Raw genomic sequence first — 57,671 nt, forward strand, 5'->3', positions numbered from 1 at the left:
GCCATGAGCCTTGCCTCCGTCAAAGACTTCTTTTCCCAGCATGCCCCCGACATCGACGTCATCGAGCTGCAACAGAGCACCGCCACGGTTGCGCTTGCGGCCGAGGGCCACGGTGTCGAACCGGCGCAGATCGCCAAGACGCTGGCGCTCCGTGTCGGCGACGACGTGATCCTGATCGTTACGCGCGGCGACGCCCGCCTCGACAACAAGAAGTACAAGGCCCGCTTCGGCACCAAGGCCCGCATGCTCGGCTTCGACGAGGTGGAAGCGGAGACCGGGCATCCGGTCGGCGGCGTCTGCCCCTTCGGCCTTGCCAAGCCGCACAGCATCTATTGCGACGAGTCCCTGAAGGCCTACGACATCGTCGTGCCGGCAGCCGGCGCCACCAATGCGGCCGTGCATATCAGCCCCGCCCGCATCGTCGAACTGACGGGCGCCGAGTGGATCGACGTTTCCGAAGCGTGATCCCCGCGCCTTGGAATGGCCACAATGCTTAACTGAAACCGCAGGCGCGTCGCGGAGTGATTTGCCGGGTCCGGTTCTTTTTCATGGCAGGAATTCGTCGAGCATGAAGACAATCGCGTACCCGCTCATCTTCGCCGCCACATTCTCCCCGGCATCGGCGATGGACCAATCCCTGGTACGCCAGTTCGAAAAGCTCGACCCTCAGACCCGCTTGGAACAGCGATGCGACACCGAGGCGATGGAGCGCATCAACGCCGACAAGTCGACCTTCAAGCCGGACAAGGTCATCGCCTACACCTTCGCCGAACCCATCGTGAAGGAAGACAAGATGAAGGCGCCGGGCGCAGTCTTCCGCAGCCAGGGGGAGTGGTACAAGCTGAAGTTCAAGTGCCGTACCGACGCGGAGCACCTACAGCGCCGCGCGTCTTAGCTGACGCGCAAAGGTCGCTGTAGCACTTTGATTTGCTGCATGTTTTGTCCTTTAATCGGTTACGATTAAAGGAAACATGCAGTGGATGTCCTGTCGTTCGAATACAAGATCGGCGAGCTTGTACCGCACGAGAGCTGGGACCAGTTCTACCTCTACCCCTGACGGGCGCGCCGCCCGAACTTTTGGCCGTTGTTAGAGAACGGCCATCAGAAACAGCAGCGAGCCGAGCGACAGCGCGGCCATGATGCTCATCAGCATCTTCATCATATGAGCTGCCATTTCGTACATCCTTCTCTGCTCCCTTAGGAATGAACGAATGCGTCTGCTTTGGGGCGGGTCGCTCGATGAACACGGGGTTCGAGCGTCGTTGTACAGCCATCGAGACTGCCTCAGCATGGTTAACAAATCGCTAACGGAGGGTTCTGCTCCCCTTCTATAACCGTGGCCCGCTGCCCCCACCTCTCTTCAAGATAAGGCTCACGCAAGATCGAGGCGGAATAAGGAAACGTCGGATGGACGCTTCGCGCATTGCCCCTTGCGCCTGGAGGTGTCTGCCCCTGCCGATGCATCGCCAGCCACTGCTGTTTCGCGCCGGCGGTGCAAGCAAACGCGATGCGAGCGGTCTACCGCGGGCTCGATGTCGCATGACTGTCAATGGAGAGGCGAGTGAGCCAGGTTAAGCTGAGCATCTGCATTCCCACCTATAACCGCGCGCCCTTCCTCGAAAAGGCGCTCGACTACTTCGTCGCACTCTACCAGTTCTCCTACAAGTACGAGATCGTCATCTCCGACAATGCCTCGACCGACAGCACCCGGGAGATCGTCGATCGCTTTATCGCCAAGGGGCTGCCAATCCGCTATTTCCGCCAGTCGGAGAATTTCGGCGCGATTTCCAACGTCATCAGCGCCGTCAGCCGCGCGGTCGGTGAGTACACGCTCTATCTGGCTGACGACGACGTGCTCATCAACGATGGCTTGCGCGAGGCGATCCGCTATCTGGATCTCAATCCCGAAGTGACCGCCTGCTTTGCGCCCTGGTACACGCATGACGAGATCGACGGATGTGACGGTGCGCCGTTCTATTCGGTCGACAAGGACATGAAGTTCAAGAAACGGGAATTCGAGCCGGTTTTCGATTTTCTCATCGACCGACATGTCTTTCCCGAGATCGGCATTTACCGGACCGCAGCTCTGCGCTCCGCTTGGGCACCCCGGCACATCGCCTATTGGGCCTTCGCCTATCTCGCGCATTTTCTAGAACTGGGCGCCGTCGCCTTCCTGAAGAAGCCGTTCTATCGTCAGGTGATAAGGTCCAAGATCGTCCGCGATCGGGCGCAGGCTGGCCACGCTGAAACACTGACGGGCTGGGACACGTATCGCGGCGGCCTTGAATACTTCCTCTATAGCGGCGCCAAACGCGGCGCTGTGAAGCTGACCGCCGATCGCCGCGCCTACCTCGACGCGCAGATCAAGGACTTCACCATGGTCCGCATGAGCGTCGCCTTACGCATGTGGATGATGAAGAAGGACTACGTTCGCGCCTATGAACTCTACACGCGGCTGATGCTGGGCGGTTTCGAGCACCATCCCGAGGTGCAGCAGGTACGAGGGGCGCTGCCCCTCCTGGTCGCTCTTCAGACCGTCACGTGGCACACGAACGCGATCGCGGAAATCGATCGGCTCGTCCTTCACGGCGTGGACGACCATGGCGCGATCGAGGCACTGTTGCGCGAGCTTGGCCTGCGCTCCGAAATCGCCGTCGTTCCGCCAACGACACAAATGACAGCGGACGAGATTGCCCGTACCGCCGTGTTCATTACCGCCGATAGCGACCGCAAGCATTATCTGCGCAACGGTTACCCGCCGAACCTGGTGGTCAGCGAAGGCGATATTCTCAGTCATGTTCTGATCTGAAACGAAAGGGCGCCACGGCGCCCTTCCTTGTTTTCATGGATGTCATCGTCTGAGAGACAGACCGGCGGTCGATAGCCAAGCGGCATTTCGGCCCATCGGCTTCCTCTCACGTGCTCTTCCTACTTGCGCATGATGCCCTTGTAGTAGGAACCGTTTCTCGGCGGCGGGCGATTTACGGTCTTTCCGGGCGGATTGTACTTCTCGCTCTGGTGGCCTTCATTGACCGGCGTCGGTGACACGCCCTTGTAGTAGCTGCCTCCTGCGAGAGCGGGAACGGACGCACCGGCGGCGATCGTTGCTGTGACGAGCGTTGCTAAAGAGAGCCTGGCAAATTTACGCATTTCTGATCCTCGGTTGACCCTGCCACGACCCTGTTTTTATTGCGGTTTCGTGACATCGATTACGCGGCGAAGACGTTCGCCGCTCAGGTCCTCCCGGGCGTGAGAATAGGCGGAAGCTGCGACGGACGTGTAACGCAGGTAACAGCCGCCCGGTCTCGTCTGCGATGTAGTGGAGGATCAATGCAGATCAGCGATGGGCCGGAGTTGTTACGCAAGCCTACTCAACGCTCGGCTGGCATACGCTGGTCATCGCTCCCTTCGCGCAAACGCGACCACTCAACGGGAATGACTGCAGGATGCTCCGACGCCGCTTCGATGGTGACCATCAGCGTCTGAGCGAAAGTCGATTGCTACGAGATGCGCTTCCAAGCCGGTTTGGGAAACGGGGTGACAATGAACGCGTTCCAGCGCTCGCGGTCGTCTCTCGTCCTGAAGCAATCTCTGGCTTCCTTAAAAATCTCTTGGACGCATCGCGTCATTGACGCTTCAAGCGCCATGGAAACCAGATCTTCGAGAAGAAAAATGGTGCCCGGAGGCGGATTTGAACCACCGACACGCGGATTTTCAATCCGCTGCTCTACCAACTGAGCTATCCGGGCATCCTGCCGTTTCGGGCAGCGGTCCCTTGCGGAACCATCGGGGCGCTTGTGTTTGCCCCGGAAGCGAGCGGGGTTATAGCATCTTGTTCGGCGGTGTCCAGCGCCAAATGAAAGTTTTTTGACCGAAATCCTGTGGACAGCTGAAAAAACCAAAAAGACAAAGAGATTCAGAGAGATCGTGTTCGCCTCCCCCGGTACGCTGCACGAGGAAATGGTCTTCGGAGGCCGAAAACGGCGGCCGCATTCACCGGCGGCGCGCAGGAACTTCCGGGCGTCGCTCACTGCAGAGATGTGCAGAGGGGAAGGCCGGCCTGCGCCCCGGCCGCAGCGGTAAGCCCTAGCGATCGTCGCCGTCGTCGGCCTTCGACTCATCGTCGGCAACCGGAATGGCATAGGAGCCGGAAAGCCAGCGGTTGAGGTCGACGTTGCGGCAGCGGTCGGAGCAGAAGGGATAGTGCTCCCGATGCGACGGCCGGCCGCATTCCGGGCAGGGTCGAGGCGCCCGCAAGGGCGCGACGTTCGAACCGCTCTTCTTCGTTTCCTCGGTCACCGGTCTCAGCCTTCCAGCCAACGATTGTGCACATCGTAGCCTTCGCCGACAAGCAGGCCGACGGTTTCGTAGAGTGGCAGGCCGACGACGTTGCTGTAGGAGCCGACGAGTTTCACCACGAAGCTGCCGGCAATTCCCTGGATGCCGTAGCCGCCCGCCTTGCCGCGCCATTGGCCCGAGGCGAGATAGCTTTCGATATCAAAACCGGACAGGCGCTTGAAGCGCACCTTGGTGTCGACCACCTTCTGCCTGAGCGTCTTGTCCGGGGTGATCAGGCATACGCCGGTATAGACGCGGTGGCTGCGGCCGGAGAGCAGGTGCAATGCGCTGGAGGCTTCGCTGACGAGTTCCGGCTTCGGCAGGATACGCCGGCCGACGCAGACGACCGTATCGGCCGCCAGGATATAACTTCCGTCCCAGCCGGGTTCGCCCTTGATCGCCGCAAGTGCCGCCCGCGCCTTCTCAGCCGACAGACGCCTTGCGAGCGAACGCGGATGTTCGGCACGCTTCGGCGTCTCGTCGAGATCCATCGGCATCAGGCGCGCGGGCTCGATGCCCGCCTGCGCCAGAATTTCGACGCGACGCGGCGAGCCGGACGCCAGTATCAGTTTCTTGGCCACTGTCATCGGAACGAGCCGTCACTCCAGAGCAATTCCAGCAAAAATGCGTTAGGCGGTTTTGCGTCTGGAATTGCAATCCAAACCGAAGGTTAGAGCGTTTTCGCGATTCGAAGAAGAAGCGGAAATGCTCCAGGAATTGCGTAGAGCCGGAGCGGCTTACTTGAAGCGGTAGGTGATACGGCCCTTGGTGAGGTCGTACGGGGTCATTTCAACGAGAACCTTGTCGCCGGCCAGAACGCGGATACGGTTCTTGCGCATGCGGCCGGCCGTGTGAGCAATGATCTCATGCTCGTTTTCGAGCTTCACACGGAAGGTCGCATTGGGAAGCAATTCCGTGACCACGCCCGGAAATTCAAGGACTTCTTCTTTCGCCATGTAGGACTGTTCTTTCCATCTTTGTTTAGGGATACGTCAGGCATCCCGAAAAATTCGCCGGAAACTACACAATCGACGAGGATTTGTGAACCGTCTAACACCGGCTTTTGCGCTTTTGTGACGGCTACGGCGCCGCGCGTCCTATCAGAGGCGCAGAGGTCGCTATAGCACTTTGAACCGCCGCATGTCTTTAGCCTCAAATCGGTTGGAATCTAAGAAGACATGCAAAAGAGCCGTCGTCGGAAACCAGCCACGGATTTCGATGAAGCTCCTAAATTTTCCCTCGTCTGTGCGAGCCGACCAACCGATGCTGGATCAGCGTCGAAAGGTGATCGCGTACGGCGCGGTAGGCATCGACGATCTGCTCGCGGGTGCCGACAGCCACCGTCGGGTCCGGCGTCGGCCAGTAGACCACGTCGACGGCCATCGAGCGAGTCAATTCGAGCGCCTTGTGGTGCGCCTCGGGCGCCAAGGTGACGATGAGGTCGAAGTAATCGTCTTCGAGTTCGTCCAGCGTGTGAGGCTGGTGACGGCCAAGGCTCAGGCCGACCTCAGCCATGACCACGTCGACAAACGGATCGCGTTCGCCGTGCCTCACACCGGCGGAGGCGACATAGGTCCCCGCTGGCAGCGCCGCCTTGGCCAGCGCCTCGGCCATCGGGGAGCGGATAGCATTCATGCCGCACATGAAGAGGACCGAGCGGTGCGTTTTCAACTGCGGTGCCTCGGTTCCCGTCATACCGGTCCCGCCTCTACCCGCGCCAATAGAGCACGCAGACGAGCGTGAACAGGCGGCGGGCGGTGTCGAAGTCCAGCCGGATCTTGCCGGACAGGCGATCCATCAGGGTCTGCGAACCCTCGTTGTGGATGCCGCGGCGGCCCATGTCGATCGCCTCGATCTGACTTGGCGTCGCCGAACGGATCGCCTCATAATAGCTCTCGCAGATCATGAAGTAGTCCTTCACGATCCGGCGGAACGGTGTCAACGAGAGGATGTGGGTGGCGACGTCGCCACCTTTTTCGGTCGAGATCGCGAAGACCAGCTTCGCATCGACGAGCGAGAGATTGAGCCTGTAAGGTCCGCCGGGATGGCCGACGGGTTCGAACAGGTTCTCTTCGAGCAGGTCGAAGATCGCAACTGCGCGCTCGTGCTCCACGTCAGGCGTCGAGCGGCCGATGGTTTCGTCCAGAACGACATCGCAGAGGCGCAGGTTGCGGTCCGCCTTCATCCAGCATCCCCGAGATTGAGGCGAATGGCGACGGAGCGCGCATGGGCCTCAAGGCCCTCGGACTTGGCGAGCACGATCGCCGCCGGCCCCAGGATCCGCAACTGCTCGGGATCAAGCCGCAGGATCGACGTGCGCTTCATGTAGTCGAGCACGCCGAGGCCGGAGGAAAAGCGCGCCGAGCGCGCCGTCGGCAACACGTGGTTGGAGCCACCGACGTAATCGCCGATGACCTCCGGCGTGTGACGGCCGACAAAGAGCGCGCCGGCGTTGCGGATCTTGGCGACCATCGGCTCGGGATCGGCAAGCGCGAGCTCGAGATGTTCGGCGGCGATGCGGTTGGCCAGCGGCACGGCCTTTTCGAGATCGGGCACGAGAATGACGGCGCCGAAGTCGCGCCAGCTTGCCGATGCGGTATCGGCGCGCGGCAGCGTCTTCAGTTGCCGCTCGACCGCATCCTCGACCGCCTGGCCAAAAGCCGGATCGTCGGTGATCAGGATCGACTGGGCGCCGACATCGTGCTCGGCCTGGGCGAGAAGATCGGCGGCAATCCAGTCCGGGTCGTTGTTGCGGTCGGCAATCACCAGCACTTCGGATGGGCCGGCGATCATGTCGATGCCGACGGTGCCGAAGACCTGGCGCTTGGCGGCGGCCACATAGGCATTACCCGGGCCGACGATCTTGGCAACCGGCGCGATCGTCTCGGTGCCATAGGCAAGGGCGGCAACGGCCTGCGCGCCGCCAATACGGTAGATTTCCTCAACGCCGGCAAGCCTTGCTGCGGCAAGCACCGCCGGGTTGATCTGGCCGCCGGTCGCCGGCACCACCATGACGATGCGGGGGACGCCCGCCACCTTCGCCGGCAGCGCGTTCATCAGCACCGAGCTCGGATAGCTCGCCGTACCACCAGGCACATAAAGGCCGACGGCATCGACCGCCGTCCAGCGCGAACCGAGGCCGACGCCCATGGCGTCCTCGTAGATATCATCCTTCGGGCGCTGGCGGGCATGGTGGGCCTCGATGCGCGTGGCTGCGACCTTGAGCGCGCCCAGAACCTCCGGCTCGACCGCCTGGATCGCCGCATCGATCTCGGCGGCGCTGACGGCCATCGGCGTCACGGCGAAATCGACGCCATCGAAACGCTTGGAGTATTCGGCCAGCGCCGCGTTACCGCGCGCGCGCACGTCGTCGATGATCGCCTTGACCACCGCATTGACGTCCTCGGACACCTCACGCTTGGTCGTCAGGAATGACGCGAACTTTTGTTCGAAGTCACCATCGAGAAAATTGAGCCTGATTGCCAAAGGGGACGTCCTTGTATGCCAGTGTCGTTCGGGTCTACAGCGCCGTGCGTTCTTGTAAGACGCGCTAAGGTCGCTGCACACTTTAAAGCTGCTGCATAATTTTGCCCTTAAATCGATGCCGATTTAAGGGACTATGCAGTAGCGGGCTCAAGCACCTTCGGGATGCTTGGGCTTGAAAGCGGTTTCCCACGCCCCGCCGGTATCCGCAAGCTGCGTTTCGATGCATTCGACGTCAAGCGCGATCGACGCATCGCCGGCAAGAACCAGTTCGAGCGTGCCTTCCGGCCCCTCGCCGCTGACCGTGAACTTGAGCGTCAGCAGGTCGAGCACCGCTTCATCGTCGCGCCGGTCAAAGCCGACCGAACGGACCGCATTCACCCGCTTGAACAGGAGCAGCGCGCGCCGACGCTCGAAAGAGCGCCGCTTGCCGTCGGCCGACTCCCAGACGAAGCGGTTGACGACGAGCGAGAACTGCTTGCGGCGGGCGTCGTATTCGAGACCCGATACCTTGAACACGGCATCCTGGACGTGGGCGGAGACGACAGCGAGATCTTCCTCGTCGAGCGCCAGCAGCTTCAGACCGTTCATGCCGTCCATTCCTTTCGTTTCGCCGCACATCATCCGTGCCACAATTGAAATGGACATAGGATGTTGCGCCTGAAACCGCAACGGTATCAGGCGCAACCGATCAAATCAGTCGCTGACGCGCTCGACATGCGCGCCGCAACGGGTGAGCTTCTCCTCGAGCCGCTCAAAACCGCGATCGAGATGATAGACGCGCGAGACCATGGTTTCGCCTTCGGCAGCAAGACCGGCTATGACGAGCGAGACCGACGCGCGAAGATCCGTCGCCATGACCGGCGCGCCCTTCAGCCGGCTGACGCCCTCGATCTTGGCCGTCTGGCCGGAGAGCGAGATCTTGGCGCCGAGGCGGGCAAGCTCCTGCACGTGCATGAAGCGGTTTTCGAAGATCGTCTCGGTGATATGCGAGGTGCCGTTCGCCTTGGTCATCAGGCCCATGAACTGCGCCTGCAGGTCAGTCGGGAAGCCCGGGAAGGGATCGGTGACGATATCGACCGGCTTGATGCCGGCGCCGTTGCGCACGACGCGGATGCCGCTGTTCGTCTCGGTGATCTCGGCACCAGCCCGGCGGATCGCTTCCAACGCGGTGTCGAGCAGCGCCATATTGGTGTCTTCGAGGATGACGTCGCCGCCGGTCATGGCAACGGCCATGGCATAGGTGCCGGTCTCGATCCGATCCGGCAGCACGCGGTGGCGAGCGCCGGAGAGCGAACGGACGCCTTCGATGGTGATCGTCGGGGTGCCCTGCCCGGTGATCTTGGCGCCCATGGCGTTCAAGCAGTTGGCGAGGTCGACGACTTCAGGCTCGCGCGCGGCGTTGCCGAGCACCGTCGTGCCGTTTGCAAGCGTCGCCGCCATCATCAGTACGTGAGTGGCGCCGACCGATACCTTCGGGAAGGTGTAGCGCGCGCCGATCAGACCGCCTTCCGGCGCCGTCGCGTTGACGTAGCCGCCGTCGATCTCGATGTTGGCGCTGAGCGCCGTCAGGCCCTCGATGAAGAGATCGACCGGGCGCGTGCCGATGGCGCAGCCGCCCGGCAGCGAAACGCGCGCCTTGCCTTCACGGGCCAGCAGCGGACCGATCACCCAGAAGCTCGCGCGCATCTTCGAGACCAGCTCGTAAGGGGCGGTCGTATCGACGATGTTGCGGCAGGTGAAATGGATGGTGCGGGCGTAGCTTTCGCCCTGGCGCTCACGGCGGCCGTTGACGGAGATGTCGACGCCATGGTTGCCGAGGATGCGGATCAGTTGCTCGACGTCGGCGAGATGCGGCACGTTTTCGAGCGTCAGCGTGTCGTCGGTCAGAAGCGACGCGATCATCAGCGGCAGGGCCGCATTCTTGGCGCCGGAAATCGGGATGACGCCGTTAAGCTGGTTGCCGCCTACAATCCTGATGCGATCCATGAGGCCTCTCGAACGGGCTTGGCCCGCCTTTCCAAAAATTTTTCGTGTTGTCTGAAGGCGCCTCTTTAGTGGAGACGCCGCGAAATTAGAAGTGCCTTGAACGCCGCGCGCCCATTCGGACGCGAAGGTCGCCATAACGGTGAAGTCGCAGCCCTCGGCCGACCCGACCGAGGGCATTTATGCAATTGGACGCCAGACGGCTGGGCCGCCCGCAAACGGGAAGGAGCCGGCGAATGCCGCCCCTCCTCCGTACTAATCTTGGGATTCGTCCGTTTTTGCGGCAGGAAGGCCGTTTGCCTCGTCGGCGGCGCCCGAACGGCGCGCCCGCATCTGCTGCTTGCGGCGCTGGAGATTGTCGCGCAAGTTCCTGGCAAGACGCGCCTTTTTCAGGTCCGCTTCGGTCGTATCCTTTTTCTTCTTCTGGCGCGTCTCGCCTTCGGCCCGCAACGCATCGGGCTCGGGCCGGCTTTTTTCGCCATCTTTGTCGTCTATCTGCATGGTCATGCATTAGCGCAAAACCAGGGTCTTCGGAAGCGGCGGGAACTTTTCTCACAGGTCTTCACGAAAAACTTTGAAAACCGGCTTGCACTCCCCGCTCAGCTATGGCAATAGCCCCCTCGCTTGATGCGGCTGACACACCAACCGGCCGCCAGATGCTGCTATAGCTCAGGGGTAGAGCACTCCCTTGGTAAGGGAGAGGCCGAGAGTTCAAATCTCTCTAGCAGCACCAGTTTCTCTCAAGATATTCAATCGCTTGCCTCTTGCACGGCCACTGCAATGCCTGGCCGGGCTTTACCATTGAACCGGCTGCTCGGCGTCAAACCTACGGACGGACTGCGAAGACTGCTCGCGTCACGAGGTTACCGATGAAACTGTGCGCGCAAAGAAGAGGCCCGGTTCCAAGCCATGAACTGAGGCGGCACGCCGCCCGACCCGACACCGGGGGGGGGGGAACGTATCTCCCGATGTCGCGTTACCGTTTCAAAGGCAGTCACGTGGAGACTTTCAAATGAAGGGCATCATTCTCTGGCTGATGGGCGTGCCGCTCATCGTCATCATTCTTCTCTACATGTTCGTGTTTTAGAGAGATAAAACGCAACGGCAGGTTGGCGCCTTAACGCAACCTTAAGATTTCACTGCCAGATTTGACATTGCGATGATGGACAGTCGCAACATCTTTGATCCCCTTTTGAAACCGGCGCCTGCCGGTTTCTTTTTTGAGCGACGGAAAGCCGCTCGCACGGAATCGCTTTGCGGCTAGACCTTGACGGCCTGTTCGACGAAATCTTCCGAGCCGAAGAACTTGAGGTAGCGCTTAACCTCGGCCGGATCGCCGGTGGCCTTGCGCGGATTGTCGGAGAGCTTGACCGCCGGGCGGCCGTCGGCTTCGCTGACCTTGCAGACGATCGAGATCGGATTGAGGCCGCTGATTTCCGTCGGGGCACAACCGGCGAAGTCGTTGGTGAGATTGGTGCCCCAGCCGAAGCTCATGCGCACGCGTCCCTCGAAATGGCGGTAGGTCTCGATGATCGTGTCGACGTCGAGGCCGTCAGAGAAGATCAGGAGCTTCTCCCGTGGGTCCTTGCCCATCTTCTTCCACCAGGCGAGGATCTTCTCACCCCCCTCGATCGGCGGCGCGCTGTCCGGGCGGAAGCCGGTCCAATCCGCAACCCATTTGGGCGCATTGCGCAAGAACGCCGCCGTTCCGAAAGAGTCGGGCAGCACGATCAGGAGGTTGCCGCCATAAAGCTGATTCCAGTCCTGCAACACCTTGTAGGGTGCAGCCGCGAGTTCCTTGTCGTTGCGGGCAAGGGCGGCCGCCACCATCGGCAGTTCATGCGCGTTGGTGCCGAGCGCTTCCAGATCCGTATCCATGGCAAGCAGCACGTTGCTGGAACCCGAAAAGGAGCTTCCGATCCCTTCCTTCAGCGCCTCGACGCACCAGCGCTGCCAGAGGAAGCTGTGCCGGCGCCGCGTGCCGAAATCGGAAATGCGCAAGTTCGGATATTGCCGGAGGCGCTCGACCTTGGACCACATCTTCGCCTTGGCGCGGGCATAGAGCACGTCGAGGGTAAAGGGCCCGAGCCCCTTCATCGCCGAGCGCGAACGCAACTCGTTGATGATCGCAAGCGCCGGGATTTCCCACATCGTGGTCTCGGCCCAGCGGCCGCTGAACGTCAGCTCGAACTGGCCGTCGCTGCGCTTCAGCTCGTATTCCGGCAGGCGGAACTTCGCAAGCCAGGCCAGAAATTCCGGCGAGAAGATCTGCTTGCGACCGTAGAACGTGTTACCGGCGAGCCAGATCATCTCCTTCTTGGAGAAGCGCAGTTCGCGCGCATGATCAAGCTGGTCGCGCAGTTCCTGCTCGTCGATCTCGTCGGCAAGCCGCACCGTCTTCGTGCGATTGATGAGCGAGAAGGTCGCATCGACATCCGGATAAAGCTGCCAGATCATCTGCAGCATCAAGAGCTTGTAGAAATCCGTGTCCAGCAGGCTGCGCACGATCGGGTCGAGCTTCCAGGCATGATTATAGACACGCCTGGCGATATCGGTCTTCGTCATTGGTGAAATCGCTCCTTCCTCAAGGCGAGGCTCGACACTAGTTCAGCTCGACACCGGCATCCCGCATGCGCGTGACCATTGCCTGAAGCGAACCGTTGAGGTCGATGCCTCGACAGGCTTCGAGAATGACGGACGTCGAGAAACCCTGCGCAACCGCATCGAGCGCAGAAAAGGCCACGCAGAAATCCGTCGCCAGCCCGCACAGCGTCACCTTCTTGATGCCGCGATCCCTGAGATAGCCCGCAAGACCCGTCGGTGTCCGGCGGTCGTTTTCGAAAAAGGCGGAATAGCTGTCGATCTGAGGCCGAAAGCCCTTGCGGATCAGGAGCTCGGCCCGCGTCCATTCGAGCATCGGGTGAAAATCGGCACCGGCGCTTCCCTGGATGCAGTGGTCCGGCCAGAGCGTCTGGGCTCCGTAGGGCATGGCGATCATCTCGAAGGGTGTCTTGCCGGGATGGCTGGAGGCAAAACTCGAATGGCCGGCGGGATGCCAGTCCTGGGTCAGCACCACATGCTCGAAACGGCCAATCAGGCCGTTGATCATAGGCACGATCTCGTCGCCGCCTGCGACGGGAAGCGCTCCGCCCGGGCAGAAATCGTTCTGCACGTCCACGACGATCAACGCGTTATCCGCCATAATTCATCCCTGCCTGCCAATGCCCATCGATCACCAAAATCGATTTAAGTCCAAGATCAATCACAGAATTTGAGCGACGACAAGCCGCTTCCGCATGCTTTGGAAATCAGGGCGATAGATAAGCGAAGGGCGCCGACCTTGCGGCCGACGCCCTGGATAAAACCATTGACCAGGATCAATTGCCGTTGATGTTGTCGGCGATCGCGAAACCGGAATTGGCAATGCCGACCGGCTGCGCGATGAAGTTGAGGAACTTCGAGAAGTCGACCGACGGATGGCGCGATGCATAGATGACGTCGCGGTTCTTGACCGGGAAGGTCTGGCCGACGATCAGGCTATCCGGCTTGCTCATATCGAAGCGGTAGACGATCGGATAGCGGCCCATGCTGTCGGTCTTCATGCCCTTGCGCAGCATCTCGTTGAAGCGTTGCTGGCCGAGCAGGCTCATGACGACATCAGGCTCTTCGTAACGGAAGATGAAGTAACCCTTCATATCGAGCGTATAGTCCGCGCCGCCGCCAGCAAGACCCATCGCCTCGAGCAGGTTCAGGTCGTTGGCGCCGAACTCGACGCGCTGGTTGGCCTTGACCGCACCGAGGATCGTGAAGCGACGCGGATCACGCGTCACGAAGATCTGGTCGCCCGGCTTGACGTGGATGTTTTCCGACGGATGTTCGATGATGGACTTCAGGAGGACCGTACCGGTCTTCTTGCCGCGCACGAGCGTGACATAGGTCTCATAGGGTTGAGCAACCGGGCCACCCGCCTTGGCGATGACCTCGTTGATCGTTTCGTCGACGAGGCTGAGCGGCACAACCGACGATTTGCCGACGGCGCCGGAAACCGTGACATTGCGCGATGCGGTGCTCATGCTGGTGACGATGACGTCAGGCTCGACTGCCTTCTGCTTCAGCGCCTCCAGGATCTCCTGGCGCGCCTGCTCCAGCGTCAGGCCGGCGAAGTTGACCGGACCGACATAGGGGATAGCGGCCTTGCCATCCGGCTGGACGACAAGATCGATGCTTGTCTGCTTGGATTCGGAGGTTGAGAAGAGGCCGTCGCTGCCGGCTTCGAAGATAGAGACCCTGAGCTGGTCGCCAACGCCGATCACGACTCGGCCGACGCCGCCGCCAATGCCGAAGCGGCGGTTGAGCGTCGAAGAAACATAGTCGGAAACGAGGCGCGCGGAGCGTCCGTCCACATCGACAATATCAAAGACGGTCGCATTCTGGCGGCCGATCTCGGCGCCCGAATGGCCGGCATCCTTGACGATCGCTCCGGCCAGCGGCCCTTCGCCCGGAACAGCCTGGCATCCCACGAGGGCGGTACAAAGCAGAAGGGCACTGACTCGTTTCAACTACGACACTCCAAATTCGACACAGCCATGATTTTACTCACAGTTCCGCGCCGCATCATCTCCCGACCGGGAATTCGCCGGTCTCTGAAAAGCACAATCGCCGTCCCACAACAAGTCACCCGAAGACCAAGACGGCCAAAATATTTGGGGCCGCGTCTTTCTGGTCATACCTTCTCTACCTTGAGCGTGGTTTATCGCCCTATCCGCCTTGGACTGGCGTTGACAGCGTGTATATCTTCAGTCTTTAGGGTTGAAAGCTAGGGACTTTAAGTTAAAAGCTGACTAATGAGGCGGAACGAATATAGCTGGGGAAAGCCCCGCAGCATGACGATTGGCGATTGCATTTCGTCCCTCGACGCGCAATCGCAGATGCAACTTTAACGGCAGTTTAGAGCGTTCGATCATATATGGCTGTTGAGATTATTGGGCGTGCATGCCTCGCCCCTGGAGCAGAATCGCCTTCGGCGTTGTTCAAACTTCTTCGTCAGGGCAAGTGCACCGTCACCAGCATTCCGTCGGATCGCTGGGACGTTGCGCGATTCTGGCATCCGGTCATGGGCACGCAGGGCAAGACCTATTCCTTCGCCGCCGGCGTCCTGGACCAGCTCTATGATTTCGACCCTGCCGTGTTTGGCATGTCGCAGCGCGAAGCCATGTATATGGATCCGCAGCAGCGCGTATTGCTGCAACTCGCCTGGCGCGCGCTCGAAGATGCCAATATCTCCGCCACCTCGCTGCAAGGTGAGAATGTCGGCGTCTATATCGGCGCATCGAGCCTCGACCACGCCAACCTGACGGTCGAAGATCCGGCCGCCGCCGGCCCTTACTTCATGACCGGCAACACCTTGTCGATCGTATCGAACCGCATCTCGCACATCTTCGGGCTCAGCGGCCCGAGCATGACGGTCGATACCGCCTGCTCCTCCTCGCTGGTCGCGCTGGACCAGGCGATGCGGGCTCTGACGGCGGGCGAAATCGACACCGCGATCGTCGGTGGCGTCAATATTCTCGCCCATCCCCTGCCCTTCGTCGGCTTTGCGCAGGCGCGCATGCTTTCGCCGGAAGGGCTCTGCCGCGCCTACGACAACGATGGCGCCGGCTATGTGCGCGCCGAAGGCGGCGTTGTCTTCATCCTGCGCCGCTCGGACCGGGCCCGCCGGGAGAAAGACCGCAGCTATGCGCGGATCGTCGCGACCGGGGTGAATTCGGCCGGACGCACCAACGGCATTTCGCTCCCCTCCCGCGAGGCGCAGGCCAACCTGCTCAGGGCAATCTACGAAGGCAATGGCATCGACGCCAACCAGGTCGCCTTTGTCGAGGGCCACGGCACCGGCACCAAGGTCGGCGATCCGGCCGAGGTCTGGTCGATCGGAACGGTCATCGGAGCCAAGCGCCGCGCACCGGTGCCGATCGGTTCGATCAAGTCGAATATCGGCCACACCGAACCCGCTTCCGGTCTCTTCGGCATGCTGAAGGCCGTGATGGCGCTCGAAAACAACTATCTGCCGGCCTCGCTACACTTCGACACGCCGAACGAGCACATCGACTTCGACGGTCTCAACGTGCGGGTCACGGCAAACCCGATCGAGCTCCTGCGCGGCAAGCGCGCCCGGCTCGCCGGCATCAATTCCTTCGGCTTCGGCGGTGCCAACGCACATGTCGTCATCAGCGATCCGGAACCGGCCGCCGACGAAAGGACGTCGAACCCGTCGTCTTCGGGCCATGTCTTCCTGGCGAGCGCCCACACGGCATCGAGCCTGGAAGCGCTTCTCAGCGACTACAAGACGGCTTTCGCACATGCTTCCAAGGGTGAGGCGCGCGCGATGATCGCCGCATCGGGTGCAAACCGCACCCATATGCGCCATCGCTTCGCCGCCCGCAGCGACCAGCCCGAAGATATCCTCCGCGCGATCGCCAGCCATCTGGAAAAGCCGGGCTCCGGCATCGGCGAGGTCGGCGAAGCCGTCGTCCGCGACGCCAAGGTCGCCTTCGTCTTCTCCGGCAACGGCTCGCAATGGGCCGGCATGGGTGTCGAAGCCTTCCGTGAAAACCTGCATTTCCGCCAGTGTTTCACGTCCGTCAGCGCGCTGTTCAAGTTCCACTCCGACATCGCATTGACCGATCTCCTCACCGATCCCGATCTCGACAAGAAGCTTGCCGACACGAAGATCGCGCAGCCGCTGCTCTTCGCGGTCCAGGCTGCCCTTTCCGATTCGCTTGTCGCCATGGGCATCAAGCCGGTCGCGGTCTTCGGTCACTCCGTCGGTGAAATCGCAGCCGCCTACGCCGCCGGCGCGCTGTCGCTCGTCGACGCCGTTTCGATCGTGGCGAAGCGCTCGCTGCATCAGGACCTGCTGGCCGGGAGCGGCACCATGGCCGCCGTGATGCTCGGCGAGGAAGCCGCTCGCGCCTTTGCCGAGGCGCGCGGTCTCGACGACATCTGCGTCGCCGCGGTCAATGCCCATAACTCCGTGACGATATCGGGACCGGCAGACCAGATCTCGACCTTCCGCGACGCTGCGCGCAAGGCGAAGATTCCGGTCCAGATCCTCGACATCAACTATCCCTTCCACCATCCGATCATCGATCGGGCGAAGGACGCCTTCCTCTCCGATATTCCGGACATCGCACCGCGCCGCACCGAGCTCGCCTATCTTTCGACGGTCACGGGCGCCGCACTCGAGGGCACGCAGCTTGATCCGGACTACTGGTGGAAGAACGTGCGCGAGCCGGTCCGCTTCCAGGCGGCGGCCGAGGCCGCAATCGAGATGGGTTGCCGCCTGTTCATCGAAATTTCGCCGCGCCCGATCCTGTCCTCCTATGTGAAGGAGACGATCAAGCAGGCCGCGGCCCCGGGCATGGTCGTGCCGACCCTTTTGCGGGATGTCGGTGAAACCGGCCAGGATCCGATCTCGGCGGCGATGGCGCGCGCCGTCGCGCACGGCGCGGTCGTCGACACGACCCGTGTCTTCGGCAAGCGTAACGCATCGATCGCGCTACCCAGCCTGCCGTTCGAGCCGGTCGAACTGCGCCCCGCAGCCACGACGGACGCCACCGACCTCTTCGGCCGAACCGCCAAGCCCTACCGCCTGACCGGTTGGCGCAGCGACCCGAACAGCGGTAGCTGGAAAAACCACGTAGACGCCCATCTCTTCCCCGACCTCGCCGAACACGTCGTGGACGGCAAGGCGATCCTGCCAGGCAGCGGTTTCATCGAAATCGCCGTCGCTGCTGCGCAGCAGTTCTACGGCAGCGACGAGGTCGAGATCACCAATCTGGAGATCGTTCGTCCGCTGGAACTCAGCGATACGAAGATCATGGAACTGTCGACGGTGCTTTCGCCGGAGACCGGCGACATCGAGATCCGCTCGCGCGAGCGGCTTTCGGAAGACGATTGGGCCGTGCATGCGGTTGCCCGCTGCCGCAAGCCATTGCCGGCCGAGGAGCGCGCCTATCCGTCGCTCGCCGGCTTGGCGAAGACCGCAACGGTTGCGCCTGCGCGCGCCTATGAGACGGCAAAACAGTTCGGCCTCGACTACGGTCCGCGCTTCCAGTTGCTGGCCAAGGCCGTTGCCTATGGCGACCGGCTGGTCGATGTCGAGCTGAAAACGCCTGATGCTGCCGGCCACCCGCTCGTCACCTACGCCTTGAACCCGATCTCTGTCGACGCGACCTTCCACGGTCTCGTCGCCCTCTTCGATCGTTTCACCGGCGACAAGAGCGGCGCCCCCTACATCCCCGTTCGCTTCGGTTCGGTGCGGGTCGTCAACGGCAGCCAGCCAATCGCGCGCGCGATGATCGAGATCGAGCGCGTCAGTGCCAATTCGATCAAGGCAAAATTCCATTTCTTCGACAAGTCGGGCGCACCGGTCGCACATTTCGAGGATTGCCGCTTCCGCCGGACCTATCTGCGCAAGCACAAGACGCTCGATGCGCTGTCCTTCCACTACGAGGCAGTGCAATCGGAAGCCGCACTGCCGGGCCTGCAGACCAAGTCACCGGCGCCGATCAAGATCGCCATGCCCGCCGCCCGCGAAGCCGGCGTCGACAACACGACCTTGCTCTTCAACGCGGCCATCTACCGTGCCTGCCAGGAGATTGCCCTCAAACTCGCCAGGGGTCGATCGACCATCCAAGGCAACAGCCTTCCTGGCGATTTTGCGTTCCAGTGTTTCCTGACGAGCTGCCTCTACGTGCTGGAAGACGCCGGTCTCTGCGAGCACAAGGACGGCGTCTGGACTGTTGCTCAAGACTTCAACTTGCCAGGCGTCCCGGAGATCCTGCGCGAACTCTACGGTGAGCGGTCCGACCGCGCCGTCGAGGCGGTATTGATCAACAATGCCTATGCGGAGGCCCTTGCGCGCCTCGATGCTCTCCAGGCCGGCGACGAAGCGGCTCTTGGCGCCAACTTCATCAGCGACGCGACGCTCGATCATCAGGCCGTCCACTCGGAAGCGAGCCGGGAACGAATGGCGTTCGTTCTCGAAGTGCTCGAAAAAGCCCTCACCGCACAACCTGCCGGTGCTCGCCTTCGCATCGTCGAACTCGGCAGCGTCTCGTCCGCCTTCACCCGCCGCCTGGCGACGCTCGCCGAAAAGCACGGCGCAAGCCTCACTGCCTTCGAAGCGCGGGACAACGCCCAGCGCGGCCTTGAGCTCGCCTTCGAGAACGATGCCCATGTGCGCATTCTCAAGAAGGGTGAACTCGCGACGCTCACGTCCTTCGACCTCGTCGTCAGCGCCTCCGATGGGCTCTACAGCCTGATCGAGGACGACGTGACGGTGCGTACCGCACTTCGCTCGGCGCTGCGCGGCACCGGCGGATTGATAGCCGCCGTCAGCGCGCCGTCGCTGTTCAACGATTTCGCCCTCGGACTTTCCGAAGGATGGTTCGCCCGCAGCCAGACTGCGGAATTCCCGATCGGCAATCTTGCGGCCGTGCCGCACTGGCAGAAGTGCCTCGGCGATCTCGATCTGCGCGACGTCAATATCGCCGACCGCGAATGCGCGAGCGGCAATGTCATCGTGCTCGAAGCGCGCGGTGCCGCCGCGGCTTCCGTGACTGCCGAGGCACCGGTTACCGGCGCCTATCTGCTGCTGCAGATCGCGGGCGACAAGGGCAGCGCGCCTCCGGCACCGGCTATTCCGGTCGATCTCAGCGGTGATATCGCAGCCGACAAGGCGGCGCTTCTCAGCAGCTTCGAGGCCCTTGGCGGACAGCCGCTCCGGGCAATCTTCCTTGCGTCGCCGACCGCTCAATCCCGGGCGGACGATTCCGCTTCGCTGCAGACGCAGATCCTTGCTCTCGGCGCCTTCGCCGAAGCCGTGCGTCAGCATGTCGGAGGAGCCGAACCGGCCGGCGACGGCCGCCCGCGGCTCGTCCTCGTCGCGCCGGGCGGAGCGCCGATCGCGAGCCGGGCAACGGGCGCAACGGTTGCAAGCGATGGCGTCAATGCCGGTCTCTGGGCCTTCGCCCGCGTGCTTCAGAACGAATACGAGTTCATCGATGTGCACGCGCTCGATATCGACGGTTCTCCGACCACGATCGAGCAGATCGCGGCAGCGTCTCCACTGCTCGGCAGTGCCAGCGCCAACCGCGAGTGGCTGCTCGAGGGAGAAGACGCGGCGCTTTCCGAAATCCGCGCCGTGCCCGGCCCGGTCGACAACGCCCATGCGGCGATCGATAGCTTCAAGGCCGCAACCATCCGCCAGCGCGTCAGCTCGCAGGTGGGCAGCATCGTCTGGGAGGATAGCGACATTCCCGCCGCAGGTCCGGGTGAAGTCGTCGTCGCGGTTGCGGCGACCGGCCTCAACTTCCGCGACGTGATGTGGGCCATGGGTCTGCTGCCCGAAGAGGCGCTCGAAGATGGTTTCGCAGGCGCGACGATCGGCATGGAACTCTCCGGCCACGTGGTTGCCGTCGGCGCAGGCATCGACGACCTCGTCGTCGGCGACGCCGTCATGGCGATCGCATCCTCAGCCTTCTCGACCCATGCCGTCGTCTCGCGCGCCGGCGTCGCCAGGCTGCCGCAGTCGGTAAGCCCGGTTGCCGCGGCAACGGTGCCTGTCGCGTTCCTCACGGCCTACTACGCCATGGTGGAACTTGGCCGCATCCAGCCAGATGAGACGATCCTCATCCACGGTGCTGCCGGCGGTGTCGGCCTTGCCGCACTGCAGGTCGCCAAGCTCAAGGGCGCCAAGGTCATCGCCACGGCTGGCACGCGCGAGAAGCGCCGTTTCCTGTCGATGCTCGGCGCCGATCATGTCTTCGATTCCCGCTCGCTCGGCTTCGTCAACGACGTTCGCGCGGTCACGGACGGAGAGGGTGTCGACCTCGTCCTGAACTCGCTCTTTGCCGAAGCCATGGAACAGAGCCTGGCGCTGGTGAAGCCTTTTGGCCGCTTCCTCGAACTCGGCAAGCGCGACTATTATGCCGACAGCAAGATCGGTCTTAGGCCCTTCCGCCGCAATGTCAGCTATTTCGGCATCGACGCCGACCAGTTGCTGGTCAACCAGCCGAAGCTCACCAAGCGGATCTTCACCGAGATCGGTGCGTTGTTCGAAGAGGGCAAGCTGACACCGCTTCCCTACCGTGCCTTCGACTTCGACGAAATCGGCAACGCCTTCCGGCTGATGCAGAATGCCGGTCATATCGGCAAGATCGTCGTGCTGCCTCCGGTTAGGGGCAAGCATCGCGTCGCCAAACGCCCGCATGGCGGCATGAAGGTCGACCCGAACGGCATGCATCTCGTCGTCGGCGGCATCGGTGGCTTTGGTCTCGCTGCTGCCAACTGGCTCGTCGAAAAGGGAGCGACGAAGATTGCGCTCTGCTCGCGCCGTGGGCAGGCAGATGCCGAAACGACGGCGATGATCGAAGTCTGGGCGAAGGCCGGCGTCTCAGCCACCGTACACGCCTGCGACGTCACCGATCCGGTGGCGACAGAGCGTCTCCTGAAAGAGTTGCGGGCGATTGCACCGCTCCGTTCGATCGTCCACGCCGCGATGGTGCTCGACGACGCGCTGATCAGCAATCTCAATCGCGAGCGCAACCGCCCGGTCATCGACACGAAGGCCAAGGGTGCCGCCGTTCTCGATCGGCTGACCAACGAGGACAAGCTCGACAACTTCATCCTGTTCTCGTCGGCGACGACGCTCGTCGGCAACCCCGGACAGGCGAACTACGTCGCCGCCAACGGCTACCTCGAAGGCCTCGCCCGCGCCCGACGCGCCCGCGGCCTTGCCGGTCTTGCCGTCGGCTTCGGCGCGATCGCCGACAAGGGTTACCTGGTCCAAAACACGGATGTGAACGATCTGCTCTCCAAGCGCATCGGCAAGACGGCGCTGAAGGCACAGACGGCACTCGACATGGTCGAGAGCCACCTGGCCTTCGATCCGGGCACTGTCGATGCGGCCGTGGTCATGATCTCGGAGATCGACTGGTCGGCCGCGCGCAATCTGCCGGTTGCCCGCAACGCCCTCTTCGAAGTCATCCTTCGCAGCGCCGACCAGCACGCCACCGGCGGCGAAGGCGCCAAGATGGACCTCGTGGCGATGATCGAAGGCAAATCGCCGCAGGAAGCCGAGGACATTCTCTTCGACCTCGTCGCCGGAGAGATCGCCGGGATCCTGCGCGTGTCCAAGGATACGGTCACACGAGCCAAGGTGCTGAAGGAAATCGGCCTCGACAGCCTGATGGCGGTGGAACTCGGCATGAGCTTCCAGCAGAACACCGGCTTCGACATGCCGCTCAGCGGCGTCGCGGACAACACGACAGTTGGCGATGTCGCCCGCAAGCTCTATGAAAAGGTGAGCAAGCGCGACCAGAGCGACGATGCCGAGCCCGCCGATGACAAGATCGTCAGCGAACTCGCGCAGCGGCATGTCGGAACGGCGAAGGAAAAAGCACAGAGCCAATGAGCACGAACGGAAACGGCCCAGGCGCATCCAAGATGACCAGCAGCCTCAAGGAGAACCTGCTGGACCGGATGAGAAACACGCATCAATCCTCCGAGCGCAACCGCATGGCGCGCTCGGAGCGGGAGATGCCGCCGCCGGCGCGCCGGCAGCAGGCCCGTTTCGAAGACCTGCCGGAATACAAGCAGGTCATGACTCAGAAGTTCGCGAGTGAGCAGCTCGGCATCGCCAATCCGTTCTATCGCGCGCACCAGACCGCGGCCGGGGCGACCACCGTCATCGACGGCCGCAAGCTCATCAACTTCGCCTCCTACGACTATCTCGGTCTCAACCGCCATGCGGAAGTTCTGGCAAAGGCAAAGGACACGATCGGCACCTTTGGGATCTCCGCCTCGGCCAGCCGTCTCGTCGCCGGCGAGCGGCCCGTGCATGTGGCGCTCGAAGAGAAGATCGCGAGCTTCTACGGCGTCGATGCCGCCGTCTGCTTCGTCAGCGGCTATCTGACCAACGTCGCCGCCATCAGTTGCCTGATGGGCCCGAAGGATCTCGTCGTCCATGACGAATTCATCCACAACAGCGCGCTTGCCGGCATCAAGCTCTCTGGCGCGACCCGGCGGCTGTTCAAGCACAACGACGTCGCCGATCTCGAGCACGTGCTGCGCACCGTCGCCGGCGACTATCGCCGCATCATGGTCATCGTCGAGGGCATCTACTCGATGGACGGTGACGTTGCCGATCTGCCGGCTCTTCTGAAGCTCCGGGCCGAATACGGTTTCTGGTTGATGGTCGACGAGGCGCATTCGCTCGGCGTCCTCGGGAAAACCGGCCGAGGGCTTGCCGAGCATTTCGGCGTCGATCCGCACGAAATCGACATCTGGATGGGCACGCTTTCAAAGACCACATCGAGCTGCGGCGGTTACATCGCCGGCAGCGAAGCGCTGGTCGAGGTGCTGAAGGCATCTGCCGGCGGCTTCGTCTACAGTGTCGGGCTTGCGCCCGTGCTGGCGGCAGCTGCGACCGCGAGCCTGGACGTGCTGGAGCGCGAACCGGCGCGGACGGCGGCGCTGCGCCGCAATGGCGCCCTCTTCCTGAAGCTTGCCAAGGAAGCGGGCCTCGACACCGGCCTTTCCAGCGGCTTCTCCGTCGTGCCAGTCATCGTCGGCGATTCCCTACGGGCCGTTCAGCTTTCGAACGACCTGCTTGCCGAGGGGGTCAATGCACTGCCGATCATCCACCCGGCGGTGCCCGAGGGGCTTGCGCGCCTGCGCTTCTTCATTACCAGCGATCATACGGAAGAGCAGATCCGCCGGACCGTAACGCTGACGGCCGAACGGCTGACGGACCTCACCGAACGCAATTTCGGACTTGGCGGCATCGACATCGATCAGATGATGAAGGCGCTCTCGGCGCGCTGACCCGAGATCAGCATTGCCACCGCATTGTTTTCGCGCAATTCCGGACGCAAAAGCGCTTCGGACTTTCCTGGAATTGCTCTTGGGCGGGATATCAGCATGACGCATGTGATCATCACCGGTGGCTCGAGCGGGATCGGATTCGCAGTTGCATCGATCTACGCGGCCCGGGGCGCCCGCGTCTCGCTGATCGCGCGCTCTCGCGACCTATTGGAGCGGGCGCGCGCGGACCTCGCCCAATTGAGCGGGAGCGGCTCCGACAATATCAGGATCGAACCTGCGGATGTCGCCTCGGAAGACGAGCTCATTGCGGCAGTCCGGAGATGTGAAGCCGTCTTCGGACCGTGCGACATCCTCATCACATCGGCCGGCATCGTCGAGCCAGGGCGCTTCGAGGAGCTCGACAGCGCGTCATTCCGGCGTCAGATCGAAACCAATTTCTCCGGCACGGTGCATGCGGTCCGTGCGGTCTATGACGGCATGAAGCAACGTGGCCATGGCCGGATCATGATGATCTCATCCGGCGCCGGCCTCATCGGCATCTATGGCTATTCCGCCTATTGCGCGTCGAAGTTCGCGCTCCACGGTTTCGCTCAGGCGCTGCGGTCGGAAGCCCGTGCCCACGGCGTCGGCGTCTCCGTGTGTTTTCCGCCGGATACGGAGACACCGCAGTTTCAGCGCGAGCTCGCGAGCCGGCCCGCGGAAGCGGCCAAAATCATGGGCACGGTCCGTCCCTGGCCGGCGGACGCCGTGGCGAAGGCGATTGCCAGGGGGATCGATCGGGGGCGGTTCGAAGTCTATTTCGGCACCACGCTCTTTCTGCTCGGTCGCTTCGCGCCCGCCGTCCGCCCCTTGCTCAACTGGTGGTTCGACAGGGCGATTGCGCGTTGCGGCAACACCGCCGCGCATAATGGTGGAGTGTCGGAGCGACGGACCTGACAACGCTTGTACGACCAAGCGATAAGATTTAAGTGTCGGGCGGATGCTGTGCCGCATGAAGCGGCGTCGGCCGGCATGAAGACATGAAGGTTTCCGCTTGGCGTTGCTTCCCTTTCAACTGCACGACTATCCCATAACACTGACGCTTAGTTGTTATCTGCTGTCCTGTGCAGTGATCTTCTTCACCGACCGATTTGCGCTTCCGAAGCGGGAGCGGCGCGCCCATCCCTCGCCGTTCGGGCGGACGCAGGACGTGGTCGACGCGCTCGCGCGCCTGCCGGTCATCGCGCTGGTCTTTGCCGGTTTCTTCGCCGGCTCGTGGCGACCGCTTTATGCCGCAGCCGGCACGATGAGTTTCTTCATCATCTTCACCGGCATTTCCCGCGCCAAGTTCAAGTTTATCCGCGAACCGCTGATCTTTTCGGATATCGCGCTCGTCGTCGACGTGTTCAAGTACAAGACGATATTCTACGCGAGCTCGTTGAACGTCGTCTTCTGGACCGTCGCCTTCCTCTATGTCTTCGGCGTGTCCGGCCTCTACATGTATTTCGAGCCGGCCATCCTCCCGGACCGGGGCAAACTGTTCTGGATCCTGCTGATGCTCGGGATCGCCTACGGTCCATGGCTCCTATTGTTCTATGGCCCGGTCAACCGGCCCACGGCAGCGCTGGTGCAAAGGCTGCTGAAGGTGCTCGACGTCAAGATGAACACGGTGCGTTTCGGCACCTTCGGCTCGGTCGTCTTCCGCTTTATCGTCTGGCTTGGCGTCCGGCGGGAGAAGATCGTCGCGGAACTTTCGGAGATCGTCAGAGCCGCCGTGCACGACCTTATTGGCGATGACGGCTCACCGCTGATCGTCGTCTGGCAGTCCGAATCCTTCATCGATATGCGGCACTTCGGCGTCGAGACCTTGAAGATGCCGACGCTGGACCGGCTGCGGCGCGAGGCGGTGCAATGGGGCCGGCTGAGCAGCGTGTTCGAAGGCGGCTATACGCTGCGCACCGAGTTCGCGGTCATCAGCGGCCTCGTGCCTGACGACATCCACGTCGACGCCAGCTACCCCTATCTCAGGGCCTCGCATTATGCCGACGTGGTCTGGCCCGGAAAGATGAAGCGTGCCGGTTGGAACACGCATTTCATCCATCCCTATGACCGCACCTTCTTCCTCCGGCACAAGGCGATGCCGCAGCTCGGTTTTTCGAAGCTGACAATGCTCGACGGTTTCGACCATCGGCCTGAGAGAGACGGGCCGTACGTCTCCGACGAGAAACTCGCGGCGAAAGTGATCGACGCATGCGACAAGCTGCCGGAGGACGAAAGCGGCTTCGTCTTCGTCGCGTCCATGGCCAATCACGGCCCATGGGAGCCGGGTCGCGTCGGTGATCTTACCAAGCCCGTCGATATCTACCTGGCCATTCTGGAACAATCAGACGCAGCGCTGAACACCCTGAGCGAGCACCTCGACAAGCTGGACCGCCCGGTCTGGCTGGTCTTCTACGGCGACCATGCGCCGCTGCTCAAGTCCTTTGCCGACCCCTTCCCCGACCCGCGCACCGACTACCTGATCGTGCCGCTTGCCAAGGCAAAGTCGTCCACCCACAAGCCGGTGGAGCCGAGCAACGTCGAAGCCTGGAATCTGATCGAGGCCCTGCTGAACCACGCCAACCTCAGAAAGGATACGCTGCGATAGCGGCGGTGGTGGACGGATGGAAAACGCTTCGATGACATCGACTGGGGCGGTCGATCGGCCAAAGCGACGAGTGTTCCTGTTCCTGCAGGGCCCGTCCTCGCCGATTTTCCGCAAGATCGCCGATCGGCTCGAAGCTCGTGGACACACCTGTCTGAGAATCAACCTCAATGTCGGCGACCAGATCATCTGGGGCCGCAAGGGTGCCTCCAACTATCGCGGCACGGCAGCCGACTGGCCAGCCTATCTCGAGGCATTCATCGCGCGCCATGGCGTCACCGATATGCTGCTGCTCGGCGAGGAACGTGCCTACCACCAGGTGGCAACCAAGGTCGCGCGCCGCCGAGGTGTGGCAGTCGCCATCGTCGAAATGGGGTATCTTCGGCCGGACTGGCTGACGCTCGAGCGCGACGGCATGTCCTCAAATTCGCATTTCCCCTCCGACCCCGCGCGCATTCTTGCGGCGGCAGCGGGCGTGCCGGAGCCGGACTGGCGCAAGCATTACAGCCAGACGTTCCTGGCGGATGCGAGCTACGACCTGCTCTACAATCTGCCGAACGTCTTTCTCTGGTTCCTGTTTCCGCACTATCAGCGCCACGCGATCTTCCATCCGCTTGCCGAATATGCGGGCTGGATCCGCCGGCTCCTGTGCGAAAAGAAACGCAATGCCGAAGCCGAGGCGACTGTCGCCAGATTGCTCTCGCAGGACGCACCCTATTTCGTCTATCCGCTGCAGCTCGAAACCGATTTCCAGCTCAGGGCACATTCGCCGTATCTCAGCCAGAAGGACGCAATTGCCGAGGTCCTCGGCTCCTTCGCAACCTTCGCTGCCAATGACGCGCGCCTCGTCTTCAAGGTGCATCCGCTCGACAATGATCTGATCCCCTGGCGCAGGATCGTCAAAGAACGAGCGGCCGCCCTCGGCCTGAACGGTCGCGTCTTCTACCTCGACGGCGGTAATCTCGATAGGCTTGGAGAGGCAAGCGCAGGCATGGTCACGGTCAATTCGACGGCGGGCCTGCACGCGCTGAAGCAGGGGCGGCCGGTGAAGGTGCTCGGCACAGCGGTGTTCGATATCGCAGGACTGACCGACCAGCAACCGCTCGACGCTTTCTGGCGCGCGCCGCAGGCGCCGGAAGCGGAATTGGCCAAGGCGATGTTCCGTCTGCTCGCAGCCTCGATCCAGGTTCGCGGCAATCTCTATTCGCGCGCGGGGACCGATGCCGGCGCCGAGGCGATCGCCAAGCGGCTGCACGAAAACAGCCTCAATCAGCCAGGCGCCTTCGTCGACCCGCCGCCGCGCCGAAAGCCGGAAAAGCGGCCGAGGATCACCCCTCCCCTGTGAAGAAAACGGGCGCGGTGGCGGACCGGTCAAATGACGCCCTAGGTCTTTGATTCCAGAGCATCTTTCCGCTTCAAGTGATGCACTCGAGAGCGGGATGCTCTAGCGCCGCGCGGTGGCGACGGCGAAAGCGGCCAACAGCATCAAGCCCGCGGCGACCAAGGGCAGCACGAAGAAAGCTGCCCGGGCATAGACCACGCCGAAGCCTATCGTGCCGACAAAGAGGGCGAGATAGGTGACCCCGCTGTTCAGCCCCATGATCGCGCCGCGCCTGGCAGGATCGAGCCCGGTAAGCCGCATGATGAGCACGTTCAATCCGAAATGATTGGCAAGCCCCCAAAGGAAAACGACGACCAGCATGCCGGCATAGAAACCGCTCACCACCGCCATTGCAACATAAACGCCGCCTACTGCCAGGAAGATCAACGGCAACAATCGACCCGCGCCAAAGCGATCGATCAGGCGATCGAGGAAAGCGGCGGCGCCGAACCCGAAGCCGTAGGAAACAGCGATGAGACCGTTTGCGGTGACAGGCAGGCCGAGTGCGGCATGCAGATGCTCGCCGATATAGGCGTAGACGCCATAGAAGGCGGCCATGAAGGCGGCGCAGGCGACCAGCAGCGGCGCGACGCCGCGAACACTTAGCGCTGCCAGCGGCGATGTCACTCTGCCGGTGGCACCTTCCTGCACGGCTGCAAACTTGACGACGGCGCAAGCAATCATCGTCGCGGCGGCGACAATGACATAGACCGTGCGCCAACCGGTAAGATCGGCGATCGCGGCCGATAGCGGCACGCCCGCCACCATGCTGAGCGTCCAGCCGGTCAGTACCAGACCGATCGTCTCGCTCTCGCGTCCGGCCGGCGCAATGACCGAGGCCAGCGTATAGATCGAAGGCAGTGCAATACCTGCGGCGAGACCGACGACGAGCTGAGTGGCGACAAGGAACGCAAGCGACGGCGCCAGCGCACTGCCGCCAAGCCCCGTAGCCAGAAGCAAGAGGGCCGCAGCCAACATGCGGCGCGGGCCGTAACGGTCGATGAGGCGGCCGAGAAAGACGGCACTGACGGCCGTGCCAAGGCCGAAAGCGGCGGAGGCCGTCATGACGCCGGGGACGTCGGCGCCGAGGCTTCGCGCCACTTCCGGCGCGATCGGCCCAAGCGCGAGCGAGTTGGAACCGATGACGCCGATGCAGATGGTGAGCACATAGGCAAAGGGCGGGATGCGCGCCCTGTCCACGGATCGATCAGGAATGGATTGATTGATGTTCGTCATTACCTCATGTTTGCAGAATGAAATTCAGCCGCAAGAGGAAACATCGGAATGGATCAAAATACAGATGACGTTCGGCGGAAGCGTCAGCCGGAGCGCGACCTCGACGCGATGGACCGAAAGCTATTAGGCGTTCTGGTCGAGGATGCGACGACGAGCTACGTCGAGCTTGGCGAACGGGTCGGGCTTTCGCCGCCGGCGGCACATGAACGGGTGAAGCGCCTCAGGCGTTCGGGAGCAATCCGCCGGGTGGCGGCGCTGATCGACCCCGAGGCCGTCGGCAAGACGTTGCTTGCCTTCGTCCATGTAGACACGACCGGCTGGGGGAAGACCCAGGCGCTGCTTGCCATCGAAGAATGCCCCGAGGTGGAGGAGATCCACTCGGTCGCCGGCGATACCTGCATGCTGCTCAAGGTCCGCACCGAAAACACGCACGCGCTCGAGGGGCTGCTGGCGCGCCTCTACGACACGCCAGGCGTCAAGGCGACGCGCAGCTACGTGGTGCTTTCAACCTATCTGGAGCGACCCGTCCAGCCGTGCACGACGAGCGACTGGCCCGCCGTGGTGAAGGACTAGGGCAGCTTCCGCGAGGCGCACGGCGGTCGCAGGAGCAGCCTCTTGCGACCGCCGTGCGCTCAGACGACGCCGGCGCGCAGCAGGTCGTGAATGTGCAGGATGCTGACAGGCGCCCCGCCATCGTCGACGACGAACAGCACCGTCACCTTGTGCTGCTGCATGAACTCCATGGCGCCGCTCGCGAGCACGTCGCCGCGGATCACGCGCGGATTGCGCGACATCACCGCCTCGACCGGCTGCAAGAGCAGATCGCCCGACATATGGCGGCGCAGGTCGCCGTCGGTGATCACGCCGACGAGCTTGCCATTGTCCTCGACGATGCCGACGACGCCAAAACCCTTCGACGACATTTCGATGAGGGCCTCGCTCATCGGCCGACCGGTCTCAAGGAGCGGCATCTGCGCACCCTCGTGCGCCAGTTCGCGGACCAGCCGCAATTGTGCGCCGAGCTTGCCGCCGGGATGGAATGTCTTGAAGTCTTCCGCCGAAAAACCGCGACGTTCCAGAAGCGCAATCGCCAGCGCGTCGCCGACGGCGAGCTGCAGCATGGCCGACGTCGTCGGCGCGAGGCCGTGCGGGCAGGCCTCCTGCACCTTGGGCAGCACGATCGGCACTTCGGAGTTCCGCGCGAGCACGCTCTCGCGGTTCGCACAGATCGAGACGATCGGCACGTTGAAGCGCTTGGCGTAGGTGAGCATGTTGGCGAGCTCGGCCGTCTCTCCCGACCAGGAGAGCAGGATCAGCACGTCCTGGGAGGTGACCATGCCGAGGTCACCATGGCTCGCTTCCGTCGGATGCACGAAATAGGCGGAGGTGCCCGTCGATGCCAGGGTCGCGGCGATCTTGCGGCCGATATGGCCGCTCTTGCCGACGCCGGAAACGACCACGCGTCCCTGGCTCTCGCCGATCAGTTCGACGGCATTGACGACGCTGCGGGCAAAGACTTCGTCGGTGCCGAACTGTTCCGCCAGCGCCTTGATGCCGGTCATCGCGGTCGTCAGTGTCCGGCCGATCGACTCCAAAGCCGCGACCGCGGTGCGCTCACGCGCCGATGCTTGTCTCAAACCCATGATGACCCCGATTCTGCGAAGACCTAAGCGGCAGGCTGCAATGCTGCCCGCCGGACCATTGACGGCAGATAAGCGCTTTTTCTTGGCAAACCAAGCCTTGGAAGCAGACTTCGGGGGAAAACTGGCGCGATCGGCGACGTTTTCGTCAGCCGGCCCGCTTTTCTTCCAGCGTTTCGAGCGGCATCGACTTGTCTGCCGCAAATTCCTCGAGCGTCATCGAGTCGAGGATCGCGGCGACGGCGTCACGCACCGTGGTCATCGACACCCGCACCTGACAGGTCTCGGGATCGTTGCAGTCCTCGCAGACCTCATAGGCCGTACGGCTGGCACATCGGATCGGCGCGAGCGGCCCATCCAGCGTGCGGATCACGTGACCGATACGAATCTCGGCGGCCGGCCGCGACAGCGAATAGCCGCCGCCCGGACCCTTCTTCGAGCGCAGCATGCCGGCGTTGCGCAGCTCAAGCAGGATCGTATCGAGGAACTTCTTCGGGATGTTGTTGCGCTGGGCGATCTCGGTGATGAAGGCGGTCTCCCCCGGCTCCAGCCGCGCAAGATCGACCAAAGCCTTCAGTCCGTATTTTCCCTTCTTCGTCAGCATTCCGGCACGCTTTCCCTGCGGCTCCCACGAACGGGAATCATCCGCGCAAATGCAAATATATCTTGGCATAGCACAAGAAACGTACTGCCAACATATAATTATAGTGGGGAATTGGCCGAAGTCGCGGCTGCCGGCATCTCTCGCGGAGACTGGTACGATGCGGAATGTTTCAGGAAAAAACGTTCGCTCCCAGAGGGATGCGGGAGGAAAGCCGCAAACGGCTTTCCTCACCCGTGTCAGGCGGCTGCGCTATGACCACGCCGTTCCGCCGATACGGCCTGGTGGGCCAGCAACTGGCGAATGGCGGCGCGCGCCTCATCGGCCGAGCGGAAGCGCTTCGCGTCCAGATCCCAGACGTGATACTTCACCGCCAGGAACTTGAACCGGTCCGCATCGGGGACGACGACTCCGACGGCTTCGCCGCCATATTCGATAACCTGCTTGCTCATACAAATAACGCTCCTTCCACACCCGGAGGCGCGGACACTTCAATTTCGGCAAAGATGAATCGAGGGCTGGACGATCACATTCGGCAAAGATTGCGAATGAGACGTTTTTTCTCTGTTGCGCGACAAAGGGGACGCGTGCCGCAGAAGGCGGCGGTCGAGACGTTTCCGAACATGTCACTCTCCTTTGGCTGGCCCGGCATCAGCATGCCGGTGCGTTTGATGAACAACCGTGAGGCGGGACTCACTGCCTCACATATTGGCAGACTAGAATAATCTACCAATTCCGTCAATTAAAAAGATGAAGAAGTGAAAAATAATTCTCACCCTTCAAATTTCATGGGTTCAGGACGCAAAATCCGTCTTCCAACCCCGAAACCGGAGACCCCTGCTATGTAGGTAGCGAAGAATCAGTCCGCAAGGCACGGTGGGATAAAGCCAGCACATTCGGACAAAAAAGGGGCGGCCCGGCGGGCCGCCCCTTCACGTTTTATATCTGCCGCTCGGGATCATGCGGCTTGCGCCCGCATCCCAATACAGCCTTGCAAGCCTCACGCAGCCGGCGTGCCCGCCTGCGGCGTGCTTGCGCCGGTACGGGACCCTTCGCGGTCCTTCCACCAGCGATTGAGGAAGAGCAGGATCGGGCCGCCGATATAGATCGACGACGTCGTCGCAACGATAACGCCGAAAATCATCGGCCAGGCGAAGCTCTTGACCGCGTCGCCGCCCCAGATCGCCATCGGCACCAGGGAAAAGGCGGTCGCCATCGAGGTGAAGATGCATCGTGCGATCACCTGGTTGATGCTCATGTCGATCAGGTCCGAGAACGGCATCGACTTGTACTTGCGAAGGTTCTCGCGCATGCGGTCATAGACCACGACCTTGTCGTTGACCGAGTAACCGATCATCGTCAGCAAGGCGGCAATCGCCGTCAGGTTGAAGTCGATGCCGGTGAGCGCGAAGAAGCCGATCGTCTTGGTGATGTCGAGCAGCAGAACCGCGATCGCGCCAACAGCAAAGTGCCACTCGAAGCGGAACCAGATGTAGAGCAGGATCGCCACCATGGCGAGACCGACGGCAAGGAAGCCCGACCGGGCAAGCTCGGTGCTGACGGTCGGACCGACGACCTCGGTACGCTCGAAGGTCGCATCCGGGATCGTCTGGGCGACGGTCTCCTTGATGCGGTTCAGCGCCGCCGTCTGTTCCTGCTCGCCGCCCGGCTGGCGCTGAACGCGGATCAGGACCGACTTGTCCTGGCCGAATTCCTGCAGCGCCACTTCGCCGATATTGAGCGCTTCGAGATTGTGGCGCAGCGTCGGAAGATCGAGCGTGTTCTTCGAGGTGGTCTCGACCTGAATACCGCCGACGAAGTCGATGCCGTAGTTGAGGCCCGGCGTGAAGAACAGCACCACCGAGCTTATCGACAGGAACGCCGACATGCCGATGGCGACGAAGCGGCCCTTCATGAAGGAGAAGGATGGAAGCTTCGGCACCCGGCCGAACAGCGACGGGATCTCGAGCTTCTTCATCTTCCGGCGAACGACGACCTCGCGCATCATCAGGCGCACGACGGTGATCGACGTGAACATCGAGATGATGATGCCGAGCATCATGGTGACGGCGAAGCCCTTCACCGGGCCGGAGCCGAAGGCGAACAGGAGCACCGTGCCGGAAAGCGTCGTGACGTTGGAGTCGATGATGGTCGCGTAAGCCTTGTTGAAGCCGACATCGAGCGCCTTCATCGCGCCCGCGCCACCTTCCGTCTCTTCGCGAATACGCGCGTTGATCAGGATGTTGGCGTCCACCGCCATGCCGATCCCGAGAATGATACCGGCGATACCGGGCAGCGTCAGCGTCGAGCCGAGCATCGCCAGGAGCGCGATCGTCAGGATCGTGTGCAGCACCAGGCCGATATTGGCGATCATGCCCCAGGCGCCGTAGAGCACGACCATCAGGGTGACGACCAGTGCGAAGCCGGCAAGGCCGGTATAGATGCCCATGCGGATGGAATCGCTTCCGAGATTCGGGCCGACGGAGCGCTCTTCGATGACGGTCAGCGGAGCAGGCAGCGCGCCCGAGCGCAGGAGCGCCGAGAGAACGGTCGCTTCCTGGGCGGTGAAGTTGCCGCTGATCTGACCGTTGCCGCCAATGATCGGCTCACGGATGACCGGCGCCGTCAGGACCTTGCCGTCGAGCACGATTGCAAAGGGTCGGCCGACATTGGCCTGGGTGATTTCCGCGAATTGGCGCGCGCCGAGCGAATCAAAGGTGAAGGAAACGATCGGCTCGTTGGTGCGCTGGTCAAAACCGGCCTTGGCGTCGGCCAGACGCTCGCCCGAAATCGCAACACGGCTTTCAACGGCGTACTTGTTGGCGTCGTGCGCACCCGGCAGAATGTCGACGCCGCGGGGCGCCGGCTGGTTGGGATCCACGGTCTGATCGACCATGTGGAAGCTCATCTGCGCCGTCGAGCCGAGAAGCTGACGCAGCGCTGTCGGATCTTCGAGACCCGGAAGCTGGACGAGGATGCGGTTGGACCCGACGCGCTGGATCAGCGGTTCGGCAACACCGACGGTGTCGACGCGCTGGCGAATGATTTCCAGGCTCTGCTCGACAGCCTTGGTGGTGCGGTCGGCGAGGCCGGCCTCGGTCATCGCGACCGTGATGGTATCACCATCTTCGGTGACCTCGATATCGGAAGCCGAGCCGCCGAAACCGAGCGTGCCGACGGGGGCAGCCAGTTCCTTGAGCTTCGGCAGAACCTTCTCGCGGTCGGCCGGGTCTTCGATCTTCACCGTCACGGTATCGCCGGCGATGCGGGCCGACGAAGCCGGAACGCGCTCGGCGCGGAGCGCCCTGCGCGTATCGTCGAGCAGGGTTTCGAGGCGAGCCTTGCGCAGGCCGGCGGAATCGACTTCGAGGACGAGATGCGAGCCGCCCTTGAGGTCGAGGCCGAGCGTCACCGGCTTGACCGGCAGCCAGGCGGCGAACTGTTCACGTTGTGCCGGCGTCAGCACGTTGGGAAGCGCCGCGATACATCCGAAGATGATCACGACGACATAGACGAGAATCGCCCATTTCGATGTACGCATGTTGTGGTTCCAGAAGAGCCTGCACGGGCACAGGGCGCGTCGTCAGGACTTTGTTTCATCAAAGGCGGTGCTGCGGTCAAACCGACAGCCAGCCGGAATAGCTTGATGGATCAGGCGCGCGGAGGCGCGCGAATTTGGGGACCATGGCGCAGTGCACCGCCGACGGCGAGCGCGATGCGGTGCAGGAACCGGTCGCCCGAAAGCGCCGGAAACGCAAGCCCGGCGGACGACGGCAGCAGCGCCGGCAGGCCATCGTCCGCCGCGGACTTGGCGTCCTTGCGATCGGCCGTAAAGCGAAGTTCGGAAAGCGGTGTCGCCCGCGAGATCTGCCGGGCCGCGGGGCGATCGGTCGAGCCGGTATCGGTGACATTGCCGGCCTGGGCGCCGGACGACGAGCGGGACGGGATGCTCTGTCCGACCGAGATGACCTGCATCGCGAAGGAAGCACAGAACAGCCACAGCACGGCGAGAAGCCGGCCGGCCTGCATGTTCTTGCTGCCACCACCCGTGCGGTCCATCGAGGACGCGGTCCCTTTCCTTGGCTACTGAACGCCAGCGAGACGAAATTCAGCCCGAACTTCCGACCTTAACGAAAGAACGTGGCCGGAATCGAACATGGGCGCCCTTAACACCATTGCGGGCCGGAAAAGTCAAATCCGGCCCGTCAGGCGGCACGGCGCCGTCAGGCGGACAGGCCGGCCGTTCGCCGTTCGTGGATCTCGATGAGCGACGGTCCCTTGCGCTTCGTCGCATCCGCGAGTGCCTGTGAAAGATCGGCGATGGAGGCAAGCCGCTGTCCTTCGACACCATAGGCCTTGGCCGCCATCAGGAAGTCCGGAGCCGAAGGCTTGACGCCCTCCGGCGTAACACCGGCATCGACCATGTAGGACTCGATCTCCTGGTAGCCGTCATTGTTCCAGACGAGGAAGATCACCTTCGCCTGCGCATCCACCGCCGATCCGATCTCGGCCAGCGAGAACTGGAATCCGCCGTCGCCGACAAGGCACACCACCGGCCGCGACGGATCGGCGACCGCAGCGCCTACCGCCGCCGGCGGGGCGTAGCCGAGTGAGCCGTAGCCGGTCGCGGAGTTGAACCAGCTTCGCTGGCGCGGCGCGTCGCAATAGAGGTTGCCCGCATAGACGGCCTGGGTCGAGTCACCGACAACGGTGCAATCGGGCAGCGCCCTGTAGACCGCGTCGATGACGGCGATCCCGGCCCGCATCTTCGGCGACAGTTCCTTCAGCGCCGCCCGTCGCGCGGTTTCGGCGCGCGCCACGCCGTCCTTCGCGGTGTGGCCAGGCAGGAAGGCGAGGATGCCCGCGGTGGCCGCCTTGGCGCCGGAGAGGATGGAGAGGGCCGCATGCGGCCCGCGCGCAAGCTGCGCCGCGTCGATGTCGGTGCGGATGAGATTGCGCAAGGCCGGGAAACCGCCATCGGCATACATGTCGTAGTCCGTCTGGCCCATTTCGGTGCCGAGCGCCAGAACGAGGTCAGCCTCCCTGAGCAGCGCCCGCACCGCCTTCAGGCTAGGGCTGGCGGGAACGCGCAGGGGGTTTGCGGCCAGCATGCCGCGGGCGTTGACCGTGGTGACGACGGGCGCCCCGATCTTCTCGGCAAGTTCCTTGACTTCGACCTCCGCCGTCAACGCACCGCCGCCGCAGATGATCACCGGCCGCGAGGCGTCGGCACAGAGGATGGCGGCGCGCTGTAGCGTCTCGCTGTCGGAGCGTGGGCGCGTCGCCGTCGCAGGCCGCACAGCCTGCGGCGCGATCTTCGCCGCCATCACGTCGGTCGGGATTTCGATATGCACCGGTCCCGGCCGGCCGGAGACCAGCACCGAGAAGGCGCGGTCGACGACGAAGGGCAGGTCTTGCGGATTGAGCAGCGTGTGCGAATAGAGCGCCAGCGTCTTCATCATGCCGTGCTGGTCGGGCAGTTCGTGTAACAGCCCGCGACCGTGGCCGAGCGAATCGCGGCGATTGACGCCGGAAATCACCAGCATCGGGATCGAGTCCTGGCGGGCCTGCGCCATCGCCGTAATCGTGTTCGTGAGCCCCGGTCCGGTGATGACGAGGGCAACGCCCGGCTTGCCGCTGACGCGGGCATAACCGTCGGCCATGAAGCCCGCGCCCTGTTCATGGCGCGGGGTCACGTGGCGGATCTTCGATGCCGCCAGTCCACGATAGAGCTCGACCGTGTGCACCCCGGGAATGCCGAAAACCACCTCGACGCCATTGGCCTCGAGCAGATCGACTAGGACTTCGCCAACCGTTTTTTCCATGGTCATGCACGGCGCTCCTTGCGCAGGCTGTAGCGCTCGGCGAGCGCGGTGATGCGCCGGCAAGCCTCGTCGATAGCGTCATCGGGCACGGTGAGGCTGACGCGCAGATAATTCTGCGCCTGATCGCCAAAGGATGATCCGGGCATGACGGCAACCCCCTCCTCTTCGAGCAGCGCCCAGGCAAACGCGTCGCCGTCGAGGCCGGTTCCGGAAACGTCGATCAAAATGAACATGCCGGCTTCCGGCGCGAACACCTCGATGCCGGGCGCCGCGGCGAGGCCCGCCACGATCTGTGCGGCACGGGATTTATAGGACTCGCGCATCCGGCGGGCGGTATCGATGTCATGCGACAGCGCATAGGCCGTCATGTCGGCGATGAAGGGCTGGGTGCCAAACAGCATCGTTTCCGAAACCGGCAGCAGCCGGTTGGCGAACTCGACCGGACCGACCGCCCAACCGCTGCGGAAGCCGGGCGCGGCATGGGACTTGGAGATCGACGAGACGACGACGGTACGTTCGGCCAAATCCGGATTGTCGAAGGGCGAGGCGAATACCGCGTCGAACACCAGTTCCTCATAGACCTCGTCGCAGACGATCCAGAGATCGTGGCGGCGCGCGACTTCGCCGATCGCGGCGATTTCAGCGGCCGTCAGCACGGCACCGGTCGGATTGTGCGGCGTGTTGAGCAAGAGCACCCGGCTTTCCGGCGTGATCGCCTTTTCAAGGTCGGCGGCCTGCATGTGGAAGCCGAATTCCGGCTTCAGCGGCACCAGCACCGGATGAGCGCCCGTGGAGCGGATCACGCCTTCGTAAGTGGCATAGAGCGGATCGCCGACGAGCACGGCGTCGCCGGCCTCCGCCAGACCCAGCATGACGGCGAAGAGCGCCGTCTGGGTGCCGGGGAAGCACAGCACGTTCTCGGTGGTAACATCAGCGCGGCGACGGCGGTACTTTTCGGCAAGCGCCGCCACGACGGCGGACTCGCCGCGGCCGTTGGAATAGCGATAGCGACCGGCATTCATCGACCGCTGGCATTCGTCGAGCAACGCACGGTCCGGCGGAAGATCCGGCTCGCCAATCGTCAGTTCGATGATGTCGGCACCACTCGCCTTCAATTGGCGGGCACGAATATGCAGCGACCATTTTCCCGAACCAAGATCGGCAAGACGTTCGGTGATGGACGCGTAGCGCATGGTGCTTTCTCCCGTTTTCATGGTTTTGCAGTACCGATCGACGTGCCAAGCAGCGCTTCGACCGAAGACATGGCGATGGCGACCAGTTCGCCCTCGCGAAAGAGATCGCCGGCAAGGCATCCCTCGACCCAGAGACCGTCGACCAGCCCGTTGATGGCGATGGCGAGCGCTCGGCAGGTTTCTGCATCTGCCGGTTTGCCCTTCGCAGCCAGGAAGTCGGCGAGCAGTTCCTGCAGCGTATTGCGGAAGGCGAGATAGCCTTCGCGGTGGATTTCGGCGAGTACCGGATCGACCCGCACCTGGCTGATGAAAGCGGCCCACAGCGAAATGCTGCGGCTGTCGGCCACCGGCTCGGTCAGGTTGATGGCGATGAAATCCCGAAGCCTCGTTTCCGGATCGCCCTCGACCTTGCTCGCCTTGTCGGTCAGCGAGGCAATCACGGCGCGATAGGCCTCGGCGACCATCTGATCCTTCGATTCGAAATAGTGGCGCACCAGCCCGGCGGTCACGCCGGCGCGGATCGCGATCTGCCGCACCGTCGCACCCTTGAGGCCGAATTCGGAGATGCAATCGAGCGTCGCCTCGATCAGTTCCTGGCGGCGTTCGCCCTCCGGGGCGCGGTGAAAACTGCGCCTGTTCATGCCGCGATCCGCTTGGAAACATGCCTCGGCGCGGACGGCAATGGCATCGGCCGGAACGGGGGCATGGGCGGCTCCTTCGGGAATTCGAGACTCTTGGCGGGCGTCAAAAAATCGACGACGCTTGTTATTATACGCTTGAACAATAGCGGCACAAGTGCAACCATGCCGGCCAACAAAGACCCGCGACAGGCCGAAGATGCCGCGCGGAAAACGACAGGGGAACTGTTCTCATGCTGACAGAAAAAGCTCGCAGAGCCGTTGGAGCGGCGTGCCGATGACGGATGCGGCCCAGGCAATCGCGGTCACTGACCTGCACAAGCGTTTCGGGCCATTGGAAGTGCTGAAGGGTGTTTCGCTGACGGCGAAGCAGGGCGACGTGATCGCCATCATCGGCGGCAGCGGCTCCGGCAAATCCACCTTCCTGCGCTGTATCAACCTCCTGGAACTCCCGTCCGCCGGCAGCGTCAGCGTGCATGGCGAAAAGATCCGGATGAAGTCCGACGGGCGCGGCGGCCTGATGCCGGAGGATCGCAAGCAGGTCCAGCGCATCCGCAGCCAGCTCGGCATGGTCTTTCAAAGCTTCAATCTCTGGCAGCACATGACCATCCTCGAAAACGTCATCGAGGCGCCGATCCATGTGCTCGGCAAGCCGAAGGCCGAAGCGGTCGCCACCGCCGAAACGCTGCTCAAGCGCGTCGGCCTCTACGAGAAGCGCGACGCTTACCCCGCCTTTCTCTCCGGCGGCCAGCAGCAGCGCGCGGCAATCGCCCGGGCGCTCGCGATCCAACCGCTCGTCATGCTCTTCGACGAACCCACCTCGGCGCTCGATCCCGAACTGGTCGGCGAAGTGCTTTCGGTCATCGGCGACCTCGCGCGCGAGAAGCGCACGATGATCCTGGTGACCCACGAGATGAAATTCGCGCGCGACGTCGCCAACCACATCGTCTTCCTCCACAACGGCGTGATCGAGGAACAGGGCCCGCCAGAGGCCATCTTCGGTTCGCCGAGATCGGAAAGGCTCAAGAAGTTCATCAGTTCCATTCACTGAATTCCGGAATGCTAAACAACCAAAAAGGGGAACAGCATGAAGAAGGCATTGAAAGTCCTGGCCGTGGCGGCGGCAATCGCCGTCAGCGGCGGCGTCGCCGCTTCCGCCGAAGCGCTTAAGGTCGGCGTCGCCGCCGAGCCCTACCCGCCGTTCACGGCGCCGGATGCCAGCGGCAAGTGGGAAGGCTGGGAAGTCGAGTTCATGAATGCGATGTGTGCCGAGGCGAAGCTCGAATGCGTGCTGACGCCGGTCGCCTGGGACGGCATCATCCCGGCGCTGACCTCGAAGAAGATCGACATGATCATCAGCTCGATGTCGATCACCGACGAGCGCCTGAAAACGATCGATTTCTCCGACAAATATTACAACACGCCGACCGGCATCATCGGCACCAAGGGCGAAGACATCAAGCCGACACCGGAGGGCCTGAACGGCAAGACGCTCGGCGTCCAGGTCTCGACGGTCCACCAGGCCTATGCCGCCAAGCACTTCGCGCCGGCAGGCGTCGAGGTCAAGGAATACCAGACGCAGGATGAGGCCAACAACGACCTCGCCGCTGGCCGTCTCGACGCCGTCCAGGCGGACGCCATCGCGCTGAAGACTTTCCTGGCCACCGACCAGGGCAAGGAATGCTGCGACTACAAGGGCGACGTCGCCGAAGACGTTGCCGTGATCGGCCCGGGTGTCGGCGTCGGCCTGCGCAAGGGCGAAACCGAGCTCAAGGACAAGGTCAATGCCGCGATCAAGGCGATCCGCGACAACGGCACCTACGACACGTTCTCGAAGAAGTATTTCGACTTCGACATCTACGGTAAGTAAGGCGCGATCGGCCGGCGATCGATCCGCTGCATCGTTGTATGTCTGAACGGCAGACAGCGCTGTAGCGACCGCCGGCCGGCGCCATCGGAGCTCGACGTATGGCTGCGGATTCCCTCGTTAATTGGGGCCTGCTCTCGCTTTCAGCACCCGGCTGGGGCGGCGTGTTGCTGCAGGGCTTCTTCAATTCCATCCAGATCGCTGTCGGCGGTTTCACCCTCGGACTGGCGCTCGGCGTCGGCGGCGCCTTCGGCAAGCTCTACGGCGGCCCGGTGCTGCGCGACCTGCTCGAATGCTACACCACGGTGGTGCGCGCGGTGCCGGAACTGGTGCTGATCCTGTTGCTCTATTATGCCGGCACCGACCTTCTCAATCAGGTGCTCGCGCTCTTTGCGATCGGCCCGGTCGACATCAGCGGCCTTATGGCCGGCATCTTCGTGATCGGCGTCGTGCAAGGCGCCTATTCGACCGAGGTACTGCGCGGCGCGATCAAGGCGGTGCCCGCCGGGCAGATCGAGGCGGCGCGCGCCTATGGCATGTCACCGACCAAGGTCCTACGCCGCATCACGCTGCCCGCGATGCTGCCCTATGCCATTCCCGGGCTTTCCAATCTCTGGCTTATCGCCACCAAGGACACAGCCCTCCTCGCCGTCGTCGGATTCAGCGAACTGACGCTGGTCACACGCCAGGCGGCCGGCACAACGAAGGCCTATCTCCTGTTCTTCCTTGCCGCCGGCGCGCTCTATCTGGCGCTGACGCTCATTTCCAACGTCTTTATCGGCATGATCGAACGCCATGCCCGACGCGGTTTTGCGGAGAGCCGATGACCGACGAAACCACCCACGCCGTTGCCTTCACGCCCGAAGACCTGCCGACGGCCAAGAGCTTCCTCCTGCCGCATCGCATCGTCATGATGCTGGTCTTCGCCGCCTTCGTCGTCGCCGTTGCCGTCTTCATGCGCTGGGACTGGCTGCCGCGTTACCTGCCGCGGCTCGGCTGGGGCATTCTCGTCAGCCTGGTGATGCTGTTCAGCACCGCCATCCTCGGCTTCCTGCTGGCGGTGCCGATCGGCCTCGTCCAGGTGACTGGCCCCTGGTTCCTGAAGCTGCCGGCCAAGGTGTTTTGTACGGTGATCCGCGGCACGCCGCTGCTGCTGCAGCTCTGGCTGCTCTACTATGGCCTCGGCTCGCTGTTTCCGCAGTTTCCGGCGATCCGGCACTCCTTCCTCTGGCCCTATCTGCGCGAGGCCTGGCCCTATGGTGTGGCGGCGCTGACAATCTCGTTTGCGGCCTATGAAGGCGAGGTCATGCGCGGCGCCTTTGCCGGCGTACCGCATGGCGAGCTGGAAGCGGCCAAGGCCTATGGCATGGGCCGCTGGACGATGTTCCGCCGCATCTGGCTGCCGCGCGCCATCCATCGGGCGCTGCCGACGCTGAACGGCGAGACCGTGCTGCAGCTCAAGTCGACGCCGCTCGTCGCCACCGTAACCGTCGTCGACGTCTATGCCGTCATCTCCAAGGTCAGGCAGGAAACCTTCCTCACCTATGAGCCGCTGCTTCTTCTCGCGCTCATCTACATGTGCCTCACCGGCATTCTGGTGGTGGCCTTCCGCACGTTTGAAAATCGCATCCCAACCCGCGGTGCCTGACATGAAGCTCTCCTCCTCGATCACCAATGCCATGCCGGAACTGATCGCCATCCGCCACGACCTGCATGCCCATCCGGAGCTTGGACTGGAGGAGAAACGCACCTCGGCCTTCATCGCCAGACATCTGGAAACCCTCGGTTACGAGGTGACGACGGGTCTCGCGCAAACCGGCGTCGTCGGCACGCTCCGCAACGGCACCGGCACCCGCTCGATCGGCATCCGCGCCGATATCGATGCGCTGCCGATCCTGGAGGAAACCGGCCTTGACTATGCCAGCAGGACCTCAGGCCTGATGCATGCCTGCGGCCACGACGGCCACACGACGATGCTGCTCGGCGCGGCGCGAGCGCTTGCGGAACGGCGCAATTTCGACGGCACGATCCATCTGATCTTCCAGCCGGCCGAGGAGAATTTCGGCGGCGCCAAGATCATGATGGACGAGGGCCTGTTTGAGAAATTCCCCTGCGACGCCGTGTTCGCGCTTCACAACGAACCGGGTCTGCCCTTCGGCCAGTTTGCCCTCCGGGAAGGCCCGATCATGGCGGCCGTCGACGAGGCCCGCATCACCGTGCATGGCCGCGGCGGCCATGGCGCGGAACCCCAGGAAACGGCTGATCCGATCGTCTGCGGCGCCTCGATCGTCATGGCGCTGCAGTCGATCGTCTCGCGCAACATCCATCCGATGGATCCCTCCGTCGTCACCGTCGGCGCCTTCCATGCGGGCTCAGCCAGCAACATCATTCCGGAACGCGCCGAGATCGTCGTCGGCATCCGCTCCTTTGATCCCGCGGTACGCGACGAACTCGAACGGCGCATCCGCATGATCGCCGAAGCGCAGGCCACCAGCTTCGGGATGCGCGCGACGGTCGACTACCAGCGCAGCTACGACGCGACGATCAACCACAAGGCCGAGACCGATTTCGTGCGCGATCTCGCGGTCCGTTTTGCCGGTGCCAACAAGGTGATCGACCTCGCCCGTCCCTTCATGGGCAGCGAGGATTTCGCCTATATGCTGCAGGAGCGGCCGGGGAGCTATTTCTTCCTCGGCTCGAAGGTCAGCGACGACGACAAGCCGCTGCACCACCCGGGCTACAACTTCAACGACGACCTGCTGCCGATCGGCGCCGCCTTCTGGACCGAACTCGCGGAAGCCTATCTCCCGATCCGCTGAGACGCACCCGTGCTCCGCCAATATGCCGCAGCGCAACATTGCCGCAGTGTGACAACGTGGCGAGCGCGCTGTCATTGACGTTTGGCAAATTTGGCTCAGATTCAATCCGATGCTGAATAGCCGGTGCAACCCAAGGATTTGCCTCGGCCATAGGCCAGGAAAAGCCCTCTGATCGGAGCCCGATCGAGGACGATCATGCAGCAGCCAGAGCGCTACGGCCTCGCGTTACGAGTAACGCGCGGTGCCGTATGTCTGAAAGGATTGCGCCCGTGTTTGAAAGTTTCGATGCGACCTTGCTCGCTCGTTTTCAGTTCGCCTTCACCGTTTCCTTCCACATCATCTTCCCTGCTTTTTCCATCGGGCTTGCGAGTTACCTCGCGGTACTGGAGGGGTTATGGCTGCTGAAGAAGGACGAGGCTTATCTCGAGCTCTTCCATTTCTGGAAGACGATCTTTGCAGTCGCCTTCGGCATGGGTGTCGTTTCCGGCATCGTCATGTCCTATCAGTTCGGCACCAATTGGAGCGTCTTTTCCGACAAGGCCGGGCCGATCATAGGACCGCTGATGGGCTATGAGGTGCTGACGGCCTTCTTCCTCGAGGCCGGCTTCCTCGGTGTCATGCTCTTCGGGCTCAACCGCGTCGGACCGAAGCTGCATTTCTTCGCGACCCTCATGGTCGCCACTGGCACGCTGATCTCGGCCACCTGGATCCTTTCGGCGAATTCCTGGATGCAGACCCCGGCCGGCTTCGCCATGAACGATGCGGGCCAGTTCATCCCGGTCGACTGGTGGAAGATCGTGTTCAACCCCTCCTTCCCCTATCGCCTCGTGCACATGGTGCTTGCGGCCTATCTCACGACCGCCTTCGTCGTCGGCGCCTGTGGCGCCTGGCACCTCATCCGCAAGACGGCGCCGCGCCGCGCACGAAAAATGTTCTCGATGGCGATGTGGATGGCGACCATCGTCGCGCCCGTTCAGATTTTTGCCGGTGACAAGCATGGCCTCAACACGCTGGAGCATCAGCCGGCCAAGGTGATGGCGATGGAAGGCCACTATCAGAGCCATCCGGATGGCGCGCCGCTGATCCTCCTCGGCATTCCGAATTCGGCGGAGAAACGCGTCGACTATGCGATCGAGGTTCCAAAGCTCTCGAGCCTGATCCTGAAGCACGATCTCAACGCGCCGCTCGCCGGTCTCGATACGATCCCGGAAGAGCTTCACCCGCCGGTCAACGTCGTGTTCTGGTCCTTCCGGGTGATGGTCGGCCTCGGCTTCGCCATGCTCGGCATCGGTCTCTGGTCGCTCTGGTGTCGCTACCGCGGCACGCTGGACAGCAATGTCTGGCTGCATCGTGCTGCGATCGTCATGGGGCCGGCCGGTTTCGTCGCCGTGCTTGCCGGCTGGGTCACCACCGAGGTCGGGCGGCAACCCTATACGGTCTACGGTCACCTGCTGACGGCGAAATCGGTGGCGCCGATCGCGGCACCCGCCGTCGCCGCCTCGCTGATCGCCTTCATCGCCGTTTATTTCTTCGTCTTCGGCGCCGGCACCTTCTACATCCTGAGACTGATGGCGCGCCTGCCGCGTGATCCGATGCCGGATCTCGACGAAGGGCCGTTGCGCAGTTCCGGCATCATGCCCGGCCTCGCCGCGCACGGCACCGCGCACACCAACATTCAGGGAGGTCGTCATGGCGTTTGATTTGCCGTTCATCTGGGCCGCCATCATCGCCTTTGCGGTCCTCGCCTATGTCATTCTCGACGGCTTCGACCTCGGCGTCGGCATCCTCTTCCCGTTCTTCCCGGAGAAGCACGACCGCGACGTGATGATGAATTCCGTCGCCCCGGTGTGGGACGGTAACGAAACTTGGCTGGTGCTCGGTGGCGGCGGCCTGATGGCGGTGTTCCCGCTGGCCTATGCGACAATCCTGCCGGCTCTTTACGCCCCGATCATAGCCATGGTCATCGGCCTCATCTTCCGCGGCGTCGCCTTCGAATATCGCTGGCGCACCAGGCGCGCCGAATATCTCTGGAACTGGGCTTTCTCAGGCGGATCGATGCTTGCCGCCTTCGCGCAGGGCATCACGCTCGGCGCGCTCGTCCAGGGCATACCCGTCGAGAACCGCGCCTATGTCGGCGGCTGGTGGGACTGGCTGACGCCGTTCTCGATCATGACCGGCGTCGCCGTCGTCGTCGGCTATGCCCTGCTCGGCGCCACCTGGCTGGTCCTGAAGACCCATGGTGAGCTTGCCGATCGCGCCCGCGATCTCGCGCTCAAATGCTCGGTCGGCACCGTCGCCGCCATGGGCATCGTCAGCCTGTGGACACCGTTCCTAGTGCCGCAATACCTGGAGCGCTGGTTCGGCTTCCCGACGGCAATCTTCAGCGTCATCGTGCCGGCACTCGTTCTCGGCTGCCTCTATGCGCTGATCACGGGCATTCGCAACCGCCACGATGGCCGGCCCTTCATCGCAGCACTCGGCCTCTTCGTGCTCGGCTATGCCGGCATCGGCATCAGCTTCTATCCCTATATGGTGCCGCCATCGCTGACGATCTGGGATGCAGCCGCACCGGAGGAAAGCCTCTCCTTCCTGCTCGCCGGCGCGCTCATCCTGGTGCCCGTCATCCTCGCTTATACCGGCTATTCCTATTGGGTGTTCCGCGGCAAGGTCGATCCGGAGGAGGGTTACCATTGACAGGCGAAACGGGAACCGGCCGCAAGCTTCTCTGGTTCGTCGCCCTCTGGTGCGCGGGGGTGGCGGCGGTCGCCGTGGTCGGTCTCGCGATCAAGCTGATGATCGGAACGTGAGCGGCGGTGAAAACGGATGCTGGCGGAAAGCAGCATCTTACTCATCCCGCTCTAAAAAGCCTCGCTCAAGCTTGGCCGGCTAACTTCTCTCAACACGTCAGCAGGCGATCGCCGCAGACGGAGACAGGACCGCACCCTCCTCCTCTGCCCAGCGATCGCCTGCTGAGGTGACCACAGGACAGTCGCCCGCTGCGACCCTGTTGCCCCTTCTCAGAAAGCTCGCCGTTTGTTAGCAGTGCGCCGCAAGAGCGCCCCGCTTGCTGCGAGCCGAGGGACGCTCGAACACCCTGGATCTGCGCCTGGCCGCGACGGCCGTGCACCAGGCAATCGGACGAGACAGATGCAAAAGACCCCCGCGCAATGCACCACCATGGCCGATGTGCGTGCCGAGATCGACCGGCTCGACCAGGCACTGATGACGCTGTTTGCCGAGCGCTGGGGCTATATCGACCGGGCGGCCGAGATCAAACGGCCGCTGAAGCTGAAGGCCGACATTCCGGCGCGAGTGATGGAAGTGCGCGAGAACGCCCGCAAGAACGCCGCGCGATTCAATCTCGACCCTGACTTCTACGAGGATATCTGGGCGCGGCTGATCGGCCATGCGATTGCCCATGAGCAGAAGCTGCTGGGCGAGACGGACGACGGATAATCGCCTCGCCTCTTCGGCCATGCATCCCGGCGTCAGCCGCCAAGAATATAACGCTGCAGGCGGTCCGCCGCTTCCTTCACCTGGGCCGGATCGCGCAGGAAACAGGCGCGCATGAACAGCGAGCCGCCATCGCCGAAAGCGGTGCCAGGCGCGAGACCGACGCCGGTCTTGTCGACGATATCGATCGCGGCCGCGCGTGAATCCGTGACGCCGTCGATCTTCAGGAACGCATAAAGCGCCCCATCCGGCTTCAGCGTTTCCACTCGGTTGGTGGCAATCAACGCATCGCAGAAGACGTCCCGATTTTTCGTCGCCTTGGCGACGTTCGCGTCCAGGAAGGCATCGCCCTCGTCGAGCGCCATGACGGCGCCGCGCTGCATGAACTGGGCGACGCCTGACGTCGAATACTGCACCAGGTTCTCAAGCACCTGTCCCATCTCCGGCGGGGCGACGATCCAGCCCACCCGCCAGCCGGTCATCGACCAGTTCTTCGAGAAGGAGTTGACGAAGAGGATACGGTCGCCTTCCTCCATGACGTCGAGGAAGGACGGCGCGCGGGCGCCGGCATAGTAATAGAGCGCGTAGATCTCGTCGGCGATGATCCAGAGGCCGTGCTTGCGCGCCAATGCCAGGATCGCCGCCAGCTCTTCCTTGTTCGCGGTCCAGCCCGTCGGGTTCGAGGGCGTGTTGATGAACAGCGCCCTGGTCTTCGGCCCGATCGCCGCTTGCAAGCGTTCGAGATCGAGCTGCCACTTTCCGTGTTCAAAACGCAGTTCGACGGAGACCGGACGGACGCCCGAGAGGTCGGCGGCCGCGGCAAAGTTCGGCCAAGCGGGCGTCAAGAGCACCATCTCGTCTCCCGGCGAAGCGATCGCCTCGATCGAGAGTTTGATCGCCTGCATGCCGGAGCCGACAACGTAGAAATGCTCCGGCGACAGCGCTTTGTGGAAGCGCCGCTGATAGTAGCGCGAGAGCGCTTCGCGCAGCGGCGGGATGCCCCGCTGCCAGGTGTAGAAGGTTTCGCCGGCGGAAAGCGCCTCGCGGGCCGCATCACTGATGAAGGCAGGCGTCGGCAGATCGCCTTCGCCGACCCAGAGCGGGATCAGCCCTTCGCGCCCACGAGCGTAGTTCACCACCTCGACGATGCCGCTTTCGGGCGCCGCAAGTGCGCGGGGGCTGATGGTGCTGAGGATGGTCATCGGCGAGCTCCGGACAAACGACGGTCCCGCGCCGGATCGCCCGAGATCATCGTGAAAGATTCCAATGGATTAGAGCGGAAACTGACCGCTCCAGGCTGTCCATCGCTTCTAGCCGCTTTCGCTTCTGCGATCACGCGACTTTATCTGACCGGTTTATCGATTTCTGTGATGTTTCGCGGCCCCGGCAAACCGAGGCCGCGAGAAATGACTCAGGCGCGCTGTTTCAACAGGTCGCGGATCTCCGAGAGGAGCAGTATGTCTTCCGGCGGCGGAGCAGCCGGTGCTGCTTCCTTCTGCTTTTCAAGCGACGAGCGCATGCGGTTCACGGCCTTGATCATCAGGAAGATGATCCATGCGAGGATCAGGAAATTGATGAGGACGGTGATGAAGTTGCCATAGGCAAAGACCGCGCCCTGCTGACGGGCAGCAGCGAGAGAGGTCGCCGTCACGTTGGCCGAGAGCGGCAGGAAGTAATTGGAGAAATCGAACCCCCCGCCGGTGAGTGCACCGACAATGGGCATGACGAGGTCTTCGACGACCGACGTCACGATCTTGTTGAAGGCAGCGCCGATGATGACACCGACCGCGAGATCCATCACGTTGCCGCGGGCAATAAACTCCTTGAACTCATTCAGCATACGTCTCTCCGTATATCCCCGTTGAAAGCGACCGCCGGCGCTGTCCCGCGCTGCAACCGTTTACGGAAACTAAACCAAAGCGAGAAGCGAGAAAACCTTTCTTTGCCTTTGGTCAGGTCGCGCCTGCGAAAAGAAGGATCAAACTCCCTTCCGCATCCGGCAGATCATTTTCTCTTGCAGCGTCTTGGACTTAAGACTCATGCGCCGGGCAATTCTCAACCTCACGGACTTGTCCTATGCTTCCAGTCGGAGGAGTGAGGCATGCTTTCGGGTTCGGTCATCTTTGCCTCGGCCTTCGCCTATCTGCTGCTGCTGTTTGCAGTCGCGAGCTATGGCGACCGGCGGGCCAGGAGGAAGAGCGCTGCGCTGAAAGGCAGGCCGCTCGTCTATGCGCTCAGCCTTGCGATCTATTGCACGTCCTGGACCTATTTCGGCGGCATCGGGCTTGCGGCCGAGCGCGGGCTTGAATTCACCGGCATCTACATCGGGCCGATCCTGATGTTCACGCTGGGCATGCCGCTGATTCGCAAGATCATTCGCCTTGCCAAGACCGAGAAGCTGACCTCCGTCGCCGACTTCATCGCCGCGCGCTACGGCAAGAACCCGGCGGTGGCGGCGATCGTCGCGCTGATCTCGCTGGTCGGCGCCATCCCCTATATCGCGTTGCAGCTCAAGGCGATTTCGAGCTCCGTCGCAGCGATGATCAACACCAGCGACTATGGCATTGGCGCGGGGCAGAGTTTCATCGACCTGCCCCTGCTCGTGACCTTGTTCCTCGCCTGCTTCGCCATCGTCTTCGGCACGCGCCATACGGACGCTACCGAACATCAGGATGGGCTGATCCTGGCGATCGCGATGGAATCGGTGGTCAAACTCGTCGCGCTCGTCACCGCCGGCTTCTACATCGTTTTTGTGATCTTCAACGGGCCGGCGCATCTCTGGTCATTGGCCACCGAGAGCCCGGCGGTGCAGTCGGCGCTTTCCTATGAGACCCCGACCGCCCGGTGGATCCTTTTGATCGTTACCTCCGCCTTTGCGATCATCATGCTGCCGCGGCAATTCCATGTGACGGTCGTCGAAAACCGGACCGACGGGGAACTGCGTACCGCCGGCATCCTCTTTCCGCTCTATCTGCTCGGCATCAATCTCTTCGTGCTGCCGATCGCGATTGCCGGCATCCTCACTTTTTCGGGCTCCGGCGACGCGGATCTTTACCTGCTCACCCTGCCGCTCGCCAACGGCCTGCCGCTTCTGACGCTCATCACCTTCATCGGCGGCTTCTCGGCAGCAACGGCCATGGTCATCGTCGCCTCCGTGGCGCTGTCGATCATGATCTCCAACGATATCGTCATGCCGGTGTTCCTGCGCCGCAACCTCGGCCAGCGTGGCGGCCTGCAGGAAGATCTCGCCGGGACGCTGCTCAACATCCGCCGTTCGGCGATCTTCGTCGTGCTGCTGCTTGGCTATGGCTACTATCGCTCCGCCGACATCAGCGCCGGGCTTGCGTCGCTCGGGCTGCTCTCCTTCGTCGCCATCTCGCAGATGGCGCCGGCGATGCTCGGCGGCCTCGTCTGGCGCCAGGCGAATGCGCGCGGCGCGATCACCGGCATGGTTTCCGGCTTCTTCGTCTGGGCCTATCTCTTGTTCCTGCCGAGCCTCGGCGGACCGGACAACTCCCAAGTCGCGGCAACGGTGCTGAGCTTCCTGCTGCCATTTACCGACCTGTTCTCGGGCCCCGGCGCCGATCCGCTGGTGAATGCCACGACGCTGAGCTTCCTCGTCAACTGCAGCGCCTATGTGCTGGCCTCGCTGACCCGGACGCCGAAGCCGATCGAGCGTTTTCAGGCCGGCATCTTCATCACCCGACGGTCGCGCACCGAGGGCACCTTCCGCGGCCGCAAGACCAAGGTCACGGTGCGCGACCTCAAGGCGACGATCGGCCGCTACATGGGCACGGAACGCATGCAGCGCTCCTTCCACACCTACGAACGTCAATCCGGCCGCTGGCTGGACGACAACGCGCCGGCGGACATGGCGGTCGTGCATTTTTCCGAGCAATTGCTCGGCAGCGCCATCGGCTCGTCCTCGGCACGGCTCGTGCTCTCGCTCGTCCTGCAGCGCGGCGACGATACGTCGTCGGACACAGCCTGGCTGCTCGACCAGGCAAGCGAGGCACTGCAATACAATCAGGACATGCTGCAGACCGCGCTCTCGCAGATGGACCAGGGCATTGCCGTCTTCGACAATGCCAACAACCTGATCATCTGGAACCGGCGCTTCCGCCAGTTGCTTGACCTGCCGGAAGCCGCCGGCCAGGTGGGCTTTCCGCTTGCCGACATCGTTTCGATCCTCACCAGGCGCGGCGATATCCGCAAGGACCAGGAAAAAGGATTGATCGCCAACTTCCTGACACTCGACAAGCCCTTCCTGCTCGAACTTGGCAATGGCGAACGCATCATCGAAGTGCGCACCAATGCCATGCCCGACAAGGGCATCGTCACCACCTACACCGACATCACCCAGCGCGTTGCCGCCGACATGGCGCTGAAGCAGGCGAACGAGACGCTGGAACTGCGTGTTGCCGAGCGCACCGGCGAACTCACGCGCGTGAACCGCGAACTCGCCGAAGCCCGCGCAGCGGCGGAAGAGGCCAATATCGGCAAGACGCGGTTCTTCGCGGCCGCCGGCCACGATATCCTCCAGCCGCTCAACGCCGCCCGCCTCTACTCGTCCTCGCTGGTCGAGCGACTTGGCGATTCCGACGACAGCACGCTCGTCGAAAACATCGATTCCTCGCTGGAATCGGTCGAGGCCATTCTCGGCGCCGTGCTCGACATTTCGCGTCTCGACACCGGCGCGATGAAGCCGCGGCTGCAATCCGTACCGCTCAGCGACCTGCTCCGCCGCATCGAAACCGACTTCGCCCCGATCGCGCGCGCCAAGGATCTCGAATTGGTGGTCATGCCGACCTCGCTCACCGTGCGCAGCGATCCGAACCTGCTTCGCCGCGTGGTGCAGAACCTGGTTTCCAATGCAATCAAGTACACGCTCACCGGCAAGGTGCTGGTCGGCGTGCGCCGGCATGGCGCGATGGCGACGATCGAGGTGCACGATTCCGGCATCGGCATCCCATCCTCCAAGTTCCGTACCGTCTTCAAGGAATTCGCCCGGCTCGACGAAGGCGCGCGCACCGCCTCCGGTCTCGGCCTCGGCCTATCGATCGTCGACCGCATCTCGCGCGTGCTCAATCATCCGGTCAGCCTGCAATCGACGCCCGGCAAGGGCACGGGTTTCAAGGTGACCTTGCCGCTGGACGCAAGCGCCGGCGAACAGGTCCCGGTCCGCCCGGCCGTTGCCAACAAGGCGAGCGAGGCGCTCAACGGCCTGCGCGTGCTCTGCATCGACAACGAACCGCGCATCCTCGAGGGTATGAAAGTGCTGCTTTCGGGCTGGGGCTGTGTCGTCGCTACGGCGGAATCGGTTGCCGCCTGCGCCGACTTGGCGGGACAGCCGGCCGAAAAGCCGCACGCAATCATCGCCGACTATCATCTCGACGACGGCACCGGCATCGAGGCGATCGCGAAGATTCGGCTTTCGGCCGGCGAGGCGATCCCGGCCTTGCTGGTGACGGCCGACCGTTCGCCGGAAGTGCGCGCCGCAGCCGAGCGCGACGGCGTTTCGATCCAGAACAAGCCGGTGCGGCCGGCGGCGATGCGGGCGTGGCTGACGCAGCTTTCGACGGCGGCAAGAGCGGCCGCGGAATAAGCTACAGTCCTCGATTTAAGGACAATGCATGCAGCCGTTCAGAGTGCTGCAGCGACCGTTGCGCGTCTGACAAGAGTACACGACACTCCCGTTCTCATGGTGCCGCTTTTGCATGCAGAAAGGGCGAAGGTATCTATCCCGCTCAACATCACTGGCGTGTTCTTGAGAGACGCGCGGCGCTGTAGGCTCGGCGTCGCGCCTCAAGCGGCGGCAACGGTACCGATCTTCGAGAGCTGGATCACCGCCTGGGTGCGGCTGTCGACATTGAGTTTCAGCAGGATCGCCGAGACATGGGCCTTGATGGTCGCCTCGGAGACGCCGAGCTCATAGGCGATCTGCTTGTTGAGCAGGCCCTCGCCCAACATGCTGAGGACGCGCGACTGCTGCGGTGTCAGCGTCTGCAGCCGCTGGAGCAGATCGGCGACTTCCGGTTCATATTCCTGGGCGTGATCGTAACCGGCCGGCACGAAGACCTCACCGGCCATCACTTTCTCGATGCCCTCGCGGATCTCCTCGATACCGGCCGACTTCGACAGGAAGCCGGACGCGCCGAGGTCGAGCGCGCGGTGGATCGTCGCCGGGTCATCATGGGCGGAAACCACCATGACCGGCAGGCTCGGAAACTCGGCGCGAAGCGCAATCAGGCCGGAAAGACCGCTGACACCGGGCATGGTCAGGTCCAGCAGCAGGAGATCGGCATCCGGACAATCGGCTGCCGCCTTGCGCGCGGCCGCGAAATCGCCCGCCTCGACGATGGAGGGGGCCCCTTCCATGCCGCTCAGCGCCTGGCGCATGGCGCCCCGAAACAGCGGATGATCGTCCGCGATGATGATGGTCATGTCCGGCGTCATGTCGCTCCCTCCCAAGAGCCCGGTCTGCGACCTGCACGCCTCCACGCGCCGATCCGCATCCCGCATGGCCGATCCGGTGTCTCAGGTCTTCTGCGGCTCCGTCGCGGGGTCGCTGCCTTCGAGATCCTTCACGATATCCATGAACTTGCGCATCATTCTTTCCATGATGCCCATTGTCCGGTCAATCTCTTCGTCGGTCGGAAGGTTCGGTTTCGCGATGCTTTCACCGGATTTGACGGCCTTTTCCAAGGTCTCAACCCGTTTGGTCAGGAGGTCGATCTCCAGCTCCAGCGCTGAGCGTTCGTCCGCTGCCATGCGGCAGACGAGTTCGCCATTCCTTTCCTGGCAGAGCGACACTTCGCCGGTTTGCGTATCAAGCCGCGCAATCCCGGTCTCGGATTTCTGCATGCTGTAGCGGCCGGGCGCCGGATCCTGCGCCAAGGCGATGCCGGCGGATGCCAGGCCGGCTCCGATCAGAAGTGCGACAGTAGCTATTCTCATGACGTCCTCTCCGTTGCGGTCCTTGCCAGATGACGTCCGGCACATGAACGGGAAGAGCGAAATCGATCTTCACCACCGATTATGCGCGAATCGACGCCCTTCTGCGATGGACAATCGCCGATATTTGCGGCAAGGCCACGACAGAAGATTACGGGGGCAGACGGGCACAATGGGTTCCATCATCTACAAGATCGTTCCGGCCTCGCTGTGGCAGGAAGCCAAGCGTAGCGGACGCTTCGACGGCGCACCCGTCGACCTCGCCGACGGCTTCATCCATTTCTCCACCGCCGAACAGGCCGTGGAAACGGCAGCGCGGCATTTCGAGGGACAGGAAGGCCTGCTTCTGGTCGCTGTCGACGGCGACGCGCTCGGCGAGGAACTGGTCTACGAACCCTCGCGCGGCGGCGCCCTCTTCCCGCATCTCTATGCCCCCCTCTTCCTGTCCGCCGTGGTCTGGGAAAAACCCCTGCCGCTTGGCGCCGATGGCCTGCATATCTTCCCGGAACTTGACGCATGAATCCGCTTACCAATCTCGCCCGCCGCGGCCTCTTCCTGTTCGATCCCGAGACCGCGCACGGCCTGTCGATCAAGGCGCTAAGGTCCGGGCTCGTGCCGAGCTGTCCGGCCAAGGCCGACAAACGACTTTCCCAGACGGTCGCCGGCATCGACTTCCCGAACCCGATCGGCATGGCTGCCGGCTATGACAAGAATGCCGAGGTGCCGGAGGCGCTCCTGAAGATCGGTTTCGGCTTCACCGAGATCGGCACCGTCACGCCGAAGCCGCAAGCCGGAAACGACAAGCCGCGCATCTTCCGGTTGGTTGAGGACGAGGCCGTCATCAACCGCCTCGGCTTCAACAACGAGGGCCACGGCGCGGCCCTCGCACGGCTCAAGGCCTGCTCGCGCGCGGCGCTGATCGGCGTCAATATCGGCGCCAACAAGGATAGCGCCGACCGTGTTGCCGATTATGTGAACGGCATTCACACGTTCTATTCCGTCGCCCGCTACTTCACCGCCAACATCTCCTCGCCGAACACGCCGGGCCTGCGCGACCTTCAGGCGCGCGAGAGCCTCGCCGCTTTGCTGTCCGCCGTGCTCGCCGCCCGCGACGAGGAAGCCCGCAGCAGCAACCGGTATGTTCCGGTGTTCCTGAAGATCGCGCCTGATCTGACGGAAGAAGGCATGGACGACATTGCGGCCGAAGTTCTCGCCCACAATCTCGACGGCCTGATCGTCTCCAATACGACGCTGTCGCGCGAGGGCCTGAAGGACCAGCGCCAGGCGAAGGAAGCCGGCGGCCTCTCCGGCAAGCCTCTCTTCGAGAAATCGACGGCGGTCCTTGCCCGCATGCGCAAGCGCGTCGGGCCAAATCTTCCAATCATCGGGGTCGGCGGTGTCAGTTCGGCCGAGACCGCGGCGGAAAAAATCCGCGCCGGCGCCGACCTGATCCAACTCTATTCCTGCATGGTCTATGAAGGCCCTGCCCTGCCGGGCCGCATCGTGCGTGGCCTTTCCGATCTCTGCGACCGCGAACGGCTCGGCTCGATCCGCGACATCCGCGACAGCCGTCTCGACTACTGGGCGGGCAGGAAAGTCTGACGCGCCTTCGCCGGAATTCTCGATAGCAGGAAGAGGCCGCGCATCAGCAGGAAGAGGTTGAGGCCGGCCCAGAGCCCGTGGTTGCCGAAGACGGGCACCAACACGGCCAGTGCCACGACATAGCCGACGAAGGCCGCGACCATCATGTTGCGCATCTCGCGCGACCAGGTGGCACCGATGAAGACGCCGTCCATCAGGAAGGCGAGCGCGCCCGTCACCGCCGTCATCGCCGCCCACGGCAGATATTCGTAGGCGACAGCGCGAACGTCGGCCGCCGTCGTCAGGAGATCGATCAGCCGGTCACCGAACAGTAGCAAGCCCGCGGTCGTCAGGAGCGCGAGCCCCAGCGACCAGGCGGCCGTCAGCCGCAGCGCACGGTCGAAAGCCGGACGGTAATGGGCGCCGATCGAACGGCCGATCAACTGTTCGGCAGCATTGGCGAGGCCATCGAGGTAATAGCCGGCCACCAGGAAGATCGTCATCAGTACCGCGTTTGCCGCAAGCGTCACCGGCCCGAAGGCGGTGCCGATGCGCGTCATCAGCGTGAACGCGGCGAGCAGAACGAAAGAGCGGATCATGATGTCGCGGTTGAGGCCGAAGAGCGGCTTCAAGCGTTCGCGATCGAAGATCAGCGCCCAGCCCGGTGCGTCCTTACGATCGAAGCGACCATAGACGATGGCAAAGCCGGCGAGTGCGCCGATCACCTCGCCGGTGACGGTTGCGAGCGCCACACCCATCACGCCCCAGCCGAGGATGAGGCCAAGCAGGATCGACAGGACGATGTTGATCCCGTTGATCAGCGTCTGCAGCATCAGGCCGACCGTGCCTTCGCCGCGACCGAGGACAAAGCCGAGAATGGCATAGTTCGCAAGGGCGGCCGGCGCCGAAATGATGCGACAGAGAAAATAGGTACTGGTTACGGCGGCCACCTCCGGCCCAGGCCCCATCAGCCAGAGACCGCCGGACAACAGAAGCGGCGAAATGAGAAGACTGACCGTGCCGCAAACGAGCGCGATGATCAGCGACCGCCAGAACACCGCCTGCTGCTCGCGCCGGTCGCCACGGCCATAGGCCTGGGCGACGAGACCCGTGGTCGCCGCGCGCAGGAAATTGAAGGTGGTGAAGATCAGGTCGAACATCACGGCGCCGACCGCGAGCCCAGCCAGCAGCGTCGCCTGCCCCATGCGCCCGACGACGGCCGTATCGACGAGACCGAGCAATGGTGTCGTCAGGAAGCCGAGCGTCATCGGCAGCGCAATCGCCAGGATCAACCGATGGGTGACATGAAAGGCTCCGGCGGTATCGCGCGGCAGGGCGGAGGAAGCGGTCATCGAACGGTCCGGCGTGATGGGTGATGTGACGACCGTTGTAGGGACAGAGGATGGGCCGATGCAAGTTAGCATGTTATGGCGACAAACGTCTCAGCCCCTCAACTGCCCCTCACTCTACCCTCCTCCCCAGGCAGGGAGAGGGGACGTGCGCAGCCGCAGGGCCGCATCCGGGCTGCTAACGGACAAGCTGTGTCATCGAGGACGAAATGGGGGACCGAGCGATTGCCGCGCGTGCCCTTCTCCCCGCCTGCGGGGAGAAGGTGGCCGGCAGGCCGGATGAGGGGCAAAGCTCTATGCGAGCGGAAGAGCGCTCAGCCCGACAGCACCATCGCCCAAAAGGGGCGGTTGTCGGAGGCCGCGTTCTGGGCGACGGCAACGCCGAGGCCGCGATAGTTACCGAGCATGTTTTCGAGATGCTTCGGCGACTTGTACCAGGCGTCATAGGCGCGTTCGGCGTCGTCCTGGCCCATGGCGATGTTTTCGGCCGCCGGCAGGGTTACGCCCTGGCCCTTCATGCGGTCGTAGAAACTGTCGTTCCAGCCGATGAGATGCTGCATTTTGCCGACCTTGGCCATGCGCACCGCCTGGTTCATCGCTGCGATCGAGGCCGCATGGTCCACCACCAGCTCGGTCAGCCCCTTGCCCTTGCGCAGCCTGTTGACATAACCGAGGCTCGCCTCGGTCTGGTCGCTGCTGGTGCCGCTTTCAGGCGTCAGCGCCTTCGACGTCGTGCAGCCGGCCAGCGCGCCGAGCGAGAGAATGGCGGTTGCGCGCAGCAGGCCGCGGCGTTCGATCAGAAGAAACCGGTCGTGCA

48 protein-coding genes, 2 tRNA genes and 1 pseudogene (1 of these 51 cut by a window edge) are annotated in these 57,671 nt (G+C 63.0%); 22 read left to right on the plus strand and 29 right to left on the minus strand.

Features of this window, described 5'->3' with window-relative positions; translation table 11 throughout:
* Positions 1-3 precede the first annotated feature (3 nt).
* From ACQ5BM_RS15285 to ACQ5BM_RS15300, 4 genes and pseudogenes are all read left to right on the plus strand, one after another.
* Positions 4-465: a YbaK/EbsC family protein gene (locus ACQ5BM_RS15285; RefSeq protein WP_247958125.1), complete on the plus strand. Its 462-nt coding sequence runs from the start codon at positions 4-6 to the stop codon at positions 463-465.
* A 103-nt stretch (positions 466-568) separates the two neighbouring features.
* A complete protein-coding gene (locus ACQ5BM_RS15290) occupies positions 569-895 on the plus strand; it encodes a DUF930 domain-containing protein (RefSeq protein WP_429812624.1) in 327 nt (108 codons plus the stop codon).
* Between the two features lie 84 nt (positions 896-979).
* Positions 980-1,057, plus strand: a pseudogene (locus ACQ5BM_RS15295) (DUF930 domain-containing protein); the annotation flags it as partial.
* 504 nt (positions 1,058-1,561) lie between these two features.
* On the plus strand, positions 1,562-2,809 hold the full coding sequence (locus ACQ5BM_RS15300; RefSeq protein ID WP_429812627.1) for a glycosyltransferase family 2 protein: 1,248 nt from the start codon (positions 1,562-1,564) through the stop codon (positions 2,807-2,809).
* A gap of 119 nt (positions 2,810-2,928) precedes the next feature.
* On the opposite strand, the gene ACQ5BM_RS15305 is transcribed toward ACQ5BM_RS15300, so the two are convergent.
* The 11 genes from ACQ5BM_RS15305 to ACQ5BM_RS15355 form a co-directional block, all read right to left on the minus strand.
* Complete coding sequence (locus ACQ5BM_RS15305; protein ID WP_429812630.1) at positions 2,929-3,150, minus strand: hypothetical protein; 222 nt, start codon at positions 3,148-3,150, stop codon at positions 2,929-2,931.
* Between the two features lie 523 nt (positions 3,151-3,673).
* Positions 3,674-3,749: transfer RNA gene (locus ACQ5BM_RS15310), tRNA-Phe, on the minus strand.
* Between the two features lie 337 nt (positions 3,750-4,086).
* A complete protein-coding gene (gene yacG, locus ACQ5BM_RS15315) occupies positions 4,087-4,299 on the minus strand; it encodes a DNA gyrase inhibitor YacG (protein ID WP_429812633.1) in 213 nt (70 codons plus the stop codon).
* 5 nt (positions 4,300-4,304) lie between these two features.
* A complete protein-coding gene (locus ACQ5BM_RS15320; protein ID WP_429812636.1) occupies positions 4,305-4,925 on the minus strand; it encodes a Maf-like protein in 621 nt (206 codons plus the stop codon).
* 150 nt (positions 4,926-5,075) lie between these two features.
* Positions 5,076-5,294, minus strand: coding sequence for a translation initiation factor IF-1 (gene infA / locus ACQ5BM_RS15325; protein WP_004435948.1), 219 nt, complete (start codon positions 5,292-5,294; stop codon positions 5,076-5,078).
* A gap of 271 nt (positions 5,295-5,565) precedes the next feature.
* Positions 5,566-6,033 (minus strand): low molecular weight phosphatase family protein, encoded by a 468-nt coding sequence (locus ACQ5BM_RS15330; protein WP_429812640.1) that lies wholly within the window; start codon positions 6,031-6,033, stop codon positions 5,566-5,568.
* A gap of 13 nt (positions 6,034-6,046) precedes the next feature.
* Entirely contained in the window at positions 6,047-6,523 is a 477-nt protein-coding gene (locus ACQ5BM_RS15335; RefSeq protein ID WP_173515559.1) for a UPF0262 family protein, read from the minus strand.
* Positions 6,520-7,824, minus strand: coding sequence for a histidinol dehydrogenase (hisD, locus tag ACQ5BM_RS15340; RefSeq protein WP_429812643.1), 1,305 nt, complete (start codon positions 7,822-7,824; stop codon positions 6,520-6,522). Before hisD ends, ACQ5BM_RS15335 begins: the two co-directional genes overlap by 4 nt.
* Before the next feature lie 147 nt (positions 7,825-7,971).
* The gene (locus ACQ5BM_RS15345) at positions 7,972-8,412 is read right to left on the minus strand and encodes a DUF2948 family protein (RefSeq protein ID WP_429812646.1); all 441 of its coding nucleotides are present in this window, start codon (positions 8,410-8,412) and stop codon (positions 7,972-7,974) included.
* A 105-nt stretch (positions 8,413-8,517) separates the two neighbouring features.
* Positions 8,518-9,810, minus strand: coding sequence for a UDP-N-acetylglucosamine 1-carboxyvinyltransferase (gene murA, locus ACQ5BM_RS15350; RefSeq protein ID WP_429812649.1), 1,293 nt, complete (start codon positions 9,808-9,810; stop codon positions 8,518-8,520).
* 252 nt (positions 9,811-10,062) lie between these two features.
* Entirely contained in the window at positions 10,063-10,257 is a 195-nt protein-coding gene (locus tag ACQ5BM_RS15355; RefSeq protein ID WP_429812907.1) for a hypothetical protein, read from the minus strand.
* 208 nt (positions 10,258-10,465) lie between these two features.
* On the opposite strand from ACQ5BM_RS15355, the gene ACQ5BM_RS15360 reads away from it, so the two are divergent.
* A tRNA-Thr gene (locus tag ACQ5BM_RS15360) sits at positions 10,466-10,540 on the plus strand.
* 527 nt (positions 10,541-11,067) lie between these two features.
* On the opposite strand, the gene pncB is transcribed toward ACQ5BM_RS15360, so the two are convergent.
* The 3 genes from pncB to ACQ5BM_RS15375 all read right to left on the minus strand — a co-directional run bounded on the left by pncB (position 11,068) and on the right by ACQ5BM_RS15375 (position 14,366).
* On the minus strand, positions 11,068-12,372 hold the full coding sequence (gene pncB, locus ACQ5BM_RS15365; protein ID WP_429812652.1) for a nicotinate phosphoribosyltransferase: 1,305 nt from the start codon (positions 12,370-12,372) through the stop codon (positions 11,068-11,070).
* A 37-nt stretch (positions 12,373-12,409) separates the two neighbouring features.
* Positions 12,410-13,009 (minus strand): bifunctional nicotinamidase/pyrazinamidase, encoded by a 600-nt coding sequence (gene pncA / locus ACQ5BM_RS15370; RefSeq protein WP_429812655.1) that lies wholly within the window; start codon positions 13,007-13,009, stop codon positions 12,410-12,412.
* Between the two features lie 175 nt (positions 13,010-13,184).
* A complete protein-coding gene (locus ACQ5BM_RS15375; RefSeq protein ID WP_429812658.1) occupies positions 13,185-14,366 on the minus strand; it encodes a polysaccharide biosynthesis/export family protein in 1,182 nt (393 codons plus the stop codon).
* A gap of 407 nt (positions 14,367-14,773) precedes the next feature.
* Here ACQ5BM_RS15375 and ACQ5BM_RS15380 point away from each other — a divergent pair, with 407 nt between their 5' ends.
* The 5 genes from ACQ5BM_RS15380 (at position 14,774) to ACQ5BM_RS15400 (ending at position 27,662) form a co-directional block, all read left to right on the plus strand.
* Entirely contained in the window at positions 14,774-22,282 is a 7,509-nt protein-coding gene (locus ACQ5BM_RS15380) for a type I polyketide synthase (protein ID WP_429812661.1), read from the plus strand.
* Positions 22,279-23,694 carry an aminotransferase class I/II-fold pyridoxal phosphate-dependent enzyme gene (locus ACQ5BM_RS15385; RefSeq protein ID WP_247958130.1) on the plus strand — a complete coding sequence of 472 codons (1,416 nt, stop codon included), beginning with the start codon at positions 22,279-22,281 and terminating at the stop codon, positions 23,692-23,694. Before ACQ5BM_RS15380 ends, ACQ5BM_RS15385 begins: the two co-directional genes overlap by 4 nt.
* A gap of 96 nt (positions 23,695-23,790) precedes the next feature.
* Positions 23,791-24,630, plus strand: coding sequence for an SDR family oxidoreductase (locus ACQ5BM_RS15390; RefSeq protein WP_429812663.1), 840 nt, complete (start codon positions 23,791-23,793; stop codon positions 24,628-24,630).
* Positions 24,631-24,727: 97 nt separating this feature from the next.
* Positions 24,728-26,320 (plus strand): LTA synthase family protein, encoded by a 1,593-nt coding sequence (locus ACQ5BM_RS15395; protein WP_429812666.1) that lies wholly within the window; start codon positions 24,728-24,730, stop codon positions 26,318-26,320.
* Between the two features lie 31 nt (positions 26,321-26,351).
* Entirely contained in the window at positions 26,352-27,662 is a 1,311-nt protein-coding gene (locus ACQ5BM_RS15400; protein WP_429812669.1) for a capsule biosynthesis protein, read from the plus strand.
* Between the two features lie 99 nt (positions 27,663-27,761).
* Here ACQ5BM_RS15400 and ACQ5BM_RS15405 read toward each other — a convergent pair whose 3' ends face one another.
* On the minus strand, positions 27,762-28,934 hold the full coding sequence (locus tag ACQ5BM_RS15405) for an MFS transporter (RefSeq protein WP_429812672.1): 1,173 nt from the start codon (positions 28,932-28,934) through the stop codon (positions 27,762-27,764).
* 48 nt (positions 28,935-28,982) lie between these two features.
* Between ACQ5BM_RS15405 and ACQ5BM_RS15410 the strand changes: the two genes are divergently transcribed.
* Positions 28,983-29,507, plus strand: coding sequence for an Lrp/AsnC family transcriptional regulator (locus ACQ5BM_RS15410; RefSeq protein WP_429812675.1), 525 nt, complete (start codon positions 28,983-28,985; stop codon positions 29,505-29,507).
* A gap of 59 nt (positions 29,508-29,566) precedes the next feature.
* On the opposite strand, the gene ACQ5BM_RS15415 is transcribed toward ACQ5BM_RS15410, so the two are convergent.
* The 8 genes from ACQ5BM_RS15415 to ACQ5BM_RS15450 all read right to left on the minus strand — a co-directional run bounded on the left by ACQ5BM_RS15415 (position 29,567) and on the right by ACQ5BM_RS15450 (position 38,834).
* The gene (locus ACQ5BM_RS15415) at positions 29,567-30,577 is read right to left on the minus strand and encodes a KpsF/GutQ family sugar-phosphate isomerase (RefSeq protein WP_429812677.1); all 1,011 of its coding nucleotides are present in this window, start codon (positions 30,575-30,577) and stop codon (positions 29,567-29,569) included.
* A gap of 145 nt (positions 30,578-30,722) precedes the next feature.
* Positions 30,723-31,178 (minus strand): RrF2 family transcriptional regulator, encoded by a 456-nt coding sequence (locus ACQ5BM_RS15420; protein WP_113536486.1) that lies wholly within the window; start codon positions 31,176-31,178, stop codon positions 30,723-30,725.
* A 236-nt stretch (positions 31,179-31,414) separates the two neighbouring features.
* A complete protein-coding gene (locus tag ACQ5BM_RS15425) occupies positions 31,415-31,627 on the minus strand; it encodes a hypothetical protein (protein ID WP_173515543.1) in 213 nt (70 codons plus the stop codon).
* A gap of 548 nt (positions 31,628-32,175) precedes the next feature.
* A complete protein-coding gene (gene secD, locus ACQ5BM_RS15430; protein WP_429812680.1) occupies positions 32,176-34,716 on the minus strand; it encodes a protein translocase subunit SecD in 2,541 nt (846 codons plus the stop codon).
* Positions 34,717-34,826: 110 nt separating this feature from the next.
* Positions 34,827-35,234: a hypothetical protein gene (locus tag ACQ5BM_RS15435; protein WP_429812683.1), complete on the minus strand. Its 408-nt coding sequence runs from the start codon at positions 35,232-35,234 to the stop codon at positions 34,827-34,829.
* Between the two features lie 164 nt (positions 35,235-35,398).
* A complete protein-coding gene (locus tag ACQ5BM_RS15440; RefSeq protein WP_429812686.1) occupies positions 35,399-37,006 on the minus strand; it encodes a 5-guanidino-2-oxopentanoate decarboxylase in 1,608 nt (535 codons plus the stop codon).
* A complete protein-coding gene (locus ACQ5BM_RS15445; protein WP_429812688.1) occupies positions 37,003-38,193 on the minus strand; it encodes a pyridoxal phosphate-dependent aminotransferase in 1,191 nt (396 codons plus the stop codon). The genes ACQ5BM_RS15440 and ACQ5BM_RS15445 overlap by 4 nt, the downstream gene beginning before the upstream one ends.
* A gap of 17 nt (positions 38,194-38,210) precedes the next feature.
* Entirely contained in the window at positions 38,211-38,834 is a 624-nt protein-coding gene (locus ACQ5BM_RS15450; protein ID WP_429812691.1) for a TetR/AcrR family transcriptional regulator, read from the minus strand.
* A 274-nt stretch (positions 38,835-39,108) separates the two neighbouring features.
* Between ACQ5BM_RS15450 and ACQ5BM_RS15455 the strand changes: the two genes are divergently transcribed.
* From ACQ5BM_RS15455 to ACQ5BM_RS15490, 8 genes are all read left to right on the plus strand, one after another.
* Positions 39,109-39,882, plus strand: a complete 774-nt coding sequence (locus ACQ5BM_RS15455; protein WP_429812694.1) for an ABC transporter ATP-binding protein — start codon at positions 39,109-39,111, stop codon at positions 39,880-39,882.
* 36 nt (positions 39,883-39,918) lie between these two features.
* A complete protein-coding gene (locus ACQ5BM_RS15460; RefSeq protein WP_429812696.1) occupies positions 39,919-40,701 on the plus strand; it encodes a transporter substrate-binding domain-containing protein in 783 nt (260 codons plus the stop codon).
* Positions 40,702-40,799: 98 nt separating this feature from the next.
* Positions 40,800-41,525, plus strand: coding sequence for an ABC transporter permease (locus ACQ5BM_RS15465; protein WP_429812699.1), 726 nt, complete (start codon positions 40,800-40,802; stop codon positions 41,523-41,525).
* A complete protein-coding gene (locus tag ACQ5BM_RS15470; protein WP_429812702.1) occupies positions 41,522-42,346 on the plus strand; it encodes an ABC transporter permease in 825 nt (274 codons plus the stop codon). Before ACQ5BM_RS15465 ends, ACQ5BM_RS15470 begins: the two co-directional genes overlap by 4 nt.
* A gap of 1 nt (position 42,347) precedes the next feature.
* Positions 42,348-43,517 carry a M20 aminoacylase family protein gene (locus ACQ5BM_RS15475; RefSeq protein WP_429812704.1) on the plus strand — a complete coding sequence of 390 codons (1,170 nt, stop codon included), beginning with the start codon at positions 42,348-42,350 and terminating at the stop codon, positions 43,515-43,517.
* 269 nt (positions 43,518-43,786) lie between these two features.
* Positions 43,787-45,217: a cytochrome ubiquinol oxidase subunit I gene (locus ACQ5BM_RS15480; RefSeq protein WP_429812707.1), complete on the plus strand. Its 1,431-nt coding sequence runs from the start codon at positions 43,787-43,789 to the stop codon at positions 45,215-45,217.
* Positions 45,207-46,211, plus strand: a complete 1,005-nt coding sequence (gene cydB / locus ACQ5BM_RS15485) for a cytochrome d ubiquinol oxidase subunit II (protein WP_429812710.1) — start codon at positions 45,207-45,209, stop codon at positions 46,209-46,211. The genes ACQ5BM_RS15480 and cydB overlap by 11 nt, the downstream gene beginning before the upstream one ends.
* A 453-nt stretch (positions 46,212-46,664) precedes the next feature.
* Positions 46,665-46,973: a chorismate mutase family protein gene (locus ACQ5BM_RS15490; RefSeq protein ID WP_429812712.1), complete on the plus strand. Its 309-nt coding sequence runs from the start codon at positions 46,665-46,667 to the stop codon at positions 46,971-46,973.
* Between the two features lie 32 nt (positions 46,974-47,005).
* Here ACQ5BM_RS15490 and ACQ5BM_RS15495 read toward each other — a convergent pair whose 3' ends face one another.
* Positions 47,006-48,172 (minus strand): pyridoxal phosphate-dependent aminotransferase, encoded by a 1,167-nt coding sequence (locus ACQ5BM_RS15495; RefSeq protein WP_429812715.1) that lies wholly within the window; start codon positions 48,170-48,172, stop codon positions 47,006-47,008.
* Between the two features lie 209 nt (positions 48,173-48,381).
* Positions 48,382-48,810 carry a large conductance mechanosensitive channel protein MscL gene (gene mscL / locus ACQ5BM_RS15500; protein ID WP_429812717.1) on the minus strand — a complete coding sequence of 143 codons (429 nt, stop codon included), beginning with the start codon at positions 48,808-48,810 and terminating at the stop codon, positions 48,382-48,384.
* 261 nt (positions 48,811-49,071) lie between these two features.
* Here mscL and ACQ5BM_RS15505 point away from each other — a divergent pair, with 261 nt between their 5' ends.
* Positions 49,072-52,575 (plus strand): PAS domain-containing hybrid sensor histidine kinase/response regulator, encoded by a 3,504-nt coding sequence (locus tag ACQ5BM_RS15505; RefSeq protein WP_429812720.1) that lies wholly within the window; start codon positions 49,072-49,074, stop codon positions 52,573-52,575.
* A gap of 200 nt (positions 52,576-52,775) precedes the next feature.
* Here ACQ5BM_RS15505 and ACQ5BM_RS15510 read toward each other — a convergent pair whose 3' ends face one another.
* Together ACQ5BM_RS15510 and ACQ5BM_RS15515 are read right to left on the minus strand one after the other, a co-directional pair.
* Positions 52,776-53,426: a response regulator gene (locus ACQ5BM_RS15510; protein WP_429812723.1), complete on the minus strand. Its 651-nt coding sequence runs from the start codon at positions 53,424-53,426 to the stop codon at positions 52,776-52,778.
* A gap of 81 nt (positions 53,427-53,507) precedes the next feature.
* Positions 53,508-53,927 carry a hypothetical protein gene (locus tag ACQ5BM_RS15515; RefSeq protein WP_429812726.1) on the minus strand — a complete coding sequence of 140 codons (420 nt, stop codon included), beginning with the start codon at positions 53,925-53,927 and terminating at the stop codon, positions 53,508-53,510.
* 169 nt (positions 53,928-54,096) lie between these two features.
* Between ACQ5BM_RS15515 and ACQ5BM_RS15520 the strand changes: the two genes are divergently transcribed.
* Both ACQ5BM_RS15520 and ACQ5BM_RS15525 read left to right on the plus strand, forming a co-directional pair.
* Complete coding sequence (locus tag ACQ5BM_RS15520) at positions 54,097-54,444, plus strand: DUF952 domain-containing protein (protein ID WP_173515525.1); 348 nt, start codon at positions 54,097-54,099, stop codon at positions 54,442-54,444.
* Positions 54,441-55,526 carry a quinone-dependent dihydroorotate dehydrogenase gene (locus tag ACQ5BM_RS15525; RefSeq protein ID WP_429812730.1) on the plus strand — a complete coding sequence of 362 codons (1,086 nt, stop codon included), beginning with the start codon at positions 54,441-54,443 and terminating at the stop codon, positions 55,524-55,526. Before ACQ5BM_RS15520 ends, ACQ5BM_RS15525 begins: the two co-directional genes overlap by 4 nt.
* Here ACQ5BM_RS15525 and ACQ5BM_RS15530 read toward each other — a convergent pair.
* Both ACQ5BM_RS15530 and ACQ5BM_RS15535 read right to left on the minus strand, forming a co-directional pair.
* Positions 55,502-56,857, minus strand: a complete 1,356-nt coding sequence (locus ACQ5BM_RS15530; RefSeq protein WP_429812732.1) for an MATE family efflux transporter — start codon at positions 56,855-56,857, stop codon at positions 55,502-55,504. The two genes, ACQ5BM_RS15525 and ACQ5BM_RS15530, sit on opposite strands and share 25 nt — an antisense overlap.
* A gap of 311 nt (positions 56,858-57,168) precedes the next feature.
* Positions 57,169-57,671 carry the 3' portion of a CAP domain-containing protein gene (locus ACQ5BM_RS15535; RefSeq protein ID WP_429812735.1) on the minus strand. Its footprint extends 1 nt past the window's final position, so the window shows 503 of its 504 coding nt (coding positions 2-504); only part of the start codon is in view: it crosses the right edge, with 2 bases visible at positions 57,670-57,671; the stop codon is at positions 57,169-57,171.

Source organism: Ensifer sp. B1-9 (assembly GCF_050474445.1).
Taxonomy (GTDB): domain Bacteria; phylum Pseudomonadota; class Alphaproteobacteria; order Rhizobiales; family Rhizobiaceae; genus Ensifer.

Coding starts and splice junctions, on each gene's coding strand:
- cydB (WP_429812710.1), top strand. CDS start 45,207: ATGGCGTTTGATTTGCCGTTCATCTGGGCCGCCATCATCGCCTTTGCG.
- ACQ5BM_RS15385 (WP_247958130.1), top strand. CDS start 22,279: ATGAGCACGAACGGAAACGGCCCAGGCGCATCCAAGATGACCAGCAGC.
- ACQ5BM_RS15400 (WP_429812669.1), top strand. CDS start 26,352: ATGACATCGACTGGGGCGGTCGATCGGCCAAAGCGACGAGTGTTCCTG.
- ACQ5BM_RS15520 (WP_173515525.1), top strand. CDS start 54,097: ATGGGTTCCATCATCTACAAGATCGTTCCGGCCTCGCTGTGGCAGGAA.
- ACQ5BM_RS15390 (WP_429812663.1), top strand. CDS start 23,791: ATGACGCATGTGATCATCACCGGTGGCTCGAGCGGGATCGGATTCGCA.
- ACQ5BM_RS15460 (WP_429812696.1), top strand. CDS start 39,919: ATGAAGAAGGCATTGAAAGTCCTGGCCGTGGCGGCGGCAATCGCCGTC.
- ACQ5BM_RS15495 (WP_429812715.1), bottom strand. CDS start 48,172: ATGACCATCCTCAGCACCATCAGCCCCCGCGCACTTGCGGCGCCCGAA.
- pncA (WP_429812655.1), bottom strand. CDS start 13,009: ATGGCGGATAACGCGTTGATCGTCGTGGACGTGCAGAACGATTTCTGC.
- murA (WP_429812649.1), bottom strand. CDS start 9,810: ATGGATCGCATCAGGATTGTAGGCGGCAACCAGCTTAACGGCGTCATC.
- ACQ5BM_RS15440 (WP_429812686.1), bottom strand. CDS start 37,006: ATGACCATGGAAAAAACGGTTGGCGAAGTCCTAGTCGATCTGCTCGAG.
- ACQ5BM_RS15505 (WP_429812720.1), top strand. CDS start 49,072: ATGCTTTCGGGTTCGGTCATCTTTGCCTCGGCCTTCGCCTATCTGCTG.
- ACQ5BM_RS15435 (WP_429812683.1), bottom strand. CDS start 35,234: ATGGACCGCACGGGTGGTGGCAGCAAGAACATGCAGGCCGGCCGGCTT.
- ACQ5BM_RS15445 (WP_429812688.1), bottom strand. CDS start 38,193: ATGCGCTACGCGTCCATCACCGAACGTCTTGCCGATCTTGGTTCGGGA.
- ACQ5BM_RS15405 (WP_429812672.1), bottom strand. CDS start 28,934: ATGACGAACATCAATCAATCCATTCCTGATCGATCCGTGGACAGGGCG.
- ACQ5BM_RS15530 (WP_429812732.1), bottom strand. CDS start 56,857: ATGACCGCTTCCTCCGCCCTGCCGCGCGATACCGCCGGAGCCTTTCAT.
- ACQ5BM_RS15465 (WP_429812699.1), top strand. CDS start 40,800: ATGGCTGCGGATTCCCTCGTTAATTGGGGCCTGCTCTCGCTTTCAGCA.
- infA (WP_004435948.1), bottom strand. CDS start 5,294: ATGGCGAAAGAAGAAGTCCTTGAATTTCCGGGCGTGGTCACGGAATTG.
- ACQ5BM_RS15380 (WP_429812661.1), top strand. CDS start 14,774: ATGGCTGTTGAGATTATTGGGCGTGCATGCCTCGCCCCTGGAGCAGAA.
- ACQ5BM_RS15335 (WP_173515559.1), bottom strand. CDS start 6,523: ATGAAGGCGGACCGCAACCTGCGCCTCTGCGATGTCGTTCTGGACGAA.
- ACQ5BM_RS15290 (WP_429812624.1), top strand. CDS start 569: ATGAAGACAATCGCGTACCCGCTCATCTTCGCCGCCACATTCTCCCCG.
- mscL (WP_429812717.1), bottom strand. CDS start 48,810: ATGCTGAATGAGTTCAAGGAGTTTATTGCCCGCGGCAACGTGATGGAT.
- ACQ5BM_RS15415 (WP_429812677.1), bottom strand. CDS start 30,577: ATGGGTTTGAGACAAGCATCGGCGCGTGAGCGCACCGCGGTCGCGGCT.
- ACQ5BM_RS15345 (WP_429812646.1), bottom strand. CDS start 8,412: ATGAACGGTCTGAAGCTGCTGGCGCTCGACGAGGAAGATCTCGCTGTC.
- ACQ5BM_RS15475 (WP_429812704.1), top strand. CDS start 42,348: ATGAAGCTCTCCTCCTCGATCACCAATGCCATGCCGGAACTGATCGCC.
- ACQ5BM_RS15285 (WP_247958125.1), top strand. CDS start 4: ATGAGCCTTGCCTCCGTCAAAGACTTCTTTTCCCAGCATGCCCCCGAC.
- ACQ5BM_RS15510 (WP_429812723.1), bottom strand. CDS start 53,426: ATGACGCCGGACATGACCATCATCATCGCGGACGATCATCCGCTGTTT.
- ACQ5BM_RS15515 (WP_429812726.1), bottom strand. CDS start 53,927: ATGAGAATAGCTACTGTCGCACTTCTGATCGGAGCCGGCCTGGCATCC.
- ACQ5BM_RS15490 (WP_429812712.1), top strand. CDS start 46,665: ATGCAAAAGACCCCCGCGCAATGCACCACCATGGCCGATGTGCGTGCC.
- ACQ5BM_RS15410 (WP_429812675.1), top strand. CDS start 28,983: ATGGATCAAAATACAGATGACGTTCGGCGGAAGCGTCAGCCGGAGCGC.
- ACQ5BM_RS15420 (WP_113536486.1), bottom strand. CDS start 31,178: ATGCTGACGAAGAAGGGAAAATACGGACTGAAGGCTTTGGTCGATCTT.
- ACQ5BM_RS15525 (WP_429812730.1), top strand. CDS start 54,441: ATGAATCCGCTTACCAATCTCGCCCGCCGCGGCCTCTTCCTGTTCGAT.
- ACQ5BM_RS15470 (WP_429812702.1), top strand. CDS start 41,522: ATGACCGACGAAACCACCCACGCCGTTGCCTTCACGCCCGAAGACCTG.
- ACQ5BM_RS15305 (WP_429812630.1), bottom strand. CDS start 3,150: ATGCGTAAATTTGCCAGGCTCTCTTTAGCAACGCTCGTCACAGCAACG.
- ACQ5BM_RS15330 (WP_429812640.1), bottom strand. CDS start 6,033: ATGACGGGAACCGAGGCACCGCAGTTGAAAACGCACCGCTCGGTCCTC.
- ACQ5BM_RS15455 (WP_429812694.1), top strand. CDS start 39,109: ATGACGGATGCGGCCCAGGCAATCGCGGTCACTGACCTGCACAAGCGT.
- ACQ5BM_RS15450 (WP_429812691.1), bottom strand. CDS start 38,834: ATGAACAGGCGCAGTTTTCACCGCGCCCCGGAGGGCGAACGCCGCCAG.
- ACQ5BM_RS15320 (WP_429812636.1), bottom strand. CDS start 4,925: ATGACAGTGGCCAAGAAACTGATACTGGCGTCCGGCTCGCCGCGTCGC.
- secD (WP_429812680.1), bottom strand. CDS start 34,716: ATGCGTACATCGAAATGGGCGATTCTCGTCTATGTCGTCGTGATCATC.
- pncB (WP_429812652.1), bottom strand. CDS start 12,372: ATGACGAAGACCGATATCGCCAGGCGTGTCTATAATCATGCCTGGAAG.
- ACQ5BM_RS15425 (WP_173515543.1), bottom strand. CDS start 31,627: ATGAGCAAGCAGGTTATCGAATATGGCGGCGAAGCCGTCGGAGTCGTC.